This window comes from Mesorhizobium sp. NZP2077 (assembly GCF_013170805.1).
GTDB lineage: Bacteria > Pseudomonadota > Alphaproteobacteria > Rhizobiales > Rhizobiaceae > Mesorhizobium.
Genome location: NZ_CP051293.1, coordinates 5444251 through 5500959, shown reverse-complemented (window position 1 = coordinate 5500959; position 56709 = coordinate 5444251). Strand labels below are relative to the sequence as shown.

Here is a 56709-nt window from a genome sequence, read left to right as displayed (position 1 = left end):
CGCCAATCCGCACAAAAGCATTCGCGGCTGGGAGCGGGCTATCGATGCCCAGCAACGTATTGCGAGCGAGGTCGACGCTGCGCTTGGGACCGATGACGACGGCGACATTGCTTTCATCGGCCACGGCGGCGTGGAACGCTGTTGCTGCTGTCTCTCAGTGGGCGGGAAATCAGCCGCGAAGCGGATCAGCCAGCAGGTGGCGGCAATTATTTTGCTTACGATATCGGCGCGCCACGTCATCCATGGATGGCGGCCGATCGACAGGCAGCCCTAACCCTCAGCGGATCAGCAGCGCCGTGCCCCAGAGCCCGAGCGCGAACACTGCGTGCGAGACCAGGTTGAGCGCCCGGATCTGCATCGGATTGGGCCGCTTCGATGCTGCCCATCCGGCACCCATGCCGGGCGCCAGTAGGAACCAGCCGGCGCCGACGGTGACGATGCCGAGGATGAAGGCCGGCAGGAAGGTCGGCGCGGCAAGCCAGCTCGCGCCAACCACCACGACCAGGATGATGCCGTAGACGATGCCGACGAAATAGTGAAACGCCCAGCCCAGCGCCACTTCATGCGCATAAGGCTCTGCCTCGCCGATATCGTTGTGAAAGACCTTGTCGGTGAAATGCCAGACCCAGCGGCCGACCGGTCCCCAGTTCGGCCGTGGCTGGCCAAACGCCTTGTGCAGGACGAGGGCCCAGAGATCCATCAGAACGGTAGCGCCGATGCCGATCGCGACAGCGCGCCACAAGATGTCAAACATCGCTGAAGTCCGCTGAGAGCCGGCAGTTCTGGAGTGCAAGCGATTATCGGGCGAGGCTGGTCGTTGCGGCCTCGCCCGACGCGACCGCTGAAGTTTAGAGCTGCCCGAGAATATGGGCCGCGCCGGACTCGTCGACGCCGGGCTTGGTCTCGACATTGAGCGCGGTGAGCTTACCGTCGTCGATGATCATCGAAAACCGCTTCGAGCGCATGCCCATGCCGCCGCCGGAATAATCGGCGTCGAGGCCGACCGCCTTGGCGAAATCGCCATTGCCGTCGGCGAGGAACAGGATCTTGCCTTCACCGCCGGTGAAGCGCGCCCAGGCGCCCATGACATGGACGTCGTTGACCGAGACGACGGCGATGGTGTCGACGCCGCGCGCCAGGATGGCGTCATGGTTTTCGAGATAGCCGGGCAGATGGTTGTTGCTGCAGGTCGGCGTGAAGGCGCCGGGAACGCCAAACAGAACCACCTTCTTGCCCGGGAAAATCTCGGCCGATGTGATCGCCTTGGCCCCGTCGGCGGTCATTGTCTTGAAGGTCGCTTCGGGCAGCTTGTCGCCAACGGAAATGGTCATGAGTTCCTCGCTTGGGGAATGGGAAGGATGCCTGCTTGCGTAGCGAACTCGGCGGCTTCCTGCAATCGTCTGGGCAAACTGGATCAAGGGAAAGGCAGAAGCCCTTCGACTGCGCCCGCCGAACTGGTCAGTGTGTAGTGAAGCCCGCCATCCGTTGGCGTCGTCGAGGGGCGGTCGAGGATCGGCACGGTGAAGATCAGCTTGCCGTCCTTCTCACTGCGGGCAGGGGTGCCGAACATATAGTCCCGCTCGCCGGCAACGAAGAAATCCGCCGCTTCGGGGTCACCGGGAAAGCTCGCCTCGACAACCAGCGTTTCGTGATCGCCCGGCAGCACGTTGATGCCGAAATCGGGCTTTGCCGGCGCCGGCAACGCCGTGAAACTCGCCTTCACCAGGGCTGCGTCGTCGGCATTGTCAGGATCGGAAGTGGGGTCGACGGTCAGCCGTGTCTGCACCGGGATGCAGATCGTTTCACAGATGCCGAGAAAGATATCGGCATCGATGACAGCCGGCTGGTTCGGCGTCGCCAGCGTGAATGTCACAGGCAGCGAGATCGGATAGTTGTAGCCGGCCCATTTGCCATAACCATCGTCGTGGCGTTGGGGTGCCGGAAACGAGAGTTGGGCATCGGCGATGTTGGTGCTGGCCGAAATGTCGAGCTGCGGCGGCACGCCGGCGTCGCCCGGATCGCGCCAATAGGTCTTCCAGCCTGGCTTGAGCGCGATGTCGAGAGCGCCCTGGATGCGGCCGGCCTCGTCGGGTTTGCCTGATGTCACCAGCCGCACCTTGCCGCCTTCGCTGTTGTACCAGGCGGACGAGGAGGCGGACGCGGGAAGGACGGCCGCCGATCCGATGGCGGCGCCGAGTAGCAGGATTTTCAAGCTTTGCATGGCGGTGATTTGATCGTCCATTCGTGGCTTCGCAATGATTTCATCGCCCTCCCGGTATCATATTTGCGTGACCCCTGCTGGCAAGCCACGGCGGCCTGGCCTCATGGGCTTTGGTCGAATCCGGGGCGGCGCATCTTTTCGGCGCCCGGGAAACACGTTACCTTCCCTGCCATGGATTTGTTGCGCCACAAGAAGACAGCCGCTGGACGCGGCTTTCTCGACGATCAGTTCCTGATTGCCATGCCCGGCATGAAGGATGATCGTTTCACGCGCTCGGTCATCTACATCTGCGCGCACTCAGATGAAGGCGCGATGGGCCTGATCATCAACCAGACACAGCAGATGCTGTTTCCGGACCTGCTGGTGCAACTCGGCATCATGAACGAGCAGGAGGCGATCCGCTTGCCGGCGCAGGCACGCGATTTCGTCGTTCGCAATGGCGGCCCTGTCGATCGCAGCCGGGGCTTCGTCCTGCATTCGGGCGACTACCGCGTGGAATCGTCGCTGACCGTTTCCGACGACATCTGCCTGACCGCGACGGTCGACATTTTGCGCGCCATATCGTCGGGCCGCGGCCCACGCCACGCGCTGATGGCGCTCGGCTATTCAGGCTGGGGTGCGGGCCAACTGGAAACCGAGATCGCCGAGAATGGCTGGCTGACCTGCCCGGCCAGCCCCGAGCTTCTGTTCGACGCCGACATCGAACGCAAATACGATCGCATCCTCGCCTCGATCGGTATCGACCTCGCCCATCTCAGCCTGGCTGCCGGCCACGCCTGACTCATCAAGCCGACGCAGAGGCCGTTTCGAAACTCGCTCATGCGAGTTCTATGATGGTGATTTCGAGAACCGGAGCGGAGCGTACTTTTGGTACGTGAGCACCGGAAGCGCAGAAAGCGCCATCAGATGGCCGCAGGGGTAGAGTTTCGAAACGGCCTCTAAGCCTGCGTCAGCGGATACTGCTCCTTCAGCGTCTTCAGCACCTGGTCGCCCGGCATCGGTGCGCCGAACATGAAGCTCTGAACATATTCGCAGCCCATCTGGCGCAGCTCCAGCGCGTCACGCTCGTCCGAAATACCCTCGGCCACCACCGATAGGCCGAGCTCATGCGCCATGTTGACCATGGATTTGAGCAGTACGGCGCGTTTGGGCGTGCTGTCGTCGACAAAACTCTTGTCGATCTTGATCGTGTCGAACGGGAAACGCGTCAGATAGGCGAGCGACGAATAGCCGGTGCCGAAATCGTCCAGCGACAGGCCGATGCCGAGCTGCTTCAGCTTGGTCAACACATGGGCGGTCTGTTCCGGATTGTCCATCACCAGGGACTCGGTGAGTTCGAGCCGGAAACAGCGCGGTTTCAGATTGGCCCTTGCGATGACGGAGCGGACATCGCTGACCAGGTCGCGGCGGATGAGCTGGCGGCTGGACAAATTGACCGAGACCGACAGCGGCGCATCGCCGATCTGCTTTTGCCATCCGGCCAGATCCTCAGCCGCCTGCTGCATGGCAAACAGCCCAAGCTGCACGATCAGCCCGCAGCTTTCGGCGACCGGGATGAAATCGGCCGGCGGGATCATGCCGCGGCGCGGATGGTCCCAACGCAGCAAGGCTTCGAAGCCGGCAACGCTGCCGTCTTCCAGACGCACGATCGGCTGGTAGGCAAGGGTGAATTCGCGCCGCTCGATGGCGCGCCGCAGGTCGGATTCGAACTGCAGCCGATCGGTGCCGACGGTGCGGAAGGCCGGGCGGAACGGCTCGATCCTGTCGCCGCCGAAACGCTTGGCCTGATGCATGGCAAGTTCGGCGTCCTTGACCATGTCCTCGGCCGAGGTCTGCGCCGAAGTCCAGGTGATCAGGCCGATCGAGGCGGTCAGCACGATCTCGCGCTTGGCAAAGGTGATCGGGTTGTTGATTGCATGCTTGATGGCATCCGCCACACCGGCGATGCGGGCAGGGTCCTGTTCGGACAAAAGCATCAGCGCGAACTGGTCGCCGGCGAAACGTGACAGCGAGTCCTTCGGCTTGAGCAACCGGTGCAGGCGGCGCGCGATTGTCAGCAGGATGGTGTCGCCGGCTGAGATGCCGAGCCCGTCATTAACCTGCTTGAAGCGGTCGATGTCGATGACGAAGACGGTCGGGCGCACCTTCTCCTCGGTGCGGGCGATCGAAATGATCGCTTCCAGCCGGTTCATGTACAATTCGCGGTTCGGCAATCCGGTCAGATTGTCGTGCACGGCGTCGTGCAGCAGCCGCTCCTCGGATTTCTTCTGCTCGGTGACGTCGACCATGGTGCCGACGCAGCGGATGACCTCGCCGTCCGATCCGATGACTGGTCGCGCGCGCAAGTTGAACCAGTGATAATGCCCGTCGGCGCCGCGCAGGCGGAAATTCTGCGACACCCGGCCGCGGCGATGCTCCAGCACCACGTCGAGTGTCGTGCGGAACGTGTCGCGATCATCGGCATGCAGCACCGGCAGCCAGTTGCGCGCCGCACCGCCAAGGCTGTTGGGAGCGAGGCCGAGCTGGATGCTGACATCGGGCTTGGTGACGACGCGGTCGCGCAGCACGTCCCAGTCCCACACCGTGTCGCCCGATCCGGCAACCGCCAGCGCCTGGCGTTCGAGGTCGGAGAACAGTCCCTGGTGCAGCGCACCACCGGCAAAGGCGTGCTGCATGACGGTGAAGCCGATCAACAGGATGATCAGGATCAGCCCGCCGCCGAGCGCCGGCTGGGCGATGTCGTTGTCGAGCATGCCGGTGATTGCCATCCACGACCCGCACAGCCACAACAGCACCATGACCCAACTGGGCACCAGCATGATCGCACGATCATAACCACGAATCCCGAGGAAGATGATCAGGCCGAGCCCGGTCAGCGCGGTGGCGGCAAAGGAGATGCGGGCAATGCCGGCGGCGACCGCCGGATCGACGATGGCGACGCCTGCAATCAGCACCAGCCCGAGGATCCAGACCAGGGCGCCGTAGCTGAAATGGCCGTGCCATCGGTTGAGGTTGAGATAGGCGAACAGGAAGACCACGAAGGTCGCTGCCAGCGCCACCTCCGTTCCCGCCCGCCACATCTGCTCATTGCCGGGCGAAATCTCGATGACCTTGTTGAGGAAGCCGAAATCGACGCAGATATAGGCAAGCACCGCCCAGGCAAGTGCCGCGGTCGCCGGGAACATCGAGGTCCCCTTGACGACGAAAAGGATGGTCAGGAACAGCGCCAGAAGGCCGGCGATACCGATGACGATGCCGCGAAACAGCGTGTAGGAATTGACCGAGTCCTTGTAGGCTTCCGGCTCCCACAGATACACCTGCGGCAGCTTGGGCGAGGCGAGCTCGGCGATGAAGGTGATCACCGTTCCCGGGTTCAGCGTCACCCGGAACACATCGGCGTCGGGGCTGGTCTGACGGTCGAGCGCAAAACCCTCGCTGGGCGTGATCGCGGCAATGCGGGTGGCGCCGAGATCGGGCCAGAAGATACCGGAATTGACCAGTCGGAAATGCGGCGCCACGATCAGCCTGTCGAGCTGCTGGTCGGTGGTGTTGGCCAACGCGAACACCGCCCAGTCGCCGGTCGAGCGCGCGTCATTGGCCTCGACCTCGATGCGCCGCACGATGCCGTCCGGTCCGGGCGCGGTCGACACCTGGAAGTTTTCGCCCTGGTTGCGGTAGATTTCGAAGGCGCGCGACAGGTCGAGCGCGACGTCGTCGCGGGCAATCTTGATCGGTTCGACGGCAAAGGCCGACGAAGCCGCGCACAGCGTCAGGATTGCCGCGAGGACAAAGGCGAACAACGGCCCGTTTCGCAGGAAATTCGTCAAAAATCAGTCCTTCGTTCCTGCGGCCAGCGGATCGTCCGCGATCCGGGCGTAGAGGTAGTGGTCCTGCCAGATGCCGTTGATCCTGAGATAGGATCTTAACAGTCCTTCGCGCCGGAATCCGGCTTTTTCAAGCACGCGGATCGACCTGATATTGTCGGGAATACAGGCCGCTTCGATCCGGTGCAACCTCAGCGTATCGAAGGCGAAGCGCGCCACGACCTTGACCGCGTCGGTCATCAGCCCGCGGCCGCCGAAGCGCTCGCCGATCCAGTAGCCGACATGACCGCTTTGCGAGACACCGTGGCGTATGTTGCCGAGCGTTATGCCGCCGGCCAGCTTGCCGCTCGACTTTTCGAAGATGAAGAAGGCAATCGCCGTCCCTTGCGCATAGTCTTCGCGGTAGCGGCTGATGCGCAGGCGCCATGCCGTGCGGTCGAGTTCGTCGGGCGTCCAGCGCGGTTCCCACGGCTCCAGGAAGGCCCGGCTTTCGCCGCGCAGCGCCGACCATTCCCGGAAGTCATTGGTGAATGGCACGCGCAACGTGACGAGGTCGCCCTTCAGCGCCGGCAGGTCACGGCGAAAGAAAGGGAGCGCGAACACGACGCTTGGGGGGCTTAGACGGCGAGCTTGCGGGCCGTGGTCTGCGTGCCCGGAAGCGAATCGAGGATCGCCTCATATGGAGCCAGCGTACCCACGGGCCCGACAGCGGTAAGTGTCGGCTTGGTCGAGAACATCCGCGACGACAGGTCGGTCAGCCGCTCGACCGTCAGCGCCGACAGGCGCTCCATCAATTCCTCCTTGGCGATCGGCCTGCCAAACAAAAGCAGTTGCCGTGCGATCTGCGAGGCGCGGCTGGCCGGACTTTCGGCGGACATGATCAGCCCGGCGCGGTACTGGGCACGCGCGCGATCCAGTTCTTCCTGCAGGATGTTTTCGCCGACCTTCTGCAACTCGTCGATGATGACAGGCACGAGTTCGGCGATGTCGCTCTGCCCGGTTGCGGCGTGGACGCCGAAGATGCCGGTGTCGGAGAAACCCCAGTGGAAGGCATAGACCGAGTAGCACAGGCCGCGTTTCTCGCGGACTTCCTGGAACAGGCGAGACGACATGCCGCCGCCGAGGATCATCGACAGCACCTGCGAAGCGTAGAAGTCGCGCACATGATAGGCGCGACCCTCAAAGCCCAGCACGATCTGCGCGTCCATCAGGTCGCGGTCCTCGCGGAAATCGCCGCCGACATACTGCGCATATTGCGGAATGGTGCTGTCGGCCTTGCTGCGGAAACCGCCGAGCTGCTTCTCGACCTCGCGCACGAAATTGTCGTGCTTGATGTCGCCGGCAGCCACGATCACCATCCGCTCGGCGCCATACTGGCGTTCGATGAAGTCGTGCAATTGCTTGGAGGTGAAGGATTTGACGGTTTCCGGCGTGCCCAGGATCGAGCGGCCGATGGTCTGGTGGCGAAAGGCCGTCTCGGTGAAACGGTCAAAGACGATATCGTCTGGTGTGTCGTGCGCGGCGCCGATCTCCTGCAGGATGACGTGCTGCTCGCGCTCAAGTTCCTGCGGGTCGAATTCGGACTCCTGCAGGATGTCGGCAAGGATGTCGACCGCCAACGGTACGTCGTCGGACAGCACCCTGGCATAGTAGGAGGTGGTCTCGACACTGGTGGCGGCGTTGATCTCGCCGCCGACATCCTCGATCTCCGAGGCAATTTCGAAGGCCGTCCGCCGCTTCGTGCCCTTGAACGCCATGTGCTCGAGCAGATGGGCCATGCCATGCTCGTCGTCACGTTCATTGCGCGCGCCGGACTTGACCCAGGCACCCAAGGCAACCGATTCGATACTTGGAAGGGTTTCGGTGGCGACTGTCAGGCCGTTCGACAGACGGCTTACCTCAACACCCATATGGCTCGTACTCCCTAACGCGCCGCCCGCGCGCGGCGGCTGACGTAATCTTCCACCATTTTCAGGTCGGATGGAAGTACCGTGTATTTTTCCTCAAATGTCATCAATCCCCCTAGCCATGCGGGCAGGGCCGGCGAAACCCCGCTGGCGGCCTCGACGGCGGCCGGAAATTTTGCCGGATGGGCAGTACCCAGCACCACCATCGGCACCGGACCGGATGCCTTGCCCGCCGCGACATGCACGGCCGCCGCGGTGTGCGGGTCGAGCAGGTAATTGCTGGCCGCGAGCGTCGAGCGGATGGTAGCGGCGACCTCGTCCATGGTGGCACGGCCGGCGTCGAATTCCGACCGCATCCCATTGATTTCGCGGGCTTCTATGGTGAAGGCGCCCGACTGCTTCAGGCCATCCATGTAGCGCCGCACGGTGGCCGCGTCGCGGTTCGAGGCCTCGAACAGCAGGCGCTCGAAATTCGACGAAACCTGGATATCCATCGACGGCGAGGTGGTCGCGAAGACACCCTTGGTGCGGTATTCGCCGGTGGCGAAGGTGCGCGCCAATATGTCGTTGTCGTTGGTGGCGATGACCAGCCGCTCGATCGGCAGGCCCATCTTCTTGGCGGCGTAGCCGGCGAAGATATCGCCGAAATTGCCGGTCGGCACGGTGAACGACACCGGCCTGTCCGGCGCGCCGAGCGAAAGTGCCGAGGAGAAATAGTAGACGATCTGGGCCATGATACGCGCCCAGTTGATCGAATTGACCCCCGACAACGCCACCCGGTCACGGAAAGGGTGGTCGTTGAACATGTCCTTCAGCAGGCCCTGACAGTCGTCGAAATTGCCTTCGATCGCCAGCGCATGGACGTTCTCGGCCTTCGACGTCGTCATCTGCCGCTGCTGCACCGGCGAAACGCGGCCATGCGGGAACAGGATGAAGATGTCGGTGCGGCTGCGCCCGGCAAAGGCCTCGATGGCCGCGCCGCCGGTATCGCCCGACGTGGCGCCAACGATGGTGGCATGCTGATCGCGTTCGGCAAGGACATGGTCCATCAACCGGGCGAGCAACTGCATCGCTACATCCTTGAAGGCCAGCGTCGGCCCGTGGAAGAGTTCGAGGACAAAGGTGTTGGAGCCGGTCTGCACCAGCGGGCAGACGGCCTCGTGGCGGAAGGTGGCATAGGCTTCGCGCACTAGGCGTTCGAAGACCGGCGCTGCGATTTCACCGCCAAGGAACGGCGACAGCACGCGGATGGCAAGGTCGGGATACGCAAGGCCGCGCATGGCGCGGATCTCGGATGGCGAAAACTGCGGCCACTCGCGCGGCACGTAAAGCCCTCCATCGCGCGCCAGGCCCGCCAGCACGGCATCGGAAAATCCAAGCGCGGGTGCTTCCCCGCGCGTACTCACATATTGCATGTCTCAGTCCCGTTGCCGCTTGGCTTTTCCGTTCACCACAAGGTGGTTAATTTCTGTGCCGGCTCCAGTCGCATTTTTGCCGCGCGGTTGATATACGTCACCAGCTTTGCGAGAGGGAAGTGGGAGTTTCATGGCGTTTCGTACATTCAGTGGTCGCTTTTTGGCGGGTCTTGCGCTCACCGGCTTTATACTCGCCGCCGCCGGCTGCCAATCGGGCGACAATGGCATCCTGAACCTCGGCTTGGGCGGCAAGAAGGATCCGACCGCGCCGCCACCTCCGCAGGATCCCAAGGTGCTGGCCAGCCAGTTGACTGCATATTGCCCGCGCGTGACTGTGCGCGACGGCACGGCATTCTTCAACACCTACACCAAGGACGTCCAGAAGCCGAAGCCGAAGTCCAAGCCCATGCGCAAGCCGAGGAACCAGGCCGAAGCCGAGCAGCAGGCGCAGGAGGCGCAGGCACAGGCCGCTGCCGACGCCGCCGCCGCTGCTGCCGCACCCGACGATTCTCAGAGGATCATTTATCAGGCCTCGATTGCTGACGTGACCCGCGATTGCAGCCGCGCCGACGGCCAATTGACGATGAAGATCGCGGTCGCCGGAAAGATCGTGCCGGGACCGAAGTTCACGCCCGGAACCATCACCATGCCGATCCGCACCGCTGTGATGCACGGCACCGATGTGTTGTACTCGCAGATTCACCAGTATCAGGTCCAGGTGACCGACCCGTCGGTCGCCACCCAGTTCGTCTTCACCGATTCCAATGTCGTCGTGCCGGCGCCGACGGCGCAGGATTACCAAGCCTATGCTGGCTATGACGAAACCGCGCCGAAGGCGACGACGGACAAGCCTAAGAATACCCACAGGAAGAAGGCCGCCGCAACAAACTAGTCGCGGTCTGGTCGCGGTATCTCGAGAGCAGTGTGCGCCGTGGTGTATGCTGCTCAGGCGTCTGCCGACCATTCCGACAGCGCCGCAATGACGCTTTTCAGCTCTGCCCAGCGGCGGATCACCGTCTCGGCACCGGCCTCCGTCAGCGCGTCGGCATGGCCGGGATAGCTGTGGCTGGCGCCGGTAAAGCCGATCACCCGCATGCCGGCTGCCCTGGCGCCGGCAACGCCGTGCACGGAATCCTCGATGACGAAAGTGTTCGCCGGGTTCGCGCCGAGTTTTTCGGCCGCGCGCAGGAACACGTCCGGCGCGGGTTTGGTCTTTTTGCTCGGTATTTCCAGTGCCGAGAAGATGCGGCCGGCGAAAAACGGCAGCAGATGCACCTTCTCCAGCATGAATTCTATCCGCTCCGAACGTGAGTTGGAGCAGATGCAGCGTTGCGCCGTGACCGAGGCGACTGCTTCGCGCACGCCCTCGATGGCACGAACATCGCTGCGCAGCTTGCGGTCCACGAGTTCTTCGGCGCGGTCGATCAGCGACGCCTGGAACGGGATTTTGGACTTGTCCTCGATCCGCAGCAGGATGTCCTTGAACGTCAGGCCCGCATAGGTCTCGGCAATTTCCTCGGCGGAGATTTCATATCCGGCGAGCGTTATCAACTCGGCTTCGACCCGCGCGGCAATGATTTCGGAATCGACGAGCACGCCGTCGCAATCGAAGATGACAAGGTCTGGCTGGGGCATGGTGATCCGGACAAAGGGAGGGTGAAGCGGCCATGAAGGCCTCAGGCGGCGCGGCATACACCAATGGCCCGGCCTTCGCAAACCTGGCAGGCGATGGCGCAGGCCTTCACCGAATATTTACGCTGATCGGTAACCATAACGGGGAGTAAACAGTAACGCGTGCCTTGGGTGTAAAAATGTCTGCCGTGCGTCTCCTCGCCGACCTTTCCCATGCTCCCCAGCAATCCGAATGGCTGGACACGATCCTGAAAGGCGACTGCGTCGCGGCGCTCGACCGCCTGCCTGAGAAATCGATCGACGTCATCTTCGCCGATCCACCTTACAATCTGCAACTCGACGGCGATCTGCACCGGCCCGACCAGTCCAAGGTCGACGCGGTCGACGATGATTGGGACCAGTTCGAGAGTTTCGAGGCCTATGACGCCTTCACCCGCGCCTGGCTGTTGGCGGCGCGCCGCGTCCTGAAGCCCAATGGCACGATCTGGGTCATCGGCTCCTATCACAACATCTTCCGGGTCGGCGCCAAGATGCAGGATCTGGGCTTCTGGATCCTCAACGACGTGGTCTGGCGCAAGACCAATCCGATGCCGAATTTCCGTGGCCGCCGTTTCCAGAACGCGCATGAGACCATGATCTGGGCTTCGCGCGACCAGAAGGGCAAGGGCTACACCTTCAACTACGAAGCCATGAAGGCGTCAAACGACGACATTCAGATGCGCTCCGACTGGCTCTTTCCGATCTGCACCGGCGGCGAGCGGTTGAAAAACGACAACGGCGACAAATTGCACCCGACGCAGAAGCCGGAAGCATTGCTCGCCCGCATCATGATGGCGTCGACCAAGCCTGGCGACATCGTGCTCGATCCCTTCTTCGGCTCCGGCACGACGGGTGCTGTCGCCAAGCGCCTTGGCCGCCATTTCGTCGGGATCGAGCGCGAGCAGGCCTATATCGACGCCGCCAACGAGCGTATCGATGCGGTGCGGCCGTTGGAGGATGCCGATTTGACGGTGCTTACCGGCAAGCGCGCCGAGCCGCGCGTTGCCTTCGTCAGCCTGATCGACACCGGGTTGGTGACGCCGGGCGTCACGCTCTATGACGCCAAGAAGCGCTGGGCCGCCAAGGTGCGCGCCGACGGCACTGTGGCCATCGGCGACAGCGCCGGCTCGATCCACAAGATCGGCGCCGAAGTGCAGGGATTGGACGCCTGCAATGGCTGGACCTTCTGGCACTATGAGCGCAGCGGCGGGCTCACCCCGATCGACGAACTGCGCCGCATCGCCAGGCTCGGTATGGAGCGGGCAGGGGCCTGAACCCCTGCCGATTGCCGCTTTCGCGTTGAATCAAAATATGAGCGCTTCGCCGGAAGCGATTCGGATCACGCCTTGATTCCAAGGCGCTCAAGATCTGCTTGAAGCGTCTTGGCATCAGTGAACAGCACCGCCTGCCAGCCGGCCATCCTGGCGCCGTCGACATTCTTCTGGCTGTCGTCGATGAACAGCGTCGCCGATGGTTCGAGGCCGAATGCAGCCACGTGGTGGTCGTAAATGTCGCGGTCCGGCTTGATCTTGCCGATCTCGCCGGAAATGGTGACACCGCGCGGGCGCTCGAGAAAATCGAAGCGCTTGCGGGCTTCGGCCAGAGTGTCGAAGGCGAAGTTGGTCAGCATGGTCACATCATGGCCGCTCTCGATCAGGCCAAGCATGATGGTGACGCTGTCGTCATAGGCATGCGGCACCATGTCGTGCCAGTGGCGGCGAAAATTGCGGATGTTTTCCGCGTGATCGGGATGGTCGGCGATCAGCAGCGCCTCTGCCTCCTCCCAGGTCCGGCCGCGATCCTGCTCGATGTTCCACTCATGGGTGCAGACATTGTCGAAGAACCACTTTCTCTCTTCGGCATCGGGAATGAGGCGGCTGAACGGAATGTTGGGATCGTAGTGGAGCAGCACGCGGCCAATGTCGAACACGATGTGGCGGATTTCAGTCATGGGGCCTCTTTGCGCTGTGTGGCGACGGTTTTTTGGTCGCGCCGGGTATCGCAGCCTCGATTGCCTTTTTCATGACAGTTGGCAGGGCCTCCCCGGAAATCTCACCAGCAGGCGACCAGAAATGGCCCTCCGGCGCATCACCTTTGATGTGGGCGTGAAAGACGTCGAGTTCGAGCGCGAAATGAGTGAAGACATGCGTGATTGTCCCGGCCCGCCGCCAGTCACCGGGAAAGGGCGCCGCCGCCGGCGTGGTGGCGCCGTCCAGCCGTGCGGTCCAGGCGGTGGTCGGCACCTCGGTCATGCCGCCCAGGAGGCCCCTGTCCGGCCGTTTGCGCAGAAGAATGGCACCGTCCTCGCGCACCGCGACGAAAGCAGCGCCGCGGCGCTGCGGCTTGTCGGCTTTCGGCAGCCGCACCGGGAAGTTTTCGGGGTCGCCTGAGACGACGGCGCTGCAGTCTTCGCGCAGCGGGCACAGCATGCAGCGCGGCCGGCGCGGGGTGCAGATCGTGGCGCCGAGATCCATCATCGCCTGGGCGAAGTCGCCCGGCCTTGCCGCCGGCACCATGGCCTCGACATGGGCGCGTATCTCAGGCTTGGCGTCACTGAGCGGCGTGGTGACCGAAAACAGCCTCGATATGACGCGTTCGACATTGCCATCGACAACGGCGGCGGGGCGGTCGAAGGCGATCGCGGTGATGGCGGCCGAGGTGTAGGCGCCGATGCCGGGCAGGTCTCGCAGAGCAGCCTCGGTGTCGGGAAACCGGCCGCCACGCGCCGCCACCAGATCGGCGCAGGCCTTGAGATTGCGTGCGCGCGAATAGTAGCCAAGCCCCGCCCAGGCCTTCATCACGTCCTCGGTTGGCGCCGCGGCGAGCGCCTCGACATCAGGCCATTTCTCGACAAAGGCGCGAAAATAGGATTTCACCGCCTCGACCGTGGTCTGCTGCAGCATGACTTCGGACAGCCAGATGCGGTAGGGGTCGGGCCGCATGCCGCCTGCATGATCGCGCGGGCTCACGCGCCACGGCAACTCGCGATGATGCACGTCGTACCAGGCCAGAAGGCGCGACGCGGTGTCGTCCGGGATAGCCCTGGGGATCTGGGCCTTGCGGGTCTGGTCTGCTGGTGCCATTGATCGTGTATTGGCCTGGCCGGTATTGCTGGGGTCGTGGCTGGAGAACGTACATGGCAGGGAGAACGCCCTACGGCAATCCCGTCCCGGTGAGCGATCTTGCGACCAAAATCCTCGACCCGGTGCTGCGCAAGCGGGCCGGGATCTCGATCGGCCTCGTCCAGTCCTGGGAAGAAATTGCCGGACCGCGCCTCGCCAGCCGCTCGCGGCCCGAGAAGATCCAGTGGCCGCGCCGCCTGCATGAGGACGATCCGTTCGAGCCGGCGGTGCTGGTCATCGCCTGCGAAGGCATGGCGGCGCTTCATTTGCAGCACGAGACCGGCGAGATCATCAACCGGGTCAACGCTTTCCTCGGCTTTACGGCAATAGGCCGCATCAGGATCGTGCAAAAACCGGTGACGGCGGACAAAGGACGGCCTAAACCGACCTTCAGGCCGTTGACGGTGGCGGAGAAGACGAAGTTGTCCAGCACGGTCGAACTGATCGAGGATGACGGGCTGCGCGCATCGCTGGAAAGGCTTGGCGCGACCATTTTGGGCGAGAGGAAGTCAAAAACCCCTTGAAGACAGTCATCGAATTGTCGTCAACATCTCGCATTCGTGATCGACTTTGTCAGGTTTCGCGATTGGATTGGGGACGGAGATGCCTTAATTCGCGCCAACTCTCGCCTTTTCGTGCCTTTGCATTGCAAAATTCAACCCTTGTCAGGTGATTCGTATGAACCGTCCTCCGTTCGGCAAAAGTCTGTCTCGCAGAAACGTCCTGTCTTCGCTGGCCGCCATTCCGGCGGTGGCCCTGCTCGCCGCCTGCAGCAACTCTGGCGAGGAAGCCAAGGCAGCGGATGTGAAACCCGCGGATCCGGCCGCTCCCGCAAAGCCGGCCACGCCGGCTGCCGTCCAGGTTCCCGAGTCTCAGGGCAACGTCGACATGGCCGAATTGCTGAAGCCGGGAGCGCTGCCTGACAAGCAGCTCGGCAAGGACGACGCCAAGGTCACCATTGTCGAATACGCCTCGATGACCTGCCCGCACTGCGCTCATTTCGCCGCAACCACCTTCCCGGACCTGAAGAAGAAGTATATCGACACCGGCAAGGCGCGCTATATCCTGCGCGAATTCCCGTTCGATCCGAGCGCGGAAGCCGGTTTCATGCTGGCGCGCTGTGCCAAGGATAACTATTTTCCGATGGTGGACGTGCTGTTTGCGCAGCAGGCGAACTGGGTTGGCGTGTCGAACACCAAGGATGCGCTGCTGCAAATCTCGAAGCTCGCCGGTTTTACACAGGAGTCCTTCGAGGCCTGCTTGACGGACCAGAAACTTCTGGACGATGTGAGATCGGTCCAGAAGCGCGGCGCCAATGAATTCAAGGTCGACTCGACACCGACCTTCTTCATCAACGGTAAGACCTACAAAGGGGCGATGTCGATTGAGGAAATGTCGGCCATCATCGACCCTTTGCTCTGACATCAGGTCAGCGCTGAAGCGGCAGCGTTTCGGCGCTCGCCTTTATGGGGCGCGTAGATGAAGTTTTCGCGCCTCCGCCTCCTCGGTTTCAAATCCTTCGTCGAGCCCGGCGAGTTCGTCATCGAACGCGGACTGACCGGCATCGTCGGGCCGAACGGCTGCGGCAAGTCGAACCTTGTCGAGGCGCTGCGCTGGGTGATGGGCGAAAGCTCCTACAAGAACATGCGCGCGTCCGGCATGGACGACGTCATCTTTTCCGGCTCGGGCACGCGCCCCGCCCGCAACACTGCCGAAGTCACGCTTTTCCTCGACAACAGCGACCGCTCGGCGCCATCAGCCTTCAACGACGCCGATGAGTTGCAGGTGTCGCGCCGCATCGAGCGCGAGGCCGGTTCGCTCTACCGCATCAATGGCAAGGAAGCGCGCGCCAAGGATGTGCAGCTTCTGTTTGCCGACCAGTCGACCGGCGCGCGCTCGCCCTCGATGGTCGGGCAGGGCCGCATCGGCGAGCTCATCCAGGCCAAGCCGCAGGCCCGCCGCGCCCTGCTCGAAGAGGCCGCCGGCATTTCCGGCCTGCACACCCGCCGCCACGAGGCCGAACTGCGGCTGAAGGCGGCCGAACAGAATCTCGAACGCCTGGACGACGTCGTCGGCGAACTGGAAAGCCAGATCGAAAGCCTGAAGCGCCAGGCGCGCCAGGCGTCCCGTTTCAAGAACCTGTCGGCCGATATCCGCAAGGCCGAAGCGACATTGCTGCATCTGCGCTGGACGCTGGCGAAGGCGCAGGAAGGCGAGGCGCGTTCGGCGCTGGCGGTTGCCACGGCACTTGTCGGCGACCGCGCCGCTGCCCAGATGGCCGCCGCCAGGGAGCAAGGCATCGGCGCGCATCGCCTGCCTGACCTGCGAGACGCGGAGGCCGCCGCTGCCGCTGCCTTCCAGCGCCTGTCGATCGCCAAGTCGCAGATCGAGGAAGAGGCCGGCCGCATCCGTGCCCGCCAGACCGAAATCGAGCGCCGCTTGCAGCAGCTCGACGGCGACATCGCCCGCGAGGAGCGGATGGTGCGCGACAATGCCGATGTTCTCGAACGCCTGCGCACCGAAGTGGCTACGCTGAACTCGGAGAACGCCGGTGCTGCCGAGCGCGAGGCCACCACCCGGGCGGCGTTCGAGCAGGCGGCATCGACGCTTGCGCAAAGCGAAGCCAGGCTCGCCGCGCTGACCGCCGAACGGGCCGAGGCCGCCGCCTCGCGCCATCAGATCGAACGCACTTTGCGCGAAACCGCCGAGCGCCGCGACCGCTTCGCCCGCCAGCTCGCCGAGGTCGACCGCGAATTGTCGGATATTCTCTCCAAGGTCGCTGGCCTGCCGGATCCGGCCGAAAAGCGTGTTCTGGTCGAACAGGCGATGGAGATTCTCGAGGAATCCGAGGCTGCCGTGGCGCAGGCCGAGCAGTCGGTCATCGATGCCCGTGCCGCCGAAAGCACTGCCCGTCCGCCGCTTCAGGACGCCAGGGCCGAGTTGGCGCGGATCGAGACCGAAGCGCGCACGCTGGCCAAGATCCTCAACGCCGCTAGCGGCGATCTCTTCCCTTCGGTGCTCGAACAAATCAGCGTCGAGCGCGGCTTCGAGACAGCACTTGGTGCAGCCCTTGGCGAGGACCTCGACGTGCCGCTTGATCGCAGCGCGCCGGCGCATTGGGGCGAAAGCCAGATCCAGCCTGGCGACGCGGCCCTTCCGGAAGGCATCAAGAGCCTTGCCAGCGTGGTTCGCGCGCCGGCGCAGCTTGCCCGTCGCCTGGCGCAGATAGGCATCATCGAGGCCGCCGACGGCCGCCGGTTGCAGGCGCTGCTTGCGCCGGGTCAGCGCCTGGTCAGTCGCCAGGGCGCATTGTGGCGCTGGGACGGCCTGACCGCCAGCGCCGATGCGCCGACCGCCGCGGCACAAAGGCTGGCGCAGAAGAACCGGCTTGCCGAACTTGATGCCGAAGCGGTGCAGGCGACACTTGTCCTGCGCCAGGCCGAAGAGGCGCTTGCGCAGGCTGAACACGCGCTTCGCCAGGCGAGCGAGGCCGAACGCAACACGCGCCAGGGCGGACGCGATGCTCAGCATCGGCTGGATGCCGCCCGCAATGCGCTGGCCGAGGCCGAAAAGGTTGGCGGTGAACTGTCGAGCCGGCGTGCCGCCTTGGACGAGGCGCGCGCGCGCATCGTCGACAGCCATGAGGAAACCTCGGCGGCTTTCGTCGAGGCCGAAATGCTGCTGCAGGACGCGCCCGATCTCGGCGACCTGCAATTGCAGCTCGAACAGTCCTCGGCCAACGTCTCCCGCGACCGCGCCACGCTTGCCGACGCGCGCGCTGTGCATGAGGGGTTGCGGCGCGAAGCCGAGGCACGCGTACGCCGGCTCGATGCCATTGGCGCCGAACGCAGCAATTGGCTGGTGCGTGCCGAAAACGCCTCGACGCAGATCGCCTCGCTCGGCGAACGCAAGGCCGAGGCCGAGGCCGAGCGCGAGCGCCTCGCCGATGCGCCTGATGAGATCGATGCCAAGCGGCGGGCATTGCTTTCGCAGCTCACCGAGGCCGAGACCTTGCGCAAGGCCGCCGCCGACCGTCTGCAGGAAGCGGAAACCAGGCAGGCCGAACTGGACAAGGCGGCCACATCAGCCATTCAGTCGCTGGCCGAGGCGCGCGAGACCCGTGTCCGTGCCGAGGAGAGGCTGACCGCGGCCGACGAGCGCCGGCTGGAAGTCGAGGCGCGTATCCAGGAAACGCTGAACACGCCACCACACCTGGTCATCCGCCATACCGGCCTGGAAGCCGACGATCCGATGCCCGACATGCCCGAGACCGAACGCCAGCTCGATCGGCTGAAGATCGAGCGCGAACGGCTCGGCGCCGTCAATCTGCGTGCCGAGGAAGAACAGAAGGAGCTGTCCGACCGGTTCGAGGCGATCGTTTCCGAGCGCGAGGACATCATCGAGGCGATCCGTAAGCTCAGGCAAGCGATCCAGAGCCTCAACCGCGAAGGCCGCGAGCGGCTTCTCGCCGCCTTCGATGTGGTCAACGGCCATTTCCAGCGGCTGTTCTCACATCTGTTCGGTGGCGGCACGGCGGAATTGCAGCTGATCGAATCCGAGGATCCGCTCGAGGCAGGGCTTGAAATCCTGGCCCGCCCGCCCGGCAAGAAGCCGCAGACCATGACGCTGCTGTCGGGTGGCGAGCAGGCGCTGACGGCGATGTCGCTGATCTTCGCCGTGTTCCTGACCAATCCGGCACCGATCTGCGTGCTCGACGAAGTCGACGCGCCGCTCGACGATCACAATGTCGAGCGCTTCTGCAATCTCATGGACGAGATGGCCAAGACCACCGAAACGCGCTTCGTCATCATCACCCACAATCCCATCACCATGGCGCGCATGGACCGGCTGTTCGGCGTGACCATGGCCGAGCAGGGCGTCAGCCAGCTGGTCTCGGTCGACCTGCAGGCCGCCGAGGCGATGCGCGAAGCGAGCTGATTGATCCGGGCTGCAAGCGGCTCAATCGCGTAGAGCGGGCAGGAGGGGCTGGCTATCAAGCCTGTGCGTCGCTTAAGCCACTTTGCGCAGGGAACAGTAGGGCAACGGACTTGTTGGTTCTGGTCAGCGTCTGCCCGTAGCCACCCAATTCCCAACTGGCGCCGGCCTCTTCCGCCTCGTAAATCGAACCGATTGTCTTTGCGGGTCCAGCAGATCCGGTAGGGTTTTCTCGCAAAGTCCCGGATGCCGCGCCCGCTTGGGCTGGACGTCGCTTCGTGATCCGCAACCGTTCATTAGCGATAGGTCCAAGCTTGGGATACTCGCCAGCGGAGTGTCGGCTTGCTATGACTTCAGCCTAAAAGCTGACAGTCCCCTCGCGGCCCCGTTGCGGCCATGTCGCAACTCGCCTGATTGGCCGCCACGCGTCTCGCCACAGTCACGGTCGCCGCAACCTCACGCCCGGATGATTGCCATTCGTAAATTCAACACCCTCGGCCTCAAGAACAGCACGAATTTTGTCTTGGGTTTCATCGGAAACGACGGCGGCGCGCTCACTGTCGCTCTCACAACGTTTTACCGTCGGAATAGAAACACCAGCCCTACGGGCAAGCTCCGATTGTGAGAGAGCTATCAACGCTCGAGCCGCTCGCATTTGTGCTGCTGTCACCAATTTCTATTTGATCCCTTTAGATCATTGCGTTATGATCCAAAGGTATCAGTGGATACCCTTGGCCTTTGGTCTGGGGCGCGGCTAGACGCGGTGTTGACGCACCATGTCTAGCCTGACCACGCCTAAGCTTCTGGGAGCTCGGATCATGGCTGATTCCGACAATAACACGACTTTGCCTTTCGTCACCCGCAGGAAGGTGCTTGCGGGAACAGCAACCGCAATGGCGGCGACGCAGGCTACATCGTTTGCTCGCATCGACTTGGAGGGTGATGACGCCATTGATCCTGCGGTGGCGGTGTGGAAACGATGGCAGGCGGCTTGGGAAGAGGCTGAACGGCTTTGCAATCAGCAGCAGCGGCTGGAGAGGGTACTTATCGAGACCGTTGGCTTCCCTTGCACGACAGTTACCTTGTCCGACGGCGAGAGCGTGACAGTTCACTCCGTTGAAGCCCTCCAGGAATTGCTCGATGTTCGTCCGGCTAACACAGTGGCCCGCACCCAAGCTGAAGCTGAAATCGTAGCCAATCAGGCGCGCTGGGATGCCGCCGCCAGGGAGATTGGCTATTCGACAGCCTTACTTGCTGAGCGCGAAGCTGGCGAGCGGGCGAAGGAATTACTCGAAGCCTTATCCCAAGTTCCTGCAACGTCGCTCGCCGGTATAGCCGCCAAGCTAAATGCAGCGCTTAGGGAAGGGGAGTATTCGCTACATGGCAGTGAGCCCCCGTGGCCACAGATCCGCTCGGCCTTGGACGATATAGCTCGGATTAGAGAGCAGAACGTCTCGAGCTGAACTTCGGCAATAAGGTACCGAAATCGCGATCATTCGTCGGTTTGGTGATTTTCGCGGGGGCTTACCGAGTCAAACTCTCTACACATGGAGCGATTGATGCAGTTCCGAAAAGCATTTGCGGAGCCAGGGCGCCGCAGCGTCTTCAACGCACCGGTAAACCATGGAATCGAGAGTGGCCCGCACCCTGCTGATCAATATGTCGGCAGGCAGATCGCCGCGGTTCGCGTGCAGTCGGACGTATCGCAGGCCCAGCTTGCCCGATCCATCGGCATCAGTTTTCAGCAGCTTCAAAAATATGAGAACGCGAGAAACCGCGTGAGCGCTTCCATGCTCTACGAGATCGCTAGTTCACTAGGTGTTCCGGTCGGCCGCTTCTTCGAAGGCCTGCCGGGCAATGAGACCGATCGTGATCCTCCTCAGCTGCCGGCCGACGAACGCATCGATTTTATTGCCAGCGCGGAAGGCCGACGCCTGATTGAAGGGCTGGTGCATCTCCATCCGCGAGTGCGCGGCCGTGTATCGACCCTGATCGCTGCTTTGGGGGAGGAACTGGCGATGGTCGACCCAAAGCAGGAGAGTGGAACGTCCGCCGAACCCATGCCGGTCGAGAGCAGGTTGGCTTAGGTGGTTGCTTGTCGAAAGGTCGCGAGTGCTCCTTTCATTGCGCTCCTCATTGATTGACAGGCGCCGGGAGGTCCAGAGCCCCGGAATGACTGCCGGAACCGAAGCGGAGTAGAAAAGGCAACGGGAGCGTGCATAACGGGCATGCGAGATTACGCAGACTTCAACGATCCTTGCTCTGACCGCGCAATCGCGCGTTCGAAGCAGGGCAAGTGCGATGAAAGTAACACGCAGAGATGCCAATTGGCAGGTCGAGGCCGTCCCATATTCTCGACCGCGCGTTATGGACGATGCCTTGCTGGAACGAGCGGTTCAAATCTTCGAGGCACGCACCGGTCGTTCGCTTTCCAAGGAAGAAGCGCGCCAGATCGTAGAGAATGTCAGCGGTTCTTTCGCATCCTTGCCGAGCGGCACAAGATGGATTGAGTCGGACCGACCCGCACCTGATATCGCGTTATGGCTCTTGGCCGCCTCAGATGGCACGAGGAAAACCGATACCGCCGACTGCAAGTTTGCACGTTGTGCCAGTCCTGACCGCCGACATGTTAATCACATGCGCCGTTTCGTGACCGCGAAGGAGCGGAGATGAAGCCGATTGACAAACGAGCAGCACCGAAGGCGAAGCCCGGCAGCTTCGTGAAAGCGCTGCTTTATGCGCGCGTGTCCTCGAAAGAGCAGGAGAAAGAAGGCTTTTCGATCCCGGCGCAATGCAAGCTATTGAGAGAATATGCTCTTCAGCGGCAGTTTGGCATTGTTGAGGAATATGTTGATGTAGAGACCGCCAAGAACACCGGGCGGACCAACTTCGGCGAGATGGTCATATATCTGCGCAAGCATCCTGGCGTACGCGTCATCCTGGTCGAGAAGACCGATCGCCTTTACCGCAACCTCAAGGATTGGGTGACGCTCGACGAACTCGATGTCGAGATCCACCTCGCCAAGGAAGGCGTGGTGCTGTCGCGAGACTCGCGATCCTCGGAAAAGTTCATGCATGGCATCAAGGTGCTGATGGCCAAAAACTACATCAACAACCTTTCTGAGGAAGCCCGGTGTTGATTTCCACTGAGAAGTGACCCGGCATTTCCACCGAGAAGTGACCCGCCTGTCATGTATGTTTCGGTTCGGGGTTTACGGTCAAGGTTCTGGCTTTCTCCTTCGCTTTTTTGGGCTCGTGTGCGGAGCTGTTTTTGAATCGGAAGCTATCGTTTCCGGTTTCCAGGATGTGGCAATGATGGGTCAGCCGGTCGAGTAGCGCGGTTGTCATCTTGGCATCGCCGAAGACGCTGGCCCATTCGCTGAAGCTGAGGTTGGTGGTGATAATGACGCTTGTGCGTTCGTATAGCTTGCTCAGCAGATGGAAGAGCAATGCTCCACCTGATGCACTGAACGGCAGATAGCCAAGTTCGTCCAGGACGACGAGATCAGAATGGACGAGGCGATTGGCGATCTGGCCGGACCTTCCCTGTGCCTTCTCCTGTTCCAGCGCATTGACCAACTCGACAGTCGAGAAGAAGCGAACCCGTTTGTGATGATGCTCGATGGCCTGCACGCCGAGAGCGGTCGCAATATGGGTTTTGCCTGTTCCAGGGCCGCCGACGAGCACGATGTTGTTGGCTTCGTCGACGAACTCGCAACGATGAAGTTGCCGCACCAGTGCCTCGTTTACCTCGCTGCTGGCGAAGTCAAAGCCGTTGAGATCACGATAGGCTGGAAAGCGAGCTATCTTGAGCTGATAGGCTGTCGACCTGACCTCGCGTTCTGCCGTCTCGGCCTTCAGCAGTTGCGACAGGATGGGAATGGCGGCTTCAAACGCCGGCGCTCCCTGTTCGGTGAGTTCGCCTACAGCTTGCGCCATACCGTGCATCTTCAGGCTCCTGAGCATGATGACGATTGCGCCACTGGCAGGATTATGACGCATGGCGCACCTCCAAGGCCTTTCTCAAAGCATCGTAGCGTTCGACATTGGCCTTCGGCTCGTTGGTAAGCGTCAAAGCCTGAGGAGCGTCGATGGTGGGGGGTGTGAGGGATTTGCCATCGACCAGGCGATGAAGCAGATTCAGCACATGGGTCTTGGTGGGAACACCGCCCTGCAATGCCATCTCCACGGCGGAGAGCACCGCCTGCTCGTCGTGCTGAAGGACAAGTGCCAGGATGTCGACCATCTCGCGATCGCCGCCGGGCTTCTTGAGCAAATGCTGCTGCAAAGATCTGAATGCATCGGGAAGTTCGGCAAAAGGTGCTCCGTTGCGAAGGGCGCCTGGTTTGCGCTGAACAACAGCCAGATAGTGCCGCCAGTCATAGACCGTCTGTCCTGGCCGATCATGTGAGCGATCGATGATGCGGCGATGCTCACAGATGATCAAACCTTCCGCGGCAACCACGACACGATCTGGATAGACCCGCAGGCTCACGGGCCGGTTGGCAAAGGACGCCGGCACGCTGTAGCGGTTGCGCTCCAGATGTATAAGGCAGGTCGGAGACACCCGCTTGGTGTATTCGACAAACCCATCGAAGGACCGTGATGTCGGCATCAGAGACTGGACTTCTTCGGTCCAGACGTCATTGATGGTCCCCCTCATTCGCCCATGTGGCGTCTGCTGCCACAACACCCTGCAACGCTGCTCAAGCCAGTCGTTCAGGGCATCCAGCGAGGGAAAGCGTGGAATGGGCTGCCAAAGCCGGTGACGTGCGTCCTGAACATTCTTCTCGACTTGTCCTTTCTCCCAACCCGATGCGGGATTGCAGAACTCGGGTTCGAACAGATAGTGGCTGGCCATTGCCATGAAGCGGACATTGACGTCGCGCTCCTTGCCTCGTCCGACCCTGTCGACCGCCGTCTTCATGTTGTCGTAGATGCCGCGCCGGGGAATGCCGCCAAACACACGGAAAGCGTGATTGTGCGCGTCAAACAGCATCTCGTGCGTCTGCAGCAGGTAAGCCCGAACAATGAAGGCACGGCTGTAGCTCAGCTTCGTATGGGCCACCTGCAGCTTGGTGCGCTCATTGCCGATGATTGCCCAGTCTTCGGACCAATCGAACTGGAACGCTTCGCCGGGCTCAAACACCAAGGGAATGAAGGTCCCACGGCCGGATGTCTGCAACTCCCTTTGCCGATCAGCTCTCCAATCCCGGGCAAAGGCCGCCACCCGATTGTATGAGCCCTCATAGCCAAGGCTGATCAGATCAGCGTGCAGCTGCTTGACGGTTCGCTTCTGCTTGCGAGACCTGTTGGCTTCTGTCTTCAGCCAGGCAGACAATCGGTCGGCAAAGGCATCGAGCTTGCTCGGCCGGACCGGCACCTTGAACTTCGGCTCGACGCCATCAGAACGCAGATATCTGCGAATGGTATTCCGCGACAGGCCGGTCCTGCGGCTGATCTCACGGATCGATAATTGCTCTCGAAAATGCCAGCGTCGGATCACGCTCAATAACGCCATGTCGATCACTCCATAACCCCCGCTGAGACAGCAAGGGGTGGTTCAAACATGGGTCAATTCTCGATGGAAATATCCTCCAATGCCGGGTCACTTCTCAGTGGAAATCAACAAGCCCGGAAAGGGCAGATGGAAAAGGCGGAACAGGGCATCTGGCCGACCAAGGCGCCGCTTGGCTATCTCAACGTCACGGCCAAGGACGGCAAGAAGGTCATCGAGCCGGACCCGGTGGTAGCGCCGGTTGTGACCAAGCTATTCGAGCGCTACGCGACTGGCCTGTATTCACTCAAGGCGCTCACGAAGGCGGCGCATCGTGACGGCCTCATCCATCCAAAGAGCGGCAACCCGGTACCGGTCAGTACCGTGCACACGATTTTGCGCAATCGGCTCTATACGGGCCTGTTTCAATGGAATGGCAGGCTGCACCACGGCAAGCACGACCCGCTGGTATCGATCGACCTCTGGGAACGGGTCCAGGGCGTCCTGGCAGGCCGGCACGCGACCCCTATCCATTCCTATGGCTATGAGTTCACCTTCTCGGGCCTCATGACCTGCGCTGAGTGTGGCTGTGCGGTCGTGGCGGAGGTCAAGAAGGGGAAATACATCTACTATCACTGCACCGGGCATGCCGACAAAGGCCGGGGCGCCTATGCGGTCTGTCGCCGCAAATATGTCCGGGAGGAAGTGCTGGATAAGACCTTTGCCGGCCTCCTGGACCAACTCCATTTCGATGAGGAGGTTCTGGAATGGGTACGCGACGCGCTGAAGGCGAGCCATGCAGATGAGCGGCGGGAGCAGGAACAGGCGATTGAGCGGTGTCAGACTCAGCACAAGCGTCTCGAAGACCGCCTCAACGCCATGTACCTGGACAAGCTCGACGGTCGCATCGACAATGCCTTCTACGACCGCATGTCGGCGCAATGGCGCGTCGAACAAGCGCGCCTGCTGCGTGAGATAGAGCGCCATGGCGAGGCGCAGGAATCATACATGGACGATGGAATCCAACTGCTTGAGCTAGCCCGCAACGCCAGCCAAATGTTCACTCGTCAGGCCCCAAATGAGAAAAAACGACTGCTGAATCTGGTGCTGTCCAACTGCGAATGGAATCGCGGCGAGGTCCGCGCAGTCTTCAGGCAACCGTTTGATTTACTTGCGGAAACGGGGCGGCGTCTTCGGCAGATGCACAAGCTCGTGGGGATGTGTCGTTGACGAGGCATCCAATTTGGCTGGGGCGCCAGGATTCGAACCTGGGAATGTCGGTACCAAAAACCGATGCCTTACCACTTGGCGACGCCCCAATTGCCGTCAGAGTCGGTTGTGCGGCGCGTATTTAGCAGAGCAGCCGAAAAGCACAATGCTTTATGAGCGAGGGCAAGAACGCCCAAATCGAGCAATCCACAATGCCGCCGGATCCTGTCCGAGCGGGCTATTCACCCCAGACAGCCAGCTCGTTCCCGGCCGGATCGACGAAGTGGAAGCGCCGGCCGCCGGGGAACGGGGAAGATCGGCTTGACGATCGTGCCGCCGGCGCTTTCGACGGCGCCAAGGGTTTCCTCGAGGTTGTCGCTATAGAGCACCGGCAGAGGCTTGGCCGCTGCTTCCGCGGCATCGGCCTGAAAACCGCCATCCAGGCCTTCGGCAAAGGCCGAATAGGTTGGCCCATAGTCGGTCAACGACCAGGCAAAGGCGGAACTGTAGAAAGCCTTCAACCGGTCCAGCGTGCCGCCGGTCGCCGGCATTTCCAGATAGTCGAGTTTTCCATTGAGTTTCATGGGGCACCTCTATGTTCCCTTTATGTTCTAGTCGTAGAACCATGAGGTGGCAAGTCCTTTTGCCGCATGCGCGGGCAGGGCCTTTTCTTAATCGATTGTAGCGGCAGGACGGCTTTGCCGGCGCTTGCCTTTCGCACTGCAGCATCATATCGCTCCAAAGTCGGAGCAGGGCGGAACTTTCCGTTTCGCCAATCTTTCCAATCTCCTGCAACCGGAGAGCAAAGCATGACCAAATGGGTTTTCACCTTTGGCGACGGTGCGGCGGAAGGCCGTGCCAGCGACAGGAATCTGTTGGGCGGCAAGGGCGCCAACCTGGCTGAGATGTGCAGCCTGGGCCTGCCGGTGCCGCCCGGCTTCACCATCACCACCGAGGTCTGCAACGCCTATTACGCCAATGGCCGTGCCTATCCGGCGGGCCTGGAAGCCGATGTCGCCGTCGCGCTCGATCAGATCGGCCGGCTGACCGGCCGCCGGTTCGGCGATCCGTCGAAGCTGCTGCTTGTGTCGGTCCGCTCCGGGGCCCGCGCCTCGATGCCGGGCATGATGGACACCGTGCTCAATCTCGGCCTGAACGATGAGACCGTCGAGGCGCTGGCCACCGATTCCGGCGACGCCCGCTTTGCCTATGACAGCTACCGCCGCTTCATCCAGATGTATTCCGATGTCGTCATGGGCCTCGATCACGAGGTGTTCGAGGAAATCCTGGAGGACCAGAAGGGTGGATTGGGCCATGAACTCGACACCGAGTTGACGGCTGCCGAATGGCAGGGCGTCATCGAACTCTACAAGGCCAAGGTGGAGGAGGAACTCGGCAAACCCTTTCCGCAGGATCCGAACGAACAGCTCTGGGGCGCCATCGGTGCGGTGTTCTCGAGCTGGATGAACAACCGCGCCATCACCTACCGGCGTCTGCACGACATCCCCGAAAGCTGGGGCACGGCGGTCAACGTCCAGGCTATGGTGTTCGGCAATATGGGCGAGACCTCGGCCACCGGCGTCGCCTTCACCCGCAACCCGTCGACCGGCGAAAAGCAGCTCTATGGCGAGTTCCTGGTCAACGCGCAGGGTGAGGATGTCGTCGCCGGCATCCGCACGCCGCAGAACATCACCGAGGCCGCCCGCATCGCCGCCGGCTCCGACAAGCCTTCGCTGCAGAAGCTGATGCCGGACGCCTTCCAGTCCTTCGTCACCATCTCCGACAGCCTGGAAAAGCACTACCGCGACATGCAGGACCTCGAATTCACCATCGAGCGCGGCAAATTGTGGATGCTGCAGACCCGGTCGGGCAAGCGCACCGCCAAGGCGGCGCTGAAGATCGCGGTCGAAATGGCAAGGGACGGCCTGATCACGAAGGAGGAAGCCGTCGCGCGCATCGACCCCGCCTCGCTCGACCAGTTGCTGCACCCGACCATCGACCCGAAGGCCGCGCGCGACGTCATCGGCGTCGGCCTGCCGGCGTCGCCCGGCGCCGCCACCGGCGAGATCGTCTTTTCCTCCGGCGATGCCGAGGATCTGAAGACGCAAGGCCGCAAGGCGATCCTGGTGCGCATCGAAACCAGCCCTGAGGACATTCACGGCATGCATGCGGCCGAGGGCATCCTGACCACGCGCGGCGGCATGACCAGCCATGCTGCCGTCGTCGCGCGCGGCATGGGCAAGCCTTGCGTGTCTGGCGCCGGCTCACTGCGCGTCGACTACAAGGCCGGCACGCTCCTCTCGATGGGACAGACGTTCCGCAAGGGCGACATCATCACCATCGATGGCAGCAATGGCCAGGTATTGAAGGGCGCCGTATCGATGCTGCAGCCCGAACTATCAGGCGACTTCGCCGCCATCATGGAATGGGCTGACGCCGTGCGCCGCATGAAGGTGCGCACCAACGCCGAAACGCCGCTCGACGCCCGCATGGCCCGTTCTTTCGGCGCCGAAGGCATCGGTCTCTGCCGCACCGAGCACATGTTCTTCGACGGTGAGCGCATCGTCGCCATGCGCGAGATGATCCTGGCCGACACCGAGAAGGAGCGGCGCGCCGCCCTTGCCAAGCTTCTGCCCATGCAGCGCTCGGATTTCCTGGAATTGTTCGAGATCATGGCCGGCCTGCCGGTGACGATCCGCCTGCTCGATCCGCCGCTGCACGAATTCCTGCCCAAGACCGAAGCCGAAATCGCCGAGGTCGCGGCCGTCATGAATGTGTCGCCCGACAAACTCAGACAGCGCACCGAGGCCCTGCACGAATTCAACCCGATGCTCGGCCATCGCGGCTGCCGGCTGGCCGTCTCCTATCCCGAGATCGCCGAGATGCAAGCGCGCGCCATTTTCGAGGCCGCCGTCGAGGCCGGCAAGAAGGCCGGCGCGCTGGTCGTGCCCGAGATCATGGTGCCGCTGGTCGGCCTGGTGAAGGAACTCGATTATGTGAAGGCGCGCATCGATGCCGTCGCCAAAGGCGTCATGGAGGAGACCGGCGTCAAGATCGACTATCTGACCGGAACCATGATTGAGCTGCCTCGCGCCGCGATCCGTGCTCATGTCATCGCCGAATCGGCCGAGTTCTTCTCTTTCGGCACCAACGATCTTACCCAGACCACCTTCGGCATCTCACGCGACGATGCGGCCTCGTTCCTGGAGACCTACCGCCAGAAGGGCATCATCGAGCAGGATCCATTCGTCTCGCTCGATATCGAGGGCGTCGGCGAACTGGTGCGCATGGCGGCGCAAAAGGGCAGGGCGACCCGGCCCGACATCAAGCTTGGCATCTGCGGCGAACATGGCGGCGACCCGGCATCGATCCGTTTCTGCGAGGAGGTCGGTCTCGACTATGTGTCGTGCTCGCCCTATCGCGTGCCGATCGCCAGGCTGGCGGCCGCGCAGGCGGCGGTGCTGGTCGCGAAGGCCGGCAAAGGTTAGGATCTTAGGCCTCGCTAAAATTTACCGTTTTGTATGAAAACTCACGTGAACGTGCTGAAGGCATCGCGTAATATCGACATTGTTCCTGCCCAATTTGCTGATGGCCTGCCAATTGCACCCGGAATCACATGTTGCAGATCTCACCCGCGCCATTTCGCTCGATCCTGATCATTCAGACGAAGTTCATCGGCGATATCGTTCTTGCCTCGACACTCGCCAGGAACCTGCAGCTCGAATTCCCGGGCGCCAGGATCGTGTTCCTCTGCGAAGCCCACTTCGAGCGTTTCGTGGTGGCGCATGGCATCGCTTCCGAGGTGGTTGCGTTCAGGCGGTCCCGTATGCGGGGCACGCCGCTGGAGCGTGGGAAAGAACTCTATGCCATGGTGCGGGCTCTGCGCCGCTTCCACTTCGACCTGACGATCGACCTGACCGATTCCAAGACCTCGCACCTCGTCAGCGGGCTCGTCAACGCCAAGACACGCGTCGGCTACAATCCGCCCGAGAGGCCTCTGAAGCTGCTGGAGCGGCAGCCCGCCAATCTGTTCGCAAAACCACAGGGGTTTGGCGGCCAGCATTTTGTCTATCGCTATCTGTCGTCCCTTGAAGCGCTTGGCATCGATCTGCGTGTGACGGTGCCCAGCATTCAGCCGCTGCCATCGGAGACCATGCAAGCCCAGGCGCTCCTGAGCAGGCACCGTCTCAACCCAAACGGCTTCGTCGCCGTGCATGCGGGTGCGAGCTTCAAGGGCCGGCAATGGCAGCCCGAGCGATTTGCCGAGGCGATCGACGAGATTGCAGCCGACACCGGATTGGGCGTCGCCCTGGTAGGAGGCCCGGACGAACGCGAGACCGCCGCGCGGATCATCGCCAGGACGGTGACGCCGGTCGTCGACCTTGTCGGGTCGCTGTCGCTCGAGACCTTGCTGGCTGTCCTGAAACAGGCGCGGCTGTTCCTCGGCAACGAGAGTGGCCCGATGCACATGGCCGCCGCTGCGGGCACACCGGTTGTCGGGCTTTTCGGCCTGACGAATCCGTCGCGTTGGGGGCCGGTCGGGGTGCCCAGCATCGCGCTTCGGCCGTCGATGCCGTGCGACTGCGTGGCCAGGGGCTTGTGCTGCCCGAAGGACCCCAGCAAGGCGTGCTGTGTCTGGCGGCTTGAGGTGAAACCTGTCGTCGATGCGGCGCGCGAGCTCCTGGCGCGCACCGAGATGAAGCGGGAACGCGCTGTCTGAACGGTGATCGAATGTCGAAGGCTGTCGAATGGCCAGTGCGCCAGTGCGCGGTCAAATTGCCGCGCCGGGCATTTTTCTGCTAGCCATCGTCCCGATTTCCGCCTTCATGCGGGTCTTGGGATACCGGCTTGAAATCGCCAGAGCAATTCCAGGAAAAGTGTGAGACGGTTTTCGGTCCGGAATTGCTCCAAAGCAAAGAGCTGGAGCGGGTTGCCGTTGCCGTGAAACGGTGAACTGCTCCAATCGGGAATTTGGTTTGATGCGTCTGCTGCAAGAACATCTCTGTATGATCGCTCTGTCGTTGGCGGTGGTATCCAGCGCCGCCCATGCCGCGCCGCTGGTCGAACCCACGCTGCACATCAAGCCTGCGGCAAGCGGCGCCGGCCGCGTCGCGCTGACGCTCGATGCCTGCGACGGACAGACCGACACACGCATTCTCTCGGCGCTGGTGGAAAACAAGATACCGGCCACCATTTTCGTCACCGGCATCTGGCTGAAGCGGAACGCCGCGGCGGTCGAGATCATGCGGGCGCATCCCGACCTTTTCGAACTGGAAAATCACGGCGGGCGCCATGTTCCGGCGGTCGACACGCCGCAGAAGATTTATGGCATTCGCAGCGCCGGCAGCCCGGAGGCTGTGCTGGCCGAAGTCGAGTCGGGGGCAGCGGCCCTTGCCAGGACCGGCGAGCCGTCACCGAAATGGTTCCGAGGTGCAACCGCCGAATACAGCCCCTCGGCAATCGCTATGATCCGCAAGCTCGGCTTCAAGATTGCCGGCTTCTCGATCAATGGCGATGGCGGCTCGCTGCTGGGCGCCAAGGAGACCGCCAGGCGCATCGCCGCGGCCAAGGACGGCGACGTCATCATCTCACACATCAACCAGCCGACCCATGCCGCTGGCGAGGGCGTGGTACAGGGCCTGCTGGCACTGAAGGAAAAAGGCATGACCTTCGTGCGCCTCGACGACGCCGACGGCACAGGCAATCACGGTACCACCGACTGAGGGGGGTGCCTTCAACTCGAAGCGTTTAGCCCGGCGTGGCTTCGATCGTCACCTTGCTGGCGTAGAACGCACCGTGGTCGCGGATTTCGGTCATTTCGTCGAAAGGCCGTTCGTAAGCCCACATCGCATTCTGACCGGTCTCGCCGGCAGGCAGCACGGTCCAATAGCTGGCGTCGCCCTTGTAGGGGCAATGGGTCGAATGTTCGGTGCCGCTCAGAGCGTCAAAATCGATGTCGGCGAACGGAATGTAGAAGGCTGGGGAATAGGGAGGCTCCGTCAGCACCTTGGCCTTGGTGGATGACGCGATAACCGTATCGCCGGCGCGCACCGTGACGGTGCCGACATAGGGCTCGATGGCGATGATCTTGTCGGGATTGCGCTGGAAGCCGGGTGCCGGATTGGCGATCTTGTCCATGCTGTTCTCCTTGCCTTGCTCCTTAAAGTGTGGCGGACACAGCTGTTGCGCAAGGGTGTCGCATCACGAATACGCGCGCCAGTCGCCGAGGCGTGGCGCTAGCGTGCTTTCGCGTGTCAGCCGAGGCTCAGGCCGCGGTTTTGAATGCGTCCATCAGTCCGGCATAGGCGGCCGCGATGCCCGCCACCGGGTTGCTGCTTCTCGAAACGGTTTCGACTTTCAGCGGGCCACCGCCGGTCGGCAAGGTGAGCAGCAAGAACTGGCGATTGCCGCCAGCGCCGACGGAAGCAGCCGCGACGTGCTGGCCTTCCCCTTCATTCTTGACGCACATCTTGAACAGCAGCGTGCCGCCGACCGCTTCGAGCGCGCCGCCGACAACTTCGACAAATTCGTCTTCGGAAACAGTCTTTTCGTCCGGCACCAGATCGGCCAAACTTTCGGCAAGTGTGCTCTCAAGGGCCTTGTCGTCGAGCTGCGCGTCCATGCGAACCTCTTTCAGTCGCCAATCGCCCCTTGCCCCGTTAACGAAGCTTAACGCCGACGATGGCCGGATTATGGCGGGTTTCCCGGTCATTTCGCGGGGAAGGATACTGCCGCGATGATGGTGGTTTTGACCCTCCTGCCATCGCGTCGGCACGAATGCCGAGCAACCCGAAATCCAAAACGTGCCAAAATTCAACCGCTTGCCGTTGCGGCACGGGGCCTGAAATTCATTTCGCCGCGCAGCTGAGTGACTGGACAATCCGCCGGTTCGCTTCACAATGAACCAAAGCTACGACGCAAAATGCGCGAGGGAGGAGGAACCAGATGCTGGGGCTGATGCAGGAATGGCCGCTGCTGTGCCACAAGCTTATCGACAACGCTGAACGGCAACACGGGGTGCGCGAGATCGTGTCGCGCTCGATCGAGGGACCGATCGTGCGCACCACCTATGCCAACATCCATCGTCGTTCTCTCAAGGTCGCCCAGCGCCTGGAGCGAGACGGCTATGGGTTGGGCGACCGCATCGCCACGCTGGCCTGGAACACGGCGCGCCATATCGAGGCCTGGTACGGCATCATGGGCGTCGGCGCGATCTATCATACGCTCAATCCGCGCCTGTTTCCCGAGCAGATCGTCTGGATCATGAACCATGCCGAGGACAAGGCCGTCTTCGTTGACCTCACCTTCATACCGTTGCTCGAGAAGATCGCCGGTGCCGTCAAATCGCTGAAAAAGGTGATCGTGCTGACGGACAAGGCGCACATGCCGCAAACGACTTTGCCCAATGCCGTCGCCTATGAGGACTGGCTTGACGAGGCCGATGGCGATTTCGCCTGGAAAAGCTTCGACGAAGGCACCGCCGCCGGCATGTGCTACACGTCGGGCACGACGGGCGACCCCAAAGGTGTCGTCTACAGCCACCGCTCGAATGTGCTGCATGCCATGATCGCCGCCATGCCGGATGCGATGGGGCTGTCGTCACGCGACACGATCCTGCCGGTGGTGCCGATGTTCCACGCCAATGCCTGGGGCCTTGGCCAGAGCGGCCCGATGATCGGCGCCAAGCTGGTCATGCCCGGCTGCAAGATGGACGGCGCCTCGATCTATGAGTTGCTCGACACCGAGAAGGTGACCTTCAGTGCCGCTGTGCCGACCGTATGGATGATGCTGCTGCAATATCTGGAGGAGACCGGCAAGAAGCTGCCCTATCTGAACAAGGTCGTGATCGGCGGCTCGTCCTGCCCGCGCGCGATCATGACGAAATTCCAGGACAATTACGACGTCCAGGTTATCCATGCCTGGGGCATGACCGAAATGTCGCCACTCGGCACGCTGTGCACCTTGAAGCCCGAATATGATGATCTCCAGGGCGAGGCCCGGCTCGATATCAAGCAGAAGCAGGGCTTCCCGCCCTTCGGCGTCGAAATGAAAGTGACCGATGACGAGAACAATCCACAACCCTGGGATGGCAAGACCTTTGGCCGCCTGAAAGTGCGCGGCCCGGCCGTCGCCCGCGCCTATTATGGTGGCGCCGGCGCGGAGCAATTCGATGAGGATGGCTGGTTCGACACCGGAGACGTCGCTCACATCGACGCCGGCGGCTACATGCAGATCACCGATCGGGCCAAGGACGTCATCAAGTCCGGCGGCGAATGGATTTCGACCATCGATCTTGAGAACCTGGCCGTCGGCCACCCGGACGTGGCGGAGGCTGCGGCCATCGGCGTCCATCACTCTAAATGGGGCGAGCGGCCCTTGTTGGTCGTCGTTGTCAAGCCAGGCAAGGAGCCGACCAAGGCTGACATTCTCGACTTCATGAACGGCAAGGTGGCCAAGTGGTGGATGCCCGACGACGTCGCTTTCGTCGGCGAAATACCGCATACCGCCACCGGCAAGATCCAGAAGATCACCTTGCGCCAGCAGTTCAGGGATTATCGCTTGCCGACGGATTGACGGGATGTTGCGTGTTTCGGCTTCAAGCCGCCGCGAAAAGGCACTAAACCTCCGTCCGGGTTGGGGCAACGCAGAGAACAATGGTTAGCATTCCCGAACGGCGAACGTCGAAGGCTGCCGGCTGGTCGCGGCGCACCGCTGCATTCTCAGCGGTGCTTTTGCTGACCGACTTCGTCGGCCATCGCCTCGATTTCGTCGAAACGCCTGTGTTCCTGTGGGTGCTGGGCATTGTCGCGCTGCTGGCAGCGCTGGCGTTGCTGTTTGCCGCCTTTGCCTTTTCGAGGCTGTGGAAATTTGGTGACCGCGGTGGCCGCGACCTGACCGTCGGCGCCTTGCTGGCAGTGCTGGTGCTGGTTCCCTATGGCGTTGCCGCCTACTGGGCGACGATCTATCCGCCGCTCAGGGACATCTCGACCGATTTCGAAGATCCGCCTGCGCTCGACGTCAGCGACCGGACAAAGGACATGAATGTGCTTGTGCCATCCACACCGGGCGAACAGCGGCTGCAGACCGACAGCTATCCGCTAGTCACCGCGCGCAGCTACGACCTGCCATTCGAGACCATCGTCAACGCTGTCGAAACCGTGCTCGATCGGCGCAACTGGGAGCTTTCCGAACCCTATCCCGACCTCGCCGGGCAAAGCGACGTCACGATCACCGCTGTCGCCAGGGGCTTCGTGCTCGGCCTTCCGGCCGATGTCGCGATCCGCGTGACGGACGATGGCGATACGGTCATCGTCGACATGCGTTCGGCTTCGCGTTACGGCCGCTACGACCTTGGCGACAATGCCGCGCGCGTCACCGATTTCCTGGCGGAACTCGATCAGGAAGTCGCAGGCCAGGTCGGGGCGGCGCCAGCCGAGTGAAGTCCAGAACATGTTGCAGCCAGGCGGATTTGCGCAGTGCCGCACAAATGTGGCTTCAGTCTGCGAGCGGACTACTCGGACGGCTCGAACCTGCCTTGCAGCAAGATTGTCGCGACCGGACCAAGCGGATTGGCGATCCGGCTCTCGAGGACCTCGATAAGTTTGTGCCCGACATCTGCCATGTCCACGGAATGAACACCGATGTTCGCCGGCAGGAAACGCGCCAGACGCGTATTGTCACGGGTGACGATGTGAACGTCGCGGCCCGGCACCAGACCCCGTCTGCCGAGAGCGTGCAACGCGCCCAGAAGGCCCAGTTCGTTGGCGCATGCCAAGCCCGTCGGAGGATCTGACGACGCCAGCAGGCGATCGAACCAGGCCGCGCTCGATTCCATTGTGAACGTGCCGTCGCCGATCAGCGATTGGTCGATCTGGATACCGGCCTCGGCCATCGCCCTTGTATAGCCGGCGAGACGCGTGGCGCTCGCCTGATCCTTCTGCACGAGAAGTTGTAGAGCGATGCGTCGACAGCCCTTGTCCATGAGCCGCCGGGTCGCCTCATAGGCGATCTGTTCATTGTCGATATCAACATAGGGATAGGCGATGTCCAGGTCGGTTCTTCCAAACGCGACGAACGGTATGCCCTGATCCAGCAGCAGCCTGACGCGCGGATCGCCCGAGACCATGCGCGTGATGATCAGACCGTCGGCGCTGCGCGCCTGAAGCAGGCGCTGCACGCTTTCGACGGCATCGTCGTCGGGCGTGGTGGAGTAGATGGACAGGCTATAACCCGCTTGTCGCGCGGCAAGCGTCATGCCTTCGATCAAAGGAAGCTTCGCCAGATCCGACAGGTAGTCGCGTGTTTCCATCGGCAGCACCGCCGTCAGCGTCAGGGTCTGTCCGGTTTTCAGCGCGCGGCCGTGATGGTTGGGGACATAGCCGACCCGCTTCGCCACCTCCTTGACGCGCGCCACGGTAGAGGGATGCACCTCCGGCCCGTCCTTCAACGCGCGTGATACCGTGGTCACCGAAAGGGAAAGTTCCGCCGCGATCTGTTTTAGATTGGCCATGTCGCCCGACTTCATTTGCGAAAGCGCCGGCTGATTTGCTTGGCATCGTAACGTTACCGGATTCGACCCGAGGGTCAAATCCGGGCTCGCCGAAACTGACCGAGTCCGCCTGAAAGCAGCTTGACTCTGAGGCATTTCGCGGTAATCGTAACGTTACGATTTCAAAAAAAGCCCACATAAGGCGATATTTCGACGAATCCTGGAGGAGAACACATGTCCCGGTTACTACGCATCTCGTTGGCGGCGATCGCGGTCTCGGCCGCCGTGCCCGTCTATGCCCAATCAGTCACCATCACGACCGCGGGCGGCGATTATGGCAAGGCCATGAAGGAGGCGATGTGGGCGCCCGCCGCAAAGGAACTTGGCTATGATGTTCGCGAGGAGACGCAGAGCGATGGCTTGGCCGCTTTGAAGATGCAGGTCACCGCGGGTGCGGTTACCACCGACATCATCCACCTCGGCTCGCCGGAAGGCGCGCAGGCAGCCGCCCAGTCGCTGTTGGAGCCGCTTGACTACAAGATCATCGATCCCAACTCCGTGCCGGCCGGCGCAAAGTCCGATTACTGCTATCCGTTCGACTCCTATGGCACGGTCATGTCGTGGAGCACCAAGACCTATGGCGAGAATCCGCCAAAGACCTGGGCGGAGTTCTGGGATGTTGCCAAATTCCCGGGCCGTCGCGCGCTGCGCGCCAATGCGCAGGACTTGATCGAGATCGCGCTTCTCGCCGACGGCGTGGCGCCGGCGGACGTCTATCCCACGCTCAGCACGCCCGAGGGCCTGGCGCGCGCCATCAAACGGCTTGAAGCGATCAAACCGAATGTCTCCGTATGGTGGAACTCCGGAGCGCAGTCGGCACAATTGCTGAAGGACGGCGAGGCGGATCTGGTCGTTACCTGGAATGGGCGAGCCCAGACAGTGAAGGCGGATGGCGGCTCGGTTGACTACACATTCAAAGGTTCCGTCATCGGCACGGACTGCCTTGGGGTGCCGAAGGGAGCGCCGAACAAGGAAGCGGCCATGAAGCTCATCGCGGCGATGACGCAGCCCGCACGGGTGGCGAAGCTGACCGACTTCATCGCCTATGGTCCGGTCAATCCTGCCGGCTATGAGGGTGGTCTCATCCCCGAAGATCGCCTGAAAACCCTGGCGACGGCGCCTGAAAACGCCGGCACCTCGGTGTTTTCGAACGCTGACTGGTGGGTCAAGAACGGCGAGGCCGCTCAAAAAGCTTTCGATGAAATGATGAGTCGCTGAGTCTATGGTGCATCAGTCCTAGACGTTCGAGCCCATCATGAAGTCGCTCCCGATCACCATCGACAGCGTGTCCAAGGCCTATGGGTCCTACGCCGCGCTGGACGATGTTTCGCTCGACATTCAGGCTGGCGAATTCCTCACTTTGCTGGGGCCGTCCGGATCGGGCAAGACCACTTTGCTCATGGCTCTGGCCGGTTTTGTCAGGCCCGATTCCGGCAATCTTCTGTTGGGGGATCGGGACATCACCCGCCTGACCCCCAACAAGCGCGACATCGGCATCGTATTCCAGAACTATGCCCTGTTTCCCCACATGAACGTCTTGGCGAATGTCGAGTACCCGTTGGCGCTGCGTAAGACGCCGAAAGCGGAGGCTCGGCAGCGGGCGCTTGACACCTTGGCCCGCGTGAAGCTGGAAGGTCTGTCGGGGCGCAACATTGCCGCGCTGTCCGGCGGGCAGCGCCAGCGGGTGGCGCTGGCGCGGGCGATCGTCTTCGAACCACGCGTGATGTTGATGGACGAGCCGCTGTCGGCGCTCGACAGGAACCTGCGCGAAACCATGCAGTACGAGATTAGGCGTCTGCATGATGATCTGGGGATAACCACGATCTATGTGACGCATGACCAGCGCGAGGCGCTGACCATGTCCGATCGGGTCGCGGTGATGAATTCCGGCCGCATTCAGCAGATCGATACGCCACAGCGGATTTATGATCGCCCATCGACCCGCTTCGTCGCGCAGTTCATGGGCGAGGCCAACATTCTGGCCCCGGGCTCGGTGCGCACAATCGACGGCGGCGATGCATCACACGAGACCCTGATGATCCGTGCGGAAAGCTTCCACCTGGATGCCAAGCTCGCCGGGTCAGACGCAGTGGCACTCGAAGGAATGCTGCGCGCCAAGGCGTTTCGCGGCGAGAACTGGCTTTTGACGCTGGCACCTGACGATAGGCAGAAGGTTCTTGTCTGCATTCCGTCGGCACTTGCCGGCGGCTGCGCCGAGCTTGCCACCGGTCAGCGGGTGACCGTGTATGCGTCGGCAGCGAAAGCTCACGCCATACCGGGAGCGATAGCGTGACCATCGCCGCCGATCCTGCGCTCGCCGCCGATCCTGCGCTCGCCGCCGATGCGCGAAGTGAGCGGCGGTTTTTCCTTGCGCTTTCGCTACCGGCGCTTCTCATCGTCGGACTGGCGGCGATACTGCCCATCCTCTGGATCATCCGGCAATCCTTCCTGACCACGGGGGGCGAATATACCGTCGGGAATTACGAGAAGGTGCTCTCGAGCGGGTTGACATGGTCGGCGCTCGTCACGACCCTCGAACTGTCCCTGGGCACGCTGGCGATCTGCATTCTTCTCGGCACCCCCCTGGCGCTCGCTCTGGCCAGCGCCAGACCAAGAGTCGCCAATTTGCTGATGGCCCTCGTCATGCTGCCATTGTGGACCTCCATTCTGGTGCGCACCTATGGCTGGCTGGTGCTGTTGCGGCGCGATGGCCTGATCAACGCGGCTTTGACGGGCTCGGGCCTGACAGGCGAGCCATTGCCGCTGGTCTACAACTTCACCGGAACGCTGATCGGCATGGTCCACTACATGCTGCCGCTCTTTTTGCTGCCTGTTTATGCCGCGATGCGCGATATCGACGCCAACCTTGTCCGCGCTTCGGCGAGCATGGGCGCCACGCTCGGGCAAACGATCCGCACCGTCATCCTGCCGCTTTCGACCGGCGGCATCTTTTCGGGCTCGTTGATCGTCTTCATCTATAGCATAGGGTTTTTCATCACGCCGGCGGTGCTGGGCGGCGGCAAGGTAAATCCTCTTTCCATCCGGATCGAGCGCACGCTGTCGACCTTTCAGGATTGGGGATCGGCGAGCGTCCTGGGTATTCTGCTCCTCGTTCTAATGGCGCTGATCGGTGTGATGTTCCTAGTGGCGCGGCGACTGGTGGCGCGCAACAAAGTCGGTGCGGCCCATGCTTGAAGCCTATCCGGACAACAGGCTGGCCCGCTTCCTCCTGTGGAGCTTTTGCGCGCTCGTATTGGCGTTCCTGATGCTGCCGACGCTGGTAGTCGTGCCGCTCTCCTTTTCAGCGTCCGATCTCCTCGAGTTTCCGCCGCGCGCATACTCGTTGCGGTGGTACGAGAATTTCTTCGGTTCGGCGACATGGATGGCCGGACTGAGGACGAGCCTGATCCTTGGGACGTTGACGGCGATGGTTGCGGTGCCCTTAGGGCTGCTGGCCTGCATCTCGATGAACCGGCTCGGCGGAAAGACCGCCTCAGCCATTCAAGGTGTTCTGCTCGCCCCCTCCATCGTGCCGGGAATCCTGCTTGCGATCGGCCTCTTCTTCGTGCTGGCGGCGCAAGGCCTGGTCGGAACGCTGTTCGGTGTCCTGGTCGGACATGTGGTGCTGGCCATTCCGGTGGCGTGCATTGTGCTGTTGCCTGCCGTGGCCCGCTTCGACTGGAACCAGGTCCAGGCGGCGCGCAGCCTTGGCGCGGACTGGGCGAGGGCCATCGGCGGAATAATCGTTCCGCAACTTAAAATCAGCCTGTTGTCGGCGACACTGATGGCCTTCCTGACGTCGCTCGACGAGTCCGTCATTTCGATCTTCGTCGCCAGTGGTCGCAACAGCACCCTGCCGAAGCTCATGTTCCTGTCGCTACGTGATCAGATCGATCCGACCATCGCGGCGATCTCGACATTGTGGACCGCCATCGTCGTGGTCGTCGTCCTGATCGTGACCCTTCGCCAAAAATCCTGACCGAGACTGGAAACATGCCTGCCCATCATCACGAAACCGCCGAACTGACGGATCAACCCACGGACATACCCCAGGTGGGGTTGGCGATCATCACCGGGTCGGCAAACTGGGGGCTTGCCTTTCCGGAAGATGTCCAGGTCGATGGCGTGCGCACCTTGCAGCGCGACATGAGTTTTGAAACGCCTTTCGGCCGCACCGACAACTGGAAGCTGCTCGAGTTCGATGCGTCGATTACCGCCGAAGGCAAAACGAAACGCGCCTTGTGCATGTATTCGCACGGCAATCCGCGCGACCATATCGACCATTCCTGCCATCGCCGCGCGTTCTGGGTGTTGATGCGCGCGGGTGTCCGGCAGGTCCTGTCCTGCTCGACCATTGGCGCCGTCAACAAGGCCATCAAGCCCGGGGACATGGTGGTGAACGCCGATATCATCGAACTGACGCAGACACCGTTTTCGCTGCTTCCTGGCCGCCAGAGCTTCGACTGCTCGGGCAAGCAGATCGTATGTCCAAGATGCGCGGCGGTTCTGGTCCAAACCGCCCGCCGTCATTGGCCAGCCGAATGCCGTGTTCATGGCATCGAACAGCAGTTGGTCGCCGCCCACTGTTACGGGCCGCGGCTGACGACCCCGGCTGAGGCCCTGGCGTTCCGCAGCATGGGGGCGGATGTGCTCAACCATTCGATCGCCCCTGAAGCCACCTTGTCGCGAGAGATCGGCGCGTGTTTCGTGCCTTGCGCGTTCGTGACGGCAGGCTTCAACGACTATATGGACCGCAATCGCCAGCAATTGCTGCAGGAAGACGTGATGCCGAACCTGTCCATGACAGCCTCGCGGGTCGCGCTGGAAACCGCCGCACGACTCCCGGCCAATCCGGAATGCTCTTGCCACGGTTTGAAGTCGCCTCAACCAGAAGAACGGTCCAGCCGGTTCTGAGGGAAGGGCAGTGCAAGGTCGTGGCGAGGTCTTGGATTAGCCAGCCGGCATGAAAATGCCGTCGATGGCGGGGGCGGCGTCCGTCGACACCATGCCGCGTGCCACCAGGTCCTCGAGATGCGCAAGCACCGACAGTCCGGCGGCGCCATGCAGCCGGGGATCGGTGTCGCGATAGATTGCCCTGACCATCTCGGGAATGGTCCGGTCGCCGGATCTGACCCGCTCCAATATGGCCCGTTCGCGCATCTTGCGATGCGTCTTCAACCCGCGCATGAAAGCGCGTGGCTTCGTCACCGGCCCGCCATGGCCAGGCAGCAGCAGGCTATCGTCGCGCGCGATGAGCCTGTCCAGCGATGCCATGTAATCGGCCATTGCCCCGTCCGGCGGCGCGACAATGGATGTCGCCCACGCCATGACGTGATCAGCCGAAAACAGGATGCCGGTTCCTTCCAGGGCGAACACCGCATGATTGGCGGTATGGCCGGGTGTCAGAACCGCGCGGATCGCCCAGCCGTCGCCGTCGACCAACACATTGTCCGGCAGCGCGATGTCGGGAACGAAAGCGGTGTCGGCGCTGGCGTCGAGCGCATTGGTCTCGCCGATATGCAATGGCCTTGCAGGTCGGTGCGGCCCCTCCGCCATCACCAAGGCGCCGGTGCGCTCTTTCAGCCGGGCCGCCAGCGGCGAATGGTCACGATGCGTGTGGCTGACGAAGATATGGCTGACCGGCCTGCCAGCGATCACGTCGAGCAAGGTTTGAAGATGCGACTCGTCTTCCGGCCCGGGATCGATCACCGCCAGCGTGTCGCGCCCGACGACATAGCTGTTGGTGCCATGAAAAGTGAAGGGGCTGGGATTTCGGACAGTGACGCGTTGTACGTCCGGTGCCACGTTCACGCCCCGGCCGTAGTGCGGTTCGAAGCTGGTATCGAATTTCAGAGCCATATCGGCACATTGTTCCCGGAACGGCAAAACCGATTGCCGCATAGCACGCAAGCCAATATAGGAAAATGCTGAGACCGTGATTATCGGATCGCGACACATCGGATTGGGGAAGACCATGGCAACTGCAACGACGATGCGCCCGCTTGTTTTTCTGGCTTTGCCGCAAGAAGGCGCGGCGCGACTGGCAACACAGCTTTTGCTGGCGATCGCCGGAACGCTGCTTTTGACCCTGTCGGCCAAGACCAAGGTTGTGCTGGGCCCCGTCGACATCTCTATGCAGACGCTCGCCGTTTTGCTGATCGCCGCCGCCTTCGGCATGCGCCTCGGCGTCGCCACGCTGCTGCTCTACATGGCTGAAGGCGCCATGGGCTTCCCGGTCTTCCAGGGTACCCCGGAAAAGGGCGTCGGCATTGCCTACATGCTCGGCTCGACCGGCGGCTACCTCGCTGGCTTTGTGGTCATGGCGGCGATTGTCGGTTGGGCTGCCGATCGCGGCTGGGACCGCCACCCGATCAAGCTTTTCAACGCGATGCTGGTTGCCGAAGTGGTGATGATGGCGATGGGCTTTGCCTGGCTAGCGCTGCTCATCGGCCCGGAAAAGTCCTGGCAGTTCGGCGTCGTGCCGTTCATCGTCGGCGACCTGATCAAGGTTGCACTGGCGGCAAGCCTTGTACCGGCCGTGTGGTCGCTGCTGAAGCGCTCCTGAGGTCTGTCGGAAGCTTGGCATGCCATAGACGTCAGGGCTCCATTCCCGAGGACGGGCGCTTCTGATGAAGGTTCTGGTCACCGGCGCCGCCGGCTTCATAGGCTATCACGTCGCCAGGCGGCTCCTGGAACGTGGCGACGAGGTTGTCGGCATCGACAGCGTCAACGATTACTACGATCCCGCGATCAAGCAGGCGCGGCTGCGGCTGCTGGCCGAGGCGAGCCGCGGCACCAATGCCGGCTATCATTTCATCCACGGCAATCTTGCTGACAGACAGATCGTGGACGGCTGCTTTGCCGACCACGCCTTCGACCGGGTGATCCATCTCGCCGCCCAGGCAGGGGTGCGCTACAGCCTGGAAAACCCGCGCGCCTATGTCGAAAGCAACATCGTCGCTTTCACCAACATGCTGGAGGCCTGTCGCAGCGGCGGCATAGCACACCTCACCTATGCCAGCACCTCGAGTGTCTACGGCGCAAACACCGACATGCCGTTCTCAGAGCACCGCCCGGCCGACCATCCGCTGCAATTCTACGCCGCGACCAAGCGCGCCAACGAATTGATGGCGCACAGCTACAGCCATCTGTTCGGCCTGCCGACCACCGGGCTGCGGTTCTTCACCGTGTACGGTCCCTGGGGGCGTCCCGACATGGCGCTGTTCCTGTTCACCAGGAGTATCCTGGCCGGTGAGCCGATCAAGCTGTTCAACAATGGCAACCACACGCGCGACTTCACCTATGTCGATGACATCGCCGAAGGCGTGATCCGAACCAGCGACAGCCCTGCCGCCGGCAACCCTGCCTGGGATTCCGGCCATCCGGATCCGGCAACGAGCAGTGCCCCCTGGCGCATCTTCAACATCGGCAACAACAATCCGGTGAAGCTGACCGCCTATGTCGAGGCGCTGGAAAACGCGCTTGGCCGCAAGGCCATCATCGAGTTCTTGCCGCTGCAGCCCGGCGACGTGCCGGACACCTTCGCCGACACCTCGGCTCTCCAAGCGGCGGTCGGCTATCGCCCCGGTACGTCGGTGGCTGACGGGGTAGGGCGGTTCGTCGAGTGGTACCAGGCGTATTTTGGTAACGACTCTAGGATATAAGCGGGCGCTGGCAGCAGCTTTTCAGGTGTCATATGGCTACCGCTGCTGCCGAGGGGATTTGGGCATGTCAGGGAGAGCTTCTTGAAAGGAATTATCCTTGCGGGAGGTAGTGGAACGCGCCTTTATCCGCTGACATTGGCAGTCTCTAAACAAATTCTTCCGGTATACGACAAGCCGATGATCTACTATCCGCTGAGCGTACTGATGCTTGCGGAAATTCGCGAGATCCTGGTTATTTCGACGCCGCGAGATCTGCCTGTCTTTCGTGATCTACTCGGCGACGGCTCGGATTTTGGGCTGGAAATCTCCTATGCGGAGCAGCCGCAACCCAATGGGCTCGCGGAAGCTTTCATCATCGGCCGTGACTTCATCGGCAAGGACAGCGTGTCGATGATCCTGGGCGACAACATCTATTTTGGCGACGGGCTGTCGCAGCTTTGCCGCGCCGCCGCTGCGCGCGACACCGGCGCTTCGGTGTTCGCCTACCGCGTCGATGATCCTGAACGGTATGGCGTTGTGTCCTTCGACAAGGCCACCGGAACCGCGCTCACGATCGAGGAAAAGCCGCAAAAGCCGAAATCCAACTGGGCCGTCACGGGGCTGTATTTCTACGACAACGCCGTCGTCGACATCGCTTCGTCCATTAAACCTTCGGCCCGCGGCGAACTCGAGATCACGGCGGTCAACAACGCCTATCTCGATCGCGGCTTGCTGCATGTGCACCGGCTGGGGCGCGGCTATGCCTGGCTCGACACAGGGACCCATGACAGTCTGAACGACGCGTCTTCCTTCGTGCGAACGATTGAACACCGGCAAGGCATCAAGGTCGCTTGCCCTGAGGAGATCGCCTTCGAGCAGGGCTGGTTGACGGCAGACCAAGTGCTGGAACGGGCAACCCGGTTGGGCAAAAATGAATATGCCGCCTATCTGCGCCGGCGCGTCGCCGATCTGTCGGAGGGCTGAGCGTTGGAGATCAGGTCCCTCGGCCTCGAAGGCGTGCTGGAAATCGTCCCAAAGCGGCATGGCGATGCACGCGGCTTCTTCATGGAGACATACAATGCCGAGCGCTTTGCGCATGCCGGGATAAAATTGCATTTCATCCAGGACAACCATTCCTATTCCGCGGCGGCGGGCGTCTTGCGCGGGCTGCATTATCAACTTGCGCCCCGCACCCAGGACAAGTTGCTGCGTGTGATCCGCGGCCGGATTCTGGATGTTTGTGTCGACATCCGCCGCAGCTCGAAGACCTTTGGAAAATGGATCGCTCACGAGATTTCGGCCGAAAAGGGCAACCAGATTCTGGTGCCAAGGGGCTTTGCACATGGCTTTGTGACGCTCGTGCCCGACACCGAGGTCCTCTACAAGGTCACCGACACCTATTCGCCCGACCATGAGCGCTCGATCCGTTTCGATGATCCCGCCATCGGCATCAAGTGGCCGTCCATCGCTGGCGGGTTCCAGCTTTCGGACAAGGACCTCAAGGCGCCGCTGCTTGCTGCCGCAGAGGTGTTTGCCTGATGGGGATAGCGGCATGAACTTTCTGGTGACGGGCGGTGCCGGCTTCATCGGTTCGGCGGTGTGCCGGCATCTGTGCGCCAATCCGGCTTACCGGGTGACCAATCTCGACAAGCTGACCTATGCCGGCAACCTGGCTTCGCTGCGGCCGATCGAAAACGCGCATAATTACAGCTTCGTCCATGCCGATATCTGCGACGAGAGGGCGGTGCTCGATCTCCTGCGCCGTGACAATATCGACATCGTCATGAACCTTGCTGCCGAGAGCCATGTCGACCGTTCGATCGACGGACCCGGCGCCTTCATCGAGACCAACATCGTCGGCACCTACCGGATACTCAATGCGGCACTTGAATACTGGCGCGGCCTTGCCGACGACCGGAAAAGCCGCTTCCGTTTCCATCATGTCTCGACCGACGAGGTGTTCGGCGATCTGCCTTTCGATGGCGGTATGTTCGTCGAGGAGACGCCTTACGCGCCGTCCTCGCCCTATTCCGCCTCGAAGGCGGCCTCGGACCATCTGGTGCGGGCCTGGCACGAGACCTATGGCCTGCCGGTCGTGCTCTCCAATTGTTCGAACAATTACGGCCCCTATCATTTTCCCGAAAAACTGATCCCGCTCGTCATTCTCAACGCGCTCGACGAAAAACCGCTGCCGGTCTACGGCGCCGGCGCCAATGTGCGCGACTGGCTGTTCGTCGAGGATCATGCGCGGGCCCTGGAACTCGTCGCCACCAAGGGCACGCCCGGCGAGAGCTACAATGTCGGCGGCAATTCGGAACGGACGAACCTCGCCGTCGTCGAGACGATCTGCGACCTGCTCGATGTCAGGCGTCCCCGGGCCGGGGGCAAGCGCTACCGCGACCTGATCTCCTTCGTCACCGATCGCCCCGGCCACGACCGTCGCTACGCCATCGATGCCTCCAAGATCGGCCGCGAACTCGGCTGGGCGCCGAGGGAGAATTTCGACAGCGGCCTGGCCAGAACCGTGGACTGGTTCCTCGACAACAAATGGTGGTGGGGGCCGATCCGCGAGCAGCGCTACGCCGGTGAAAGACTGGGCGAAGCGCGCAAGGCTGGCGCGTGAGGCTCGTCGTCATCGGACGCGACGGTCAGGTCGCGGCAAGCCTGCTGCAGGCCGGCCAAGCGCGCACCGGCGTGGAGGTCGTCGCCATCGGCCGTCCGGAACTCGACCTGGCAAGACCCGCGACCGTCATCGACGCCATCGCGGCGGGCAAGCCGGATATCGTCGTCTCGGCCGCCGCTTACACCGCCGTGGATCAGGCCGAGGATGAGCCTGATCTGGCTTTCGCGGTCAACGCGACCGGCGCCGGCAAGGTGGCGCAGGCCGCCGCGCGCCTTGGCGTTCCGATCATCCATCTCTCGACCGACTATGTCTTCAACGGCAGCGCTTCCCACGCCTATGTCGAAACCGACGCAACGGCACCGCTTGGCGTCTACGGAGCCTCCAAGCTCGCCGGCGAGCAGGAGGTGGCCGCTGCCGGCCCGCGCCACCTGATCCTGCGAACCGCATGGGTCTACAGCCCGTTCGGCAAGAATTTCGTCAAAACCATGCTGCGGCTGGCCGCCGACCGCGACGAGATTTCGGTGGTGGCCGATCAGTGCGGCAATCCCACCTCGGCGCTCGATATCGCCGACGCCATCCTGCATGCGGCGACGATGCTGCATGACGACAAGAGTGGTGCGTTCGGTACCTATCATCTGGCCGGCACGGGTGAGACCAACTGGAGCGGCTTTGCCCGTCATGTCCTGGACACCAGCCAAGCGTCTGGCGGTCCTTCGGCGCAGGTGCGGGATATCGCCACCAAGGACTATCCGACCAAGGCGAGGCGTCCCGCCAATTCGCGCCTGTCGAGCGCGAAATTCGCGGCCGTATTCGGATGGAGCGCGCCGGAATGGCGAGAATCCACCGTGCGGGTCGTGCACCGCATCCTGGATCGCTGAAACTCGGTAGGCTTGCTGCGTGGCCTTTCACGGCGAGATCGACTGACCCCCGCAGCGTGTTGAAATCGAACCCGGTCCCGCGTCCGAGATTGACAAGCCATTGCGTGAAACCTAAGCACGGGCAACTCGGGTGTCAGGCGGGGGCTTGGCAATTCACGGAGAGCTTCTTGAAAGGGATCATCCTTGCTGGAGGCAATGAGACCCGGCTGTACCCAATAATATTAGCGGTCTCTAAGCAAAAACTGCCATCTATGAAGATCAGGTCGCTGGCTTTGATCTATAGCGACGCGCCGTCTGACGTTCACGCTCGCCAGCCTTCATGCCGTCGCAGGCTGCGGCAGGTGAGGGGCCTTGCCGAAATTTATACCGGGGCAGCATTCCCGGAAAAAGGTAGCAATCAGTGACTTTGAAGTTCGGCACCAGCGGGCTGCGCGGTCTCGTCAGCGAGCTTATGGGGCCACCGGCGCGCACCTATACGATTGCCTTCGCACGCATGCTTATGGGGCGTGGTGCGTTGAGCGAGGGCGACAAGATCCTTGTTGGGCGCGACCTTCGCTCTTCCAGTCCCGAGATTGCGGGGATTGTCCATGCTGCAATCGCCGAAGCCGGTTTGGTGCCGGTCGATTGCGGAGCCTTGCCCACGCCAGCACTCGCACTTTATGCAGCGGGCAAAGCTCCGGCGATCATGGTGACCGGCAGTCATATTCCCGACGACAGGAATGGGCTTAAATTCTACCGGGCGGACGGCGAGATCGACAAGCGCGATGAGCTTGAAATTGTGGCAATCCACGCAGGCTTGCAGATAGCCGACCGATCACAGCCATCCGTTGAACCCGTACAACTGGGCTCCGAACCGTCCGCAGGCTACAGGGATCATTTTCTTGGCTTCTTTCAAAGGGGTAGCCTGTCTGGTGTCCGTGTCGGGGTCTACCAGCATTCGTCCGTAGCGAGGGACATCATTGTCGATATCCTTCGTGCGTTGGGAGCCGAGGCGGTGCCCCTCGGCAGATCCACGCATTTCATTCCGGTGGATACCGAAGCGCTGAGGCAAGAGGATTTATCGCTTCTCAAAAACTGGTCGGCGGCGGAGCCGTTCGATGCCATCGTGTCCGCTGATGGCGATGGCGACCGGCCGCTTGTGGCGGATGCGCAGGGCAGTTTCGTGCGCGGCGACCTGATCGGCGCGATCACGGCGCGTTTTCTTGATGCCGACTGCATCGTTACGCCGGTCAGTTCCAATTCTGCCCTGGAGCGTTGCGGGCATTTCGCAACCGTGGTGCGCACACGCATAGGCTCGCCCTATGTCATCGAAGGGATCGGCACAGCCCTCGCTCAAGGGGCAAAATGCGTCGTTGGGTTCGAAGCAAATGGCGGCGTTCTTCTGGGGTCATCCGTCGAGAAGGATGGCCGCACGCTCGCGGCCTTGCGAACCCGGGATTCGCTGTTGCCAATTCTCTGTGCGCTGTCAACGATTGCTACGGCAGGTCGCCCGCTCGCCGAGATCGCCTCCGGTTTCGGATTCCTTGCTGCGGCAAGTGGCCGGCTGGAAGGCGTGTCGGCGGAAGATAGCGCGTCTTTCCTCAAAAGATTGGCGACGGATGCCGGTTATGCCGATACTCTTTTCGAGATTCTCGGCGGCGTCGCGAACATTGACAATCGCGATGGCGTGCGCGTCACCGCCCGTAACGGAGAGGTTGTTCACTTCCGTGCGTCAGGCAACGCGCCCGAATTGCGGTGCTACATCGAGGCAAAGACAGAATCCCGCGCAGACGAATTGCTCGCTTGGGGTCTTGACCTCAGCCGAACTCAAATCCTGGAAGGCTGACGTTTGACCAATATCGTTCCTGTCATCATAAGTGGCGGTGTCGGTTCCCGCCTCTGGCCTATTTCTCGTGCGTTGCACCCCAAGCCGTTCATTCCCTTGCCGGGAGGCGGGACCCTCATTCGCAGGACATACGCCCGCGCAGCCGGACTTGCAGGCGTTGATCAAATTGTGACGGTCACCAATCGCGATCTGCTGTTCCTGACGGCGGACGAGTATGCGGAGGTGGCGGCGCCAGGTGTAAGGAACACGTTCCTGCTGGAGCCTTTCGGCCGTGACACGGCAGCCGCGGTCGCGCTCGCTGCGTTGCAGGTCGCGCGCGATAATCCAGACGCGGTTCTGGTTGTGCTGCCTGCGGATCACCTGATCATGGACGAAGCCGGGTTTGGCGCGGCCGTGGCGAAGGCGGCGGCGATCGCGGCCACGGGACGGATCGTCACGTTTGGCATGAAGGCCGAGAGCCCTGAAACCGGGTTTGGCTATATCGAGGCCGAGGGAGATACGGTCCTTCGGTTCGTGGAAAAGCCGAATGCGGAACGAGCGGCCCAATTTATCGCCAGCGGTCGTTTTTTCTGGAATTCGGGCATGTTCTGTTTTGCGGCCCGCTCCATGATCGCCTCGATGCAGGAACTGTGTCCGGATGTGTTGTCCAATGCGCGCACGGCGCTCGAGGCGGCGAGGACAAGCGATGCCGTGGACTCGATCACTGTTGAGATAGACAAGGATGGTTTCGCGGCTGTTCCTGCTGTTTCCATCGACTATGCGGTCATGGAGAAAGCAAAGAACGTGGGTTTCGTGCCCTGCAGCTTCGATTGGTCCGACATCGGCTCATGGACCGTTCTGTCGAAGCTTGTTCCAGCCGACGACAATGGCAACCGCACGACCGGCGAGACAATGCTCCATGACACGACGAACTGCTACGTGCACAGCGAAGACCGGCTTGTCGGTCTTGTCGGTGTTTCGGATCTGTTGATCGTCGACACGCCGGATGCGCTTCTTATCGCCCACAAGGACAAGGCGCAGGAGGTCAAGGACCTCTACAACCGCCTCAAGGCGGAGGGGCATGAGGCGGCAACCGTGCATCGCACCGTGCATCGCCCATGGGGTACCTACACCGTCCTGGAGGAGGGGCCGCGCTTCAAGATCAAGCGGATCGAGGTGAAGCCGAACGCGCGCCTGAGCCTTCAGGCGCACCATCACCGCTCCGAGCACTGGGTGGTGGTGAGCGGGACCGCGAAGGTCGTCAATGGCCAGAGTGAAATCCTGCTGGCGACCAACCAGTCCACCTATATCCCCTGCGGCCACAAGCACCGCCTCGAAAATCCCGGCATTCTTCCGCTCGTCATGATCGAAGTGCAAAGCGGGGAATATCTGGGCGAAGACGATATCGTGCGGTTTGATGATGTTTACGGCCGCACGTAAGAGTGAAGGAACTTGAACTTGGCAGATAAAAAAATCGCGCTGATTACCGGGATCACCGGGCAAGATGGATCTTACCTTGCAGCATTACTAATTGAAAAAGGGTATTCTGTGCATGGTCTTAGAAGGCGTTCTTCGCTTTTCAATACAGACCGGATAGATCATCTATATCACGACCCGCACGACAGTGGCGCCGATCTGACGTTGCACCACGGGGACATGACTGATTCGTCCAGTCTGACTCGGATCGTTCAGATCGTTCAACCTGATGAGATCTACAATCTTGCGGCTCAGAGCCACGTCGCCGTCTCCTTTGAAGAGCCTGAATACACTGCGAACACAGATGGCCTGGGCACACTCCGCCTCCTTGAAGCGATCCGGATTTTGGGATTGGAGAAAAGGACCCGCTTCTACCAGGCATCAACGTCCGAGCTTTTCGGGTTGGTTCAGGAAGTCCCTCAGAGAGAGACGACACCATTTTATCCACGCTCGCCCTACGCCGTGGCCAAGCTTTATGCGCACTGGATAACGGTAAACTACAGGGAATCCTATGGCATCTATGCGTGCAACGGGATCCTGTTCAATCATGAGTCACCAATCCGTGGCGAAACATTCGTTACCCGGAAGATTACGCGGGCCATGGCGCGCATCAAGCTAGGTATGCAGGAAAGGCTGTATCTGGGAAATCTCAGCGCCTTGCGCGACTGGGGCCATGCGCGGGACTACGTCGAGATGCAGTGGTTGATGTTGCAACAAGACGTTGCTGAGGATTACGTCATCGCGTCTGGAGTACAGCATTCCGTTCGCGAATTTGTGACCCTTGCCGCGGCAGAACTTGGCATATCCATGCGCTGGGAGGGCGAAGGCGCGGACGAAAAGGGCTATGATGCATCAACAGGTGGTTGTATCGTCGCCGTGGATCCACGGTATTTCCGGTCGGCCGAAGTTGAGACTTTGCTCGGCGATCCCTCAAAAGCCCGACAGAAGCTCGGCTGGGAGCCGAAAACGACATTTGCCGAACTCGTCAAGGAAATGGTCGTGGAAGACCTGAAGGGGGCCGAACGGGAGGCCTTGTTGGTGAAAAGCGGATATCCGCAACCCAGCCGCAAGGAATGACATGGAACGGATCCCTGTTTATGAACCCTATTTGGCGGGCAACGTTTCTGCCTATGTGAACGAATGCCTGAAAACAGGTTGGATTTCGTCACGCGGCGAGTTCATCGCGAAATTCGAAGCAGCCTTTGCCGCCTTTACCGGCGCGGAAGGGGCCACGAGCGTAGCCAACGGCACGGTCGCGATCCATCTCGCGCTGGAGGCATTGGGGATCGGCCCAGGGGATGAGGTGATCGTTCCCAGCCTCACCTATGTCGCCTCTGTCAACACGATCCTGCAAACCGGCGCGAAACCCGTATTCGTCGATTCGATAGAAGCAACGCTACAGGTTGATCCGGCAGCGATTCGAAAGGCCATTACACCGCGAACTAAGGCTGTCATGGTGGTCCATCTCTATGGCCACCCCTGCGACATGGATTCCATAGTCGGGCTCTGTCGCGAGCACGACCTTCTGCTGGTCGAAGACTGCGCGGAGGCGTTCGGATCCCTTTTGAAGGGCCAACATGTCGGCACCTTTGGCGACGCCGCTACCTTCAGCTTTTTCGGCAACAAGACGATCACCACGGGTGAGGGCGGTATGGTCCTCATTCGCGATCCCGAAATCATGGCCCAATGCCGGCGGTTGAAAAGCCAGGGAGTTTCGCCCGAGCGTGAATATTGGCACGACATGCTGGCCTACAATTACCGCATGACGAACATCGAAGCCGCGATCGGTCTGGCGCAGATCGAGATTGCAGCAGAGATTATTGCCGCCAAACGCAAGGTGGCGGATGCCTATCGGGCTGGGTTGTCGGGCTTGCCGCTACGCACCCACGATGCGGTGGGAGATGTGACCCATTCCTACTGGATGTGTTCGGTAATTCTGGACCACCCAGAAGATAGGGATCGGCTTCGCACCCATCTTGGCGAACGGGGGATCGAAACGAGGCCTTTCTTCCCGCAAGTTCATCTCATGCCGCATTGTCGCACCGATGAAATCTTCCCTGTGGGAGCAGGCCTGAGTGCGCGAGGCATCAATCTTCCGAGTTATCCGGGGCTGACCCCCGCGCAGGTCGAATGGATTTGCGCGGCGGTTAGCTCTTTTTGGCGATAGAGGTGTTTGGTGATTTTGGACACTGGCGCGAATGGCCTCGAAATGTTGGGAATGACGTGACTTATCTAAAAGGCATCTGGGCAGCTCGGTATTTCTGGTGGCATCTTTCGATGTCCGACCTGCGCTCGCGCTGGCGACGGTCCTTCTTTGGGATTTTCTGGTCGATTCTGCAGCCTCTGGGGCTGACGCTGTTGCTGTCCTTTGTGTTCAGCCGGATCTTCAACACGCAGATCACGGAGTACGCGCCCTACATTCTTTCGGGAATGATCATGTGGGAATATGTCGTTAGTTCGGTGGTCGGCGGCTCCCTGGCCTTCGTCCAGGCGGATGCCTACATCAAGCAGACCAGGCACCCCTTAGCCATATACACCTTGCGTAATGCTTTAACTGGCCTCATCGTTTTCGCCATGGCGAGCACGGCTTTGGTTGCTTGGGTGCTCGTGGTCATGCCGCAGAATTTCGGCTGGTGCTGGCTTGCTGCATTGACGGCGTTTCCCATCCTGGGACTGATTGCGTGGCCATGGGCGACCATCATGGCCTATGTCGCAACCCGTTTTCGGGATCTGCCGCATGCCTTGGGCCTGATCCTGCAGGCAATGTGGTTTGTCTCCCCCATCTATTTTGAAGCGTCGACCTTTCGCAAAGGCGATCTGCATATGCTGGTGGATTACAATCCGATCTATCACCTGTTTCAGATCGTACGAGCGCCACTGCTGCGCGGCGAATGGCCAACTTCATCCAACTACATCTGGTCTATGGCTACGATCGTCGTCCTGACCGCGATAGCGGTGCTGGTGGGACAGCGCGCGGAGAAGAGAGTTATTTTCTACTTATGACCAACATCATCCGGCTCCAGAACGTCAATCTGCACTATGCCTCTGTGGCATTCAGGGAGAGGTCGCTTAAGTCTCTGCTCGCCGGCTGGTTGGCGCCCGGCAGAACCAGGCACGAGATCGTCGACATCCATGCCCTTAAGGACCTTAATGTCGAAATCAAGGAGGGCGAACGCGTTGGGGTGCTCGGCCATAATGGAGCGGGTAAAAGCTCGTTTCTCAAAATGGTGGCGGGGCTCTATCCGATTTCCTCGGGCAAACGCGACGTTCGCGGCACCGTCCGTTCGATGCTCGATCTCAGCCTCGGCTTTGAACCCGATGCCACCGGGCGCGAAAACATTCTCTATCGGGGCTTACTACTTGGCTTGTCGCCAAAGGCCATGCGCGAGATGGAAGCCGAGATCGTTGAATTCGCCGATATCGGCGAATTCATCGACTACCCGCTCAAAACCTATTCGGCAGGCATGCAGGTGCGTCTTGCTTTCGCTATCTCGACTGCGGTCAGCGGAGATATCCTGCTTCTGGATGAGGTGGTCGGAGCAGGCGACGCGCGCTTCATAGCGAAGGCACAGACCCGGATACTGGAACTGGTAGAGAAATCCGAGATCATGATCCTGGCCAGTCATGACCTGAGCAACCTAGAGAAGCTCTGCCACAGAGGCTTGGTTTTTAGCGGCGGTAAATTGATCCTCGACGCGCCGATTCATGAGGCGATTGAACACTATCGCCGGATTTCTGCACAATGAGGATCGGTCTGAGGCCTTCTGGTTCACGGGTTGAACGATGACGTGGTCAACCTTGCATCGCGGATTTTGGCGAAGGGAAAAGACGTCCAAAGGTGATCGGCCTTTTGATAGGCCGATTGTTTTCGTGCATATTCCTAAGACGGCTGGTACGTCTTTTTTCCGATACCTGGAAAGTAACATTCCGGCGGCGTGCATAGCCCCACCTTTTTTGGGCGATCTAAACAAAATTCAGATTTCTGATGCATCGAAAAAACTATTTTGGGGGCATTTTAGATTTATTGATATTTACAGGAAGCTTCCTGATGCGATGTATGTGACTTTTTTGCGAGATCCTCTAGCGCGCTCTTATTCACAATATAATTCTTGGCATGACCCTAGGAATTTTCCGAGTGACGACCCTTGGCGTAAGGTCATGACTCCTGATGAGATAGACGATGTAGAGTTTGCGCAGTCGGTCAATTTTGAGGAATTTGTTACATCACCGCGACAGCGATTTGTTGATCAACTCAAGGATGTACAGACCTACATGCTGTCCAGCGAAGAGCCTGGATCGCCGCAATTTCTTCGCTCTGCTAAAGAGAATCTTGGCAAATTAACGTTCTTCGGTCTCGTTGAGGAGTTCGATCGCTCTATTCAGAAACTGCAACAGCTAGTACCTGATTTTGGGCCCTATCGGCTATCCAGAGATCGCGAGAATCGAAGTCGAGAAGAAGAAATGTCGCTATCACGCAAAGGGAGAGAGCGGCTATTGGAAATGATACACAATGATTCCCATCTATACAGATACGCTGTTGGATTATTTTAAGATAATATAGGATTTTGTAGTTATTATGATCTTAGATAATTGTTTTATATGACTATATTTTGAATTAGTAGGAGTTTATTTAAACCGAAGTGTTCTGAGAAGAGGCATGAATTGTTATGGGTAGGATGAAGCCTCGGGTAATGTGGCTGTTGAACCACGGAGCAGCGCGCCGGTTCGAGATACCGATGCTCAAGGCGTGCGGCTTTGACGAGATTTTTCTTCCGAAGTCCTATCCTGCAGATCCGGGCTTTCGAAGCGCTTCCGTGGATTTTACCGAAGACCGGAATCTCACTGTGCCCGCTGAGGATTTGGCTATTCTCAATGCTGCGGATTGGTATGGCAATCCGGGGGTTGAAGCTTGGAAAATGGCCAATCGGCATTTCGATCTGCTTTTCTTCATATTGCACAAGGCAGATATGTTGAATGGCATTTCGAGGCATTTTCGAGGGGCCGCAATATGGCGCGCATACGGCTTGGAGATGACGAAGTCGTATTCGGCTGTTCGTCAGTTTTTCGGCGATGGAATGCGGAATATTGAAAATATCGGTGACCGTTTTTGGTTTGGAGAAGCATATGAAGGGTTGAGCGAGATAGAGGAAGAAAAAATAAAAAAGAAAAGAATTTATCTTCCATTGGGAATATACCCATATTTATCTAAAGATGAATGGAAGGGAAATGACAGTAGAGTCTTCTTTGTATGTCCAGATATAGGTTTCAATAATTATTATTTTGAAATATATCGGGAATTTAAGCGCAATTTTTCTGGTGTTCCCTACGTTATAGGGGGGAGTCAGCCAGTCGCGGTGAATGATCCTCATGTCCTCGGGTTCGTTCCTAGCGAAACGCATGAACGAAATATGCGAGAATTGCGTGTGATGTTTTATCACTCACGGGAACCGCGTCATGTTCATTACCACCCTTTTGAGGCTGTACGGGCTGGCATGCCACTGGTGTTCATGGCCGATGGTATGCTTGACAAGCTTGGGGGCAAGGACCTGCCTGGCCGCGCTCGAACAATCGTCGAAGCCAGAGAGAAGGTGCAGAGGCTGTTGGGAGGCGATATGCGCTTGGCGGCAGAAATCCGGGCAACTCAGGTGCGGTTGCTCGACGCGATGAAGCCAGAGCGGTTGCTCGACACATGGCGAATGAATCTCGCCCATATCGTTGATCGGCTGGAATCGAGCCAAGCTGCCGATGCCTTATCCTCCCCACCAAAGAAGCGGATTGGTGTTGTTGTGCCGGTCGGTTATCGGGGCGGCAGTCTTCGTGCTGCAAAGCTGTTGGCGCAGGCAATTTTCGAGGGGGCAGAGCAGGCTGGCGAAGCTGTGGATGTCGTTCTGGCCCATCTGGGGGAGCCAGGGTCCTATTCCGCGAAGGAATGGGC

The 56709-nt window shown here is 61.1% G+C and carries 53 protein-coding genes, 1 tRNA gene and 1 pseudogene (2 of these 55 cut by a window edge); 37 read left to right on the top strand and 18 right to left on the bottom strand.

Features of this window, described 5'->3' with window-relative positions; translation table 11 throughout:
- Positions 1-274, top strand: partial view of a histidine phosphatase family protein gene (locus tag HGP13_RS27555; protein WP_281410977.1) — the 3' portion only. Its footprint begins 71 nt before the window's first position; only the last 274 of its 345 coding nucleotides appear in the window; the start codon falls outside the window, past its left edge; it ends in the stop codon at positions 272-274.
- A 3-nt stretch (positions 275-277) separates the two neighbouring features.
- Here the strand turns inward: HGP13_RS27555 and HGP13_RS27550 are convergent, their stop codons facing one another.
- The 3 genes from HGP13_RS27550 to HGP13_RS27540 all read right to left on the bottom strand — a co-directional run bounded on the left by HGP13_RS27550 (position 278) and on the right by HGP13_RS27540 (position 2221).
- Positions 278-754, bottom strand: coding sequence for a DUF2938 domain-containing protein (locus HGP13_RS27550; RefSeq protein WP_172231355.1), 477 nt, complete (start codon positions 752-754; stop codon positions 278-280).
- A 94-nt stretch (positions 755-848) separates the two neighbouring features.
- Positions 849-1331 carry a peroxiredoxin gene (locus tag HGP13_RS27545; protein WP_172231352.1) on the bottom strand — a complete coding sequence of 161 codons (483 nt, stop codon included), beginning with the start codon at positions 1329-1331 and terminating at the stop codon, positions 849-851.
- Between the two features lie 83 nt (positions 1332-1414).
- The gene (locus HGP13_RS27540; protein ID WP_172234870.1) at positions 1415-2221 is read right to left on the bottom strand and encodes a protein-disulfide reductase DsbD domain-containing protein; all 807 of its coding nucleotides are present in this window, start codon (positions 2219-2221) and stop codon (positions 1415-1417) included.
- Between the two features lie 171 nt (positions 2222-2392).
- Between HGP13_RS27540 and HGP13_RS27535 the strand changes: the two genes are divergently transcribed.
- On the top strand, positions 2393-3001 hold the full coding sequence (locus tag HGP13_RS27535; protein WP_027046619.1) for a YqgE/AlgH family protein: 609 nt from the start codon (positions 2393-2395) through the stop codon (positions 2999-3001).
- A gap of 158 nt (positions 3002-3159) precedes the next feature.
- Here the strand turns inward: HGP13_RS27535 and HGP13_RS27530 are convergent, their stop codons facing one another.
- From HGP13_RS27530 to thrC, 4 genes are read right to left on the bottom strand one after another with little or no spacing between them, the layout of a single operon-like run.
- Positions 3160-6048, bottom strand: coding sequence for an EAL domain-containing protein (locus HGP13_RS27530; protein WP_172231349.1), 2889 nt, complete (start codon positions 6046-6048; stop codon positions 3160-3162).
- 3 nt (positions 6049-6051) lie between these two features.
- A complete protein-coding gene (locus HGP13_RS27525) occupies positions 6052-6648 on the bottom strand; it encodes a GNAT family protein (protein WP_172231346.1) in 597 nt (198 codons plus the stop codon).
- Positions 6649-6662: 14 nt separating this feature from the next.
- Positions 6663-7955 (bottom strand): pitrilysin family protein, encoded by a 1293-nt coding sequence (locus tag HGP13_RS27520; protein ID WP_172231343.1) that lies wholly within the window; start codon positions 7953-7955, stop codon positions 6663-6665.
- A gap of 14 nt (positions 7956-7969) precedes the next feature.
- Positions 7970-9367, bottom strand: coding sequence for a threonine synthase (gene thrC, locus HGP13_RS27515; protein WP_172231340.1), 1398 nt, complete (start codon positions 9365-9367; stop codon positions 7970-7972).
- A 130-nt stretch (positions 9368-9497) separates the two neighbouring features.
- Between thrC and HGP13_RS27510 the strand changes: the two genes are divergently transcribed.
- Positions 9498-10259, top strand: a complete 762-nt coding sequence (locus HGP13_RS27510; protein ID WP_172231337.1) for a hypothetical protein — start codon at positions 9498-9500, stop codon at positions 10257-10259.
- 53 nt (positions 10260-10312) lie between these two features.
- On the opposite strand, the gene HGP13_RS27505 is transcribed toward HGP13_RS27510, so the two are convergent.
- Positions 10313-11002, bottom strand: coding sequence for an HAD family phosphatase (locus tag HGP13_RS27505; RefSeq protein ID WP_172231334.1), 690 nt, complete (start codon positions 11000-11002; stop codon positions 10313-10315).
- A 176-nt stretch (positions 11003-11178) separates the two neighbouring features.
- On the opposite strand from HGP13_RS27505, the gene HGP13_RS27500 reads away from it, so the two are divergent.
- The gene (locus HGP13_RS27500) at positions 11179-12312 is read left to right on the top strand and encodes a site-specific DNA-methyltransferase (RefSeq protein WP_172231331.1); all 1134 of its coding nucleotides are present in this window, start codon (positions 11179-11181) and stop codon (positions 12310-12312) included.
- 65 nt (positions 12313-12377) lie between these two features.
- On the opposite strand, the gene HGP13_RS27495 is transcribed toward HGP13_RS27500, so the two are convergent.
- Both HGP13_RS27495 and mutY read right to left on the bottom strand, forming a co-directional pair.
- Positions 12378-12989: an HAD family phosphatase gene (locus HGP13_RS27495; RefSeq protein WP_172231328.1), complete on the bottom strand. Its 612-nt coding sequence runs from the start codon at positions 12987-12989 to the stop codon at positions 12378-12380.
- Positions 12982-14121, bottom strand: a complete 1140-nt coding sequence (mutY, locus tag HGP13_RS27490) for an A/G-specific adenine glycosylase (RefSeq protein ID WP_172231325.1) — start codon at positions 14119-14121, stop codon at positions 12982-12984. The genes HGP13_RS27495 and mutY overlap by 8 nt, the downstream gene beginning before the upstream one ends.
- Positions 14122-14174: 53 nt before the next feature.
- Here mutY and HGP13_RS27485 point away from each other — a divergent pair, with 53 nt between their 5' ends.
- The 7 genes from HGP13_RS27485 to HGP13_RS27455 all read left to right on the top strand — a co-directional run bounded on the left by HGP13_RS27485 (position 14175) and on the right by HGP13_RS27455 (position 22235).
- A complete protein-coding gene (locus HGP13_RS27485) occupies positions 14175-14684 on the top strand; it encodes a DUF721 domain-containing protein (protein ID WP_027041492.1) in 510 nt (169 codons plus the stop codon).
- A gap of 154 nt (positions 14685-14838) precedes the next feature.
- On the top strand, positions 14839-15582 hold the full coding sequence (locus HGP13_RS27480) for a DsbA family protein (protein ID WP_172231322.1): 744 nt from the start codon (positions 14839-14841) through the stop codon (positions 15580-15582).
- A gap of 57 nt (positions 15583-15639) precedes the next feature.
- Positions 15640-19098 (top strand): chromosome segregation protein SMC, encoded by a 3459-nt coding sequence (gene smc / locus HGP13_RS27475; RefSeq protein ID WP_172231319.1) that lies wholly within the window; start codon positions 15640-15642, stop codon positions 19096-19098.
- Positions 19099-19913: 815 nt separating this feature from the next.
- Positions 19914-20558, top strand: a complete 645-nt coding sequence (locus HGP13_RS27465; protein WP_172231316.1) for a hypothetical protein — start codon at positions 19914-19916, stop codon at positions 20556-20558.
- A 96-nt stretch (positions 20559-20654) separates the two neighbouring features.
- Complete coding sequence (locus HGP13_RS27460; protein ID WP_172231313.1) at positions 20655-21182, top strand: helix-turn-helix transcriptional regulator; 528 nt, start codon at positions 20655-20657, stop codon at positions 21180-21182.
- A gap of 214 nt (positions 21183-21396) precedes the next feature.
- Positions 21397-21768, top strand: a complete 372-nt coding sequence (locus tag HGP13_RS37620) for a hypothetical protein (protein WP_210267808.1) — start codon at positions 21397-21399, stop codon at positions 21766-21768.
- Positions 21765-22235: a recombinase family protein gene (locus HGP13_RS27455; RefSeq protein ID WP_172231310.1), complete on the top strand. Its 471-nt coding sequence runs from the start codon at positions 21765-21767 to the stop codon at positions 22233-22235. The genes HGP13_RS37620 and HGP13_RS27455 overlap by 4 nt, the downstream gene beginning before the upstream one ends.
- Before the next feature lie 49 nt (positions 22236-22284).
- Here HGP13_RS27455 and istB read toward each other — a convergent pair whose 3' ends face one another.
- Together istB and istA are read right to left on the bottom strand one after the other, a co-directional pair.
- Positions 22285-23097: an IS21-like element helper ATPase IstB gene (istB, locus tag HGP13_RS27450; protein WP_172221962.1), complete on the bottom strand. Its 813-nt coding sequence runs from the start codon at positions 23095-23097 to the stop codon at positions 22285-22287.
- Positions 23087-24616: an IS21 family transposase gene (gene istA, locus HGP13_RS27445; RefSeq protein WP_172221959.1), complete on the bottom strand. Its 1530-nt coding sequence runs from the start codon at positions 24614-24616 to the stop codon at positions 23087-23089. The genes istB and istA overlap by 11 nt, the downstream gene beginning before the upstream one ends.
- Positions 24617-24742: 126 nt before the next feature.
- Here istA and HGP13_RS27440 point away from each other — a divergent pair, with 126 nt between their 5' ends.
- Positions 24743-25822 carry a recombinase family protein gene (locus HGP13_RS27440; protein ID WP_172231307.1) on the top strand — a complete coding sequence of 360 codons (1080 nt, stop codon included), beginning with the start codon at positions 24743-24745 and terminating at the stop codon, positions 25820-25822.
- Between the two features lie 14 nt (positions 25823-25836).
- Here the strand turns inward: HGP13_RS27440 and HGP13_RS27435 are convergent.
- Both HGP13_RS27435 and HGP13_RS27430 read right to left on the bottom strand, forming a co-directional pair.
- Positions 25837-25911: transfer RNA gene (locus HGP13_RS27435), tRNA-Gln, on the bottom strand.
- Positions 25912-26039: 128 nt separating this feature from the next.
- Positions 26040-26385: pseudogene (locus tag HGP13_RS27430) on the bottom strand (VOC family protein).
- 225 nt (positions 26386-26610) lie between these two features.
- On the opposite strand from HGP13_RS27430, the gene ppdK reads away from it, so the two are divergent.
- From ppdK to HGP13_RS27415, 3 genes are all read left to right on the top strand, one after another.
- On the top strand, positions 26611-29289 hold the full coding sequence (gene ppdK, locus HGP13_RS27425) for a pyruvate, phosphate dikinase (protein ID WP_172231304.1): 2679 nt from the start codon (positions 26611-26613) through the stop codon (positions 29287-29289).
- A 128-nt stretch (positions 29290-29417) separates the two neighbouring features.
- Positions 29418-30521: a glycosyltransferase family 9 protein gene (locus tag HGP13_RS27420; RefSeq protein WP_172231301.1), complete on the top strand. Its 1104-nt coding sequence runs from the start codon at positions 29418-29420 to the stop codon at positions 30519-30521.
- A 259-nt stretch (positions 30522-30780) separates the two neighbouring features.
- A complete protein-coding gene (locus tag HGP13_RS27415) occupies positions 30781-31524 on the top strand; it encodes a polysaccharide deacetylase family protein (protein ID WP_172231298.1) in 744 nt (247 codons plus the stop codon).
- Between the two features lie 25 nt (positions 31525-31549).
- On the opposite strand, the gene HGP13_RS27410 is transcribed toward HGP13_RS27415, so the two are convergent.
- Both HGP13_RS27410 and HGP13_RS27405 read right to left on the bottom strand, forming a co-directional pair.
- Positions 31550-31939 (bottom strand): DUF427 domain-containing protein, encoded by a 390-nt coding sequence (locus tag HGP13_RS27410; protein WP_172231295.1) that lies wholly within the window; start codon positions 31937-31939, stop codon positions 31550-31552.
- A 127-nt stretch (positions 31940-32066) separates the two neighbouring features.
- Complete coding sequence (locus HGP13_RS27405; protein WP_172234868.1) at positions 32067-32423, bottom strand: hypothetical protein; 357 nt, start codon at positions 32421-32423, stop codon at positions 32067-32069.
- A gap of 323 nt (positions 32424-32746) precedes the next feature.
- On the opposite strand from HGP13_RS27405, the gene HGP13_RS27400 reads away from it, so the two are divergent.
- Both HGP13_RS27400 and HGP13_RS27395 read left to right on the top strand, forming a co-directional pair.
- Positions 32747-34375 carry a fatty-acid--CoA ligase gene (locus tag HGP13_RS27400; protein ID WP_172231292.1) on the top strand — a complete coding sequence of 543 codons (1629 nt, stop codon included), beginning with the start codon at positions 32747-32749 and terminating at the stop codon, positions 34373-34375.
- 80 nt (positions 34376-34455) lie between these two features.
- Positions 34456-35241: a DUF1499 domain-containing protein gene (locus tag HGP13_RS27395; RefSeq protein WP_172231289.1), complete on the top strand. Its 786-nt coding sequence runs from the start codon at positions 34456-34458 to the stop codon at positions 35239-35241.
- Between the two features lie 71 nt (positions 35242-35312).
- Here the strand turns inward: HGP13_RS27395 and HGP13_RS27390 are convergent, their stop codons facing one another.
- On the bottom strand, positions 35313-36326 hold the full coding sequence (locus tag HGP13_RS27390) for a LacI family DNA-binding transcriptional regulator (protein ID WP_246707140.1): 1014 nt from the start codon (positions 36324-36326) through the stop codon (positions 35313-35315).
- 198 nt (positions 36327-36524) lie between these two features.
- Here HGP13_RS27390 and HGP13_RS27385 point away from each other — a divergent pair, with 198 nt between their 5' ends.
- The 5 genes from HGP13_RS27385 (at position 36525) to HGP13_RS27365 (ending at position 41264) form a co-directional block, all read left to right on the top strand.
- Complete coding sequence (locus HGP13_RS27385; protein WP_172231286.1) at positions 36525-37568, top strand: ABC transporter substrate-binding protein; 1044 nt, start codon at positions 36525-36527, stop codon at positions 37566-37568.
- Positions 37569-37605: 37 nt separating this feature from the next.
- Complete coding sequence (locus HGP13_RS27380) at positions 37606-38643, top strand: ABC transporter ATP-binding protein (RefSeq protein WP_172231283.1); 1038 nt, start codon at positions 37606-37608, stop codon at positions 38641-38643.
- Positions 38640-39545, top strand: coding sequence for an ABC transporter permease (locus HGP13_RS27375; protein WP_246707139.1), 906 nt, complete (start codon positions 38640-38642; stop codon positions 39543-39545). The genes HGP13_RS27380 and HGP13_RS27375 overlap by 4 nt, the downstream gene beginning before the upstream one ends.
- Complete coding sequence (locus HGP13_RS27370) at positions 39538-40329, top strand: ABC transporter permease (RefSeq protein WP_172231280.1); 792 nt, start codon at positions 39538-39540, stop codon at positions 40327-40329. Before HGP13_RS27375 ends, HGP13_RS27370 begins: the two co-directional genes overlap by 8 nt.
- 146 nt (positions 40330-40475) lie before the next feature.
- Positions 40476-41264 (top strand): 5'-methylthioadenosine phosphorylase, encoded by a 789-nt coding sequence (locus HGP13_RS27365; protein WP_246707472.1) that lies wholly within the window; start codon positions 40476-40478, stop codon positions 41262-41264.
- Between the two features lie 36 nt (positions 41265-41300).
- On the opposite strand, the gene HGP13_RS27360 is transcribed toward HGP13_RS27365, so the two are convergent.
- Entirely contained in the window at positions 41301-42209 is a 909-nt protein-coding gene (locus tag HGP13_RS27360) for an MBL fold metallo-hydrolase (RefSeq protein WP_172231274.1), read from the bottom strand.
- 115 nt (positions 42210-42324) lie between these two features.
- On the opposite strand from HGP13_RS27360, the gene HGP13_RS27355 reads away from it, so the two are divergent.
- The 15 genes from HGP13_RS27355 to HGP13_RS27290 all read left to right on the top strand — a co-directional run.
- The gene (locus HGP13_RS27355; protein WP_172231271.1) at positions 42325-42915 is read left to right on the top strand and encodes a biotin transporter BioY; all 591 of its coding nucleotides are present in this window, start codon (positions 42325-42327) and stop codon (positions 42913-42915) included.
- Between the two features lie 64 nt (positions 42916-42979).
- Complete coding sequence (locus HGP13_RS27350; RefSeq protein WP_172231268.1) at positions 42980-44014, top strand: NAD-dependent epimerase; 1035 nt, start codon at positions 42980-42982, stop codon at positions 44012-44014.
- Positions 44015-44095: 81 nt separating this feature from the next.
- Complete coding sequence (gene rfbA / locus HGP13_RS27345) at positions 44096-44977, top strand: glucose-1-phosphate thymidylyltransferase RfbA (RefSeq protein WP_172231265.1); 882 nt, start codon at positions 44096-44098, stop codon at positions 44975-44977.
- A gap of 3 nt (positions 44978-44980) precedes the next feature.
- Positions 44981-45532: a dTDP-4-dehydrorhamnose 3,5-epimerase gene (gene rfbC, locus HGP13_RS27340; protein WP_172231262.1), complete on the top strand. Its 552-nt coding sequence runs from the start codon at positions 44981-44983 to the stop codon at positions 45530-45532.
- Positions 45533-45545: 13 nt separating this feature from the next.
- Positions 45546-46616: a dTDP-glucose 4,6-dehydratase gene (gene rfbB / locus HGP13_RS27335; RefSeq protein ID WP_172231259.1), complete on the top strand. Its 1071-nt coding sequence runs from the start codon at positions 45546-45548 to the stop codon at positions 46614-46616.
- Positions 46613-47494, top strand: a complete 882-nt coding sequence (gene rfbD, locus HGP13_RS27330; protein ID WP_172231256.1) for a dTDP-4-dehydrorhamnose reductase — start codon at positions 46613-46615, stop codon at positions 47492-47494. Before rfbB ends, rfbD begins: the two co-directional genes overlap by 4 nt.
- Positions 47431-47898, top strand: a complete 468-nt coding sequence (locus HGP13_RS38800; RefSeq protein ID WP_348647094.1) for a sugar phosphate nucleotidyltransferase — start codon at positions 47431-47433, stop codon at positions 47896-47898. The genes rfbD and HGP13_RS38800 overlap by 64 nt, the downstream gene beginning before the upstream one ends.
- On the top strand, positions 47895-49319 hold the full coding sequence (locus HGP13_RS27325; RefSeq protein WP_172231253.1) for a phosphomannomutase: 1425 nt from the start codon (positions 47895-47897) through the stop codon (positions 49317-49319). Before HGP13_RS38800 ends, HGP13_RS27325 begins: the two co-directional genes overlap by 4 nt.
- Positions 49320-49322: 3 nt before the next feature.
- On the top strand, positions 49323-50738 hold the full coding sequence (locus HGP13_RS27320; RefSeq protein WP_210266325.1) for a mannose-1-phosphate guanylyltransferase/mannose-6-phosphate isomerase: 1416 nt from the start codon (positions 49323-49325) through the stop codon (positions 50736-50738).
- An 18-nt stretch (positions 50739-50756) separates the two neighbouring features.
- Positions 50757-51851, top strand: coding sequence for a GDP-mannose 4,6-dehydratase (gmd, locus tag HGP13_RS27315; RefSeq protein ID WP_172231250.1), 1095 nt, complete (start codon positions 50757-50759; stop codon positions 51849-51851).
- A gap of 1 nt (position 51852) precedes the next feature.
- On the top strand, positions 51853-52941 hold the full coding sequence (locus HGP13_RS27310; protein WP_172231247.1) for a DegT/DnrJ/EryC1/StrS family aminotransferase: 1089 nt from the start codon (positions 51853-51855) through the stop codon (positions 52939-52941).
- A gap of 110 nt (positions 52942-53051) precedes the next feature.
- Entirely contained in the window at positions 53052-53777 is a 726-nt protein-coding gene (locus HGP13_RS27305) for an ABC transporter permease (RefSeq protein WP_172231244.1), read from the top strand.
- Complete coding sequence (locus HGP13_RS27300; protein WP_172231241.1) at positions 53774-54520, top strand: ABC transporter ATP-binding protein; 747 nt, start codon at positions 53774-53776, stop codon at positions 54518-54520. Before HGP13_RS27305 ends, HGP13_RS27300 begins: the two co-directional genes overlap by 4 nt.
- Before the next feature lie 37 nt (positions 54521-54557).
- Positions 54558-55325: a sulfotransferase family 2 domain-containing protein gene (locus HGP13_RS27295; protein WP_172231238.1), complete on the top strand. Its 768-nt coding sequence runs from the start codon at positions 54558-54560 to the stop codon at positions 55323-55325.
- 140 nt (positions 55326-55465) lie between these two features.
- Positions 55466-56709: the 5' portion of a glycosyltransferase gene (locus tag HGP13_RS27290; protein ID WP_246707138.1), read on the top strand. Its footprint extends 1012 nt past the window's final position; only the first 1244 of its 2256 coding nucleotides appear in the window; its start codon is at positions 55466-55468; the stop codon falls past the right edge of the window.

Excerpts from the sequence above, each read along its gene's own strand:
- HGP13_RS27385 (WP_172231286.1), top strand. The coding sequence starts at position 36,525 with ATGTCCCGGTTACTACGCATCTCGTTGGCGGCGATCGCGGTCTCGGCC.
- HGP13_RS27485 (WP_027041492.1), top strand. The coding sequence starts at position 14,175 with ATGGCAGGGAGAACGCCCTACGGCAATCCCGTCCCGGTGAGCGATCTT.
- HGP13_RS27405 (WP_172234868.1), bottom strand. The coding sequence starts at position 32,423 with ATGGACGCGCAGCTCGACGACAAGGCCCTTGAGAGCACACTTGCCGAA.
- HGP13_RS27495 (WP_172231328.1), bottom strand. The coding sequence starts at position 12,989 with ATGACTGAAATCCGCCACATCGTGTTCGACATTGGCCGCGTGCTGCTC.
- HGP13_RS27480 (WP_172231322.1), top strand. The coding sequence starts at position 14,839 with ATGAACCGTCCTCCGTTCGGCAAAAGTCTGTCTCGCAGAAACGTCCTG.
- HGP13_RS27395 (WP_172231289.1), top strand. The coding sequence starts at position 34,456 with ATGGTTAGCATTCCCGAACGGCGAACGTCGAAGGCTGCCGGCTGGTCG.
- HGP13_RS27295 (WP_172231238.1), top strand. The coding sequence starts at position 54,558 with ATGACGTGGTCAACCTTGCATCGCGGATTTTGGCGAAGGGAAAAGACG.
- HGP13_RS37620 (WP_210267808.1), top strand. The coding sequence starts at position 21,397 with ATGAAAGTAACACGCAGAGATGCCAATTGGCAGGTCGAGGCCGTCCCA.
- HGP13_RS27500 (WP_172231331.1), top strand. The coding sequence starts at position 11,179 with ATGTCTGCCGTGCGTCTCCTCGCCGACCTTTCCCATGCTCCCCAGCAA.
- smc (WP_172231319.1), top strand. The coding sequence starts at position 15,640 with ATGAAGTTTTCGCGCCTCCGCCTCCTCGGTTTCAAATCCTTCGTCGAG.
- HGP13_RS27380 (WP_172231283.1), top strand. The coding sequence starts at position 37,606 with ATGAAGTCGCTCCCGATCACCATCGACAGCGTGTCCAAGGCCTATGGG.
- HGP13_RS27400 (WP_172231292.1), top strand. The coding sequence starts at position 32,747 with ATGCTGGGGCTGATGCAGGAATGGCCGCTGCTGTGCCACAAGCTTATC.
- rfbB (WP_172231259.1), top strand. The coding sequence starts at position 45,546 with ATGAACTTTCTGGTGACGGGCGGTGCCGGCTTCATCGGTTCGGCGGTG.
- ppdK (WP_172231304.1), top strand. The coding sequence starts at position 26,611 with ATGACCAAATGGGTTTTCACCTTTGGCGACGGTGCGGCGGAAGGCCGT.
- HGP13_RS27510 (WP_172231337.1), top strand. The coding sequence starts at position 9,498 with ATGGCGTTTCGTACATTCAGTGGTCGCTTTTTGGCGGGTCTTGCGCTC.
- thrC (WP_172231340.1), bottom strand. The coding sequence starts at position 9,367 with ATGCAATATGTGAGTACGCGCGGGGAAGCACCCGCGCTTGGATTTTCC.
- istA (WP_172221959.1), bottom strand. The coding sequence starts at position 24,616 with ATGGCGTTATTGAGCGTGATCCGACGCTGGCATTTTCGAGAGCAATTA.
- istB (WP_172221962.1), bottom strand. The coding sequence starts at position 23,097 with ATGCGTCATAATCCTGCCAGTGGCGCAATCGTCATCATGCTCAGGAGC.
- HGP13_RS27305 (WP_172231244.1), top strand. The coding sequence starts at position 53,052 with ATGTCCGACCTGCGCTCGCGCTGGCGACGGTCCTTCTTTGGGATTTTC.
- HGP13_RS27460 (WP_172231313.1), top strand. The coding sequence starts at position 20,655 with ATGCAGTTCCGAAAAGCATTTGCGGAGCCAGGGCGCCGCAGCGTCTTC.
- HGP13_RS27540 (WP_172234870.1), bottom strand. The coding sequence starts at position 2,221 with ATGCAAAGCTTGAAAATCCTGCTACTCGGCGCCGCCATCGGATCGGCG.
- mutY (WP_172231325.1), bottom strand. The coding sequence starts at position 14,121 with ATGGCACCAGCAGACCAGACCCGCAAGGCCCAGATCCCCAGGGCTATC.
- HGP13_RS27350 (WP_172231268.1), top strand. The coding sequence starts at position 42,980 with ATGAAGGTTCTGGTCACCGGCGCCGCCGGCTTCATAGGCTATCACGTC.
- HGP13_RS27505 (WP_172231334.1), bottom strand. The coding sequence starts at position 11,002 with ATGCCCCAGCCAGACCTTGTCATCTTCGATTGCGACGGCGTGCTCGTC.
- HGP13_RS27520 (WP_172231343.1), bottom strand. The coding sequence starts at position 7,955 with ATGGGTGTTGAGGTAAGCCGTCTGTCGAACGGCCTGACAGTCGCCACC.
- HGP13_RS27415 (WP_172231298.1), top strand. The coding sequence starts at position 30,781 with ATGCGTCTGCTGCAAGAACATCTCTGTATGATCGCTCTGTCGTTGGCG.
- HGP13_RS27390 (WP_246707140.1), bottom strand. The coding sequence starts at position 36,326 with ATGAAGTCGGGCGACATGGCCAATCTAAAACAGATCGCGGCGGAACTT.
- HGP13_RS27355 (WP_172231271.1), top strand. The coding sequence starts at position 42,325 with ATGGCAACTGCAACGACGATGCGCCCGCTTGTTTTTCTGGCTTTGCCG.
- HGP13_RS27550 (WP_172231355.1), bottom strand. The coding sequence starts at position 754 with ATGTTTGACATCTTGTGGCGCGCTGTCGCGATCGGCATCGGCGCTACC.
- HGP13_RS27300 (WP_172231241.1), top strand. The coding sequence starts at position 53,774 with ATGACCAACATCATCCGGCTCCAGAACGTCAATCTGCACTATGCCTCT.
- HGP13_RS27455 (WP_172231310.1), top strand. The coding sequence starts at position 21,765 with ATGAAGCCGATTGACAAACGAGCAGCACCGAAGGCGAAGCCCGGCAGC.
- HGP13_RS38800 (WP_348647094.1), top strand. The coding sequence starts at position 47,431 with ATGGAGCGCGCCGGAATGGCGAGAATCCACCGTGCGGGTCGTGCACCG.
- HGP13_RS27535 (WP_027046619.1), top strand. The coding sequence starts at position 2,393 with ATGGATTTGTTGCGCCACAAGAAGACAGCCGCTGGACGCGGCTTTCTC.
- HGP13_RS27420 (WP_172231301.1), top strand. The coding sequence starts at position 29,418 with ATGTTGCAGATCTCACCCGCGCCATTTCGCTCGATCCTGATCATTCAG.
- HGP13_RS27310 (WP_172231247.1), top strand. The coding sequence starts at position 51,853 with ATGGAACGGATCCCTGTTTATGAACCCTATTTGGCGGGCAACGTTTCT.
- HGP13_RS27545 (WP_172231352.1), bottom strand. The coding sequence starts at position 1,331 with ATGACCATTTCCGTTGGCGACAAGCTGCCCGAAGCGACCTTCAAGACA.
- HGP13_RS27410 (WP_172231295.1), bottom strand. The coding sequence starts at position 31,939 with ATGGACAAGATCGCCAATCCGGCACCCGGCTTCCAGCGCAATCCCGAC.
- HGP13_RS27465 (WP_172231316.1), top strand. The coding sequence starts at position 19,914 with ATGGCTGATTCCGACAATAACACGACTTTGCCTTTCGTCACCCGCAGG.
- HGP13_RS27440 (WP_172231307.1), top strand. The coding sequence starts at position 24,743 with ATGGAAAAGGCGGAACAGGGCATCTGGCCGACCAAGGCGCCGCTTGGC.
- HGP13_RS27370 (WP_172231280.1), top strand. The coding sequence starts at position 39,538 with ATGCTTGAAGCCTATCCGGACAACAGGCTGGCCCGCTTCCTCCTGTGG.
- HGP13_RS27360 (WP_172231274.1), bottom strand. The coding sequence starts at position 42,209 with ATGGCTCTGAAATTCGATACCAGCTTCGAACCGCACTACGGCCGGGGC.